Origin of the sequence: Brevibacillus sp. AG162 (genome assembly GCF_006715575.1) — a bacterium.
Classification (GTDB): Bacteria; Bacillota; Bacilli; order Brevibacillales; family Brevibacillaceae; genus Brevibacillus; species Brevibacillus brevis.
The window spans coordinates 864,317-910,716 of sequence record NZ_VFNO01000003.1 but is presented as its reverse complement, the minus strand read 5'-3'; the positions used below and the strand labels follow the sequence as shown (position 1 = coordinate 910,716).

Here is a 46,400-nt window from a genome sequence, read left to right as displayed (position 1 = left end):
ATGTATGCCAGACGTTCTTTCGGATAATCCGAATCGAGCGGTACATAAGCGCCACCAGCTTTGAGAATCCCAAGCACCCCGATCAGCATTTCGAGCGAACGTTTCACGCAGATACCGACAAGTGAACCGGAGCGAACGCCTTGTTTTAGCAGGTAGTTGGCTACTTGGTTGGCTCGTGTCTCTAGCTGGGAGTATGTGAGACTCAGGTCTCCCGATACGACTGCAATGCGATTCGGATAAAGCATCGCGGTCTGCTGGAACAATTGATCCACGCGTTGATCCCGTGGGTAAGCCGTCGTGGTGTCGTTCCATTCCACCAGTAGTTGCTCGCGTTCTGCCTGAGGCAAAAACGGCAATTGGGTAATGGTCTTCTCCGGCATCTGAACGATGGCTTCGAGTAAGTGATGGAAGTGCTGTGACATTCGCACAATCGTCGTTTCATCAAACAGCGCTGTATTGTATTCAAACGTTGCGATCAATCCGTTTGGTCTTTCAGCCATGGTCAACGTCAGGTCGAACTTGGCCGTGACAAGGTGTTTGTCCATATCGAATTCCGATACGCGAATACCAGCCTTTTCGTCTAAGTCTAGCTGGAAGTTTTGGAGGACAAACATGACTTGGAACAGCGGCGAGTAGCTGAGACTACGCTCTAGCCCCAGTTCATCGACCAATTTTTCAAACGGAAGATCCTGATGGGCATAGGCTTCTAGCGCCGTCTCCTTCACTCTTGCCAGCAAGTCACGGAATGTCGGTTCCCCTGACATTTCCGTACGCAGTACTAATGTATTAATGAAGAAACCGATGAGCGACTCAGTCTCCTCCCGATTCCGTCCTGCAACCGGGCTTCCGACGAGGATGTCTTCCTGTCCACTGTAGCGGTAGAGCAAAGTCTGGAAGGCAGCCAGTAAGGTCATGAACAGCGTCGATCCTTCTTCGCGGCTGAGCATATTCAACTTTGCTAACAGTTCAGCTGGAAGCGTAATGGTATACATCGCGCCCAGGTGGCTTTGAACGGCTGGACGCGGACGATCTGTCGGCAATGCCAAAAGTGGTTCGGCATCGACTAGCTTTTCTTTCCAGTACGCTAGCTGTTGCGTAAGCACATCTTCTTCCATCCACTTCCGTTGCCATACAGCGTAATCGGCGTACTGCAATGTCAGATCAGCTAACACAGGTTCTTTGCCGTGAACAAATGCTTCGTACAGTGCTCTCATTTCTTTGATGAAAATACCGATAGACCAGCCATCGAAAATAATATGGTGCATGTTAAATAAGAAGACGGCTTCTTGATCGCTTATGCGAATCAAGGTCGTACGGAACAACGGACCTTCGCTCAGGTTGAATGGCGTAGCTGCCTCTCTTCCTGCCAAACCCTGTGTTTCTGCTTCACACTCGTCCGCTGGTAGCTCTCGCAAGTCGATGACACGTAACTGCTGCTCTTGGTAAGGATGTATGATTTGTACGGCTTGCCCTTCCACGTGGCTAAAGGTTGTCCGCAAGCTTTCGTGGCGCTGGATCAGTACCTGCAAGCTTTTGTTCCAAGCCTCTATATCCAGATACCCGTGCAAACGCATTGCTGACGGGATGTTGTACAAGGCGCTGTCTGGCATCAGACGATCCAGGAACCACAAGCGCTGCTGCGCAAAGGACAATGGCAGATGACCTTCCCGTGAACCAGGTTCGATCGAAGTTCCTGCTGTTTCTTGCAAAAGGCTTCCGAGTGCTTCGGACAGTTTTACAATGGTTGGGTTTTCGAAAAGAGTACGGATCGGTAGTTCGTCTGCAACCATGTCACGAAGGCGGGAAATGACCCGTGTCGCTAAGAGAGAATGTCCGCCAAGCTCGAAGAAGTTGTCATGAATCCCGACTTTTTCGATGCCGAGCACGTGCGACCAGATCGCGGCCACCAGCTCCTCTGTTTGGTTGCGTGGCGCTACATACTCTTGTGTAGAAGCCATCTGCCCCCACTCCGGCTCAGGCAGCTGCTTCCGGTCGATCTTGCCGTTCGGTGTGAGCGGCATAGCGTCCAGCCAGACAAAGACGGATGGAACCATAAACTCCGGCAATTTTGCTTTTGCCCAAACGGCTAAGTCAGTGCCTTCTTCCCTACTTTCCTCTTTTGTCGTCACATACGCCGCCAGACGTTTGTCACCCAGCTTATCTTCTCTTGCCGTCACCACGGCTTCCTTGACAGCCGGATGGGTGCGTAGGACAGCCTCCAACTCTCCCAACTCGATCCGATAGCCGCGAATCTTCACCTGATGATCAATCCGGCCCAAATACTCAATTTGTCCATCTGGGAGATAACGGACCAAGTCACCGGTGCTGTACATCCGTGCATGCGGGTCAGCGTGGAATGGGTTGGACAAGAATCGTTCTGCTGTCAGCTCTGGGCGATTCAGGTACCCGCGAGCCAATCCTTCCCCGCCAAGATACAGTTCTCCAGGCAAGCCCAACGGGACAGGTTGCAGGTTGGCATCGAGAATATACGCTTGTGTGTTGGACAAAGGACGGCCAATCGTCGGTTCTGCTGTCGCGTCTTTGGTCACCTGTACATACGTGGAGTAGGTCGTATCTTCAGACGGACCGTAAAGATTAAAGACTTTTTCCACATGCTCCAATGCATATAGACTTTGCGCCAATGTGTTTGGCAGTGGCTCTCCAGCCAGGTTGACCACTCGTACCGTCGACGGGATCGCGTTCATCCGCACCAGTTCTTTGGCCGCAGATGGAACGGTATTGATTAAGGTCACCTCGTTGGCTGCTGGCAGGCTCGGTACATGCAAGGCGTTGTCAGCCAGGATGACTTTCCCGCCGTAGCTTAAGGTCACGAATATTTCATAGACAGACAGATCGAAGCAGATGGAAGTGGAGGCGAGTACCCCACTCATTTCTTCAGCCGAAAAGACGGTTTTCGCCCAAGCGATGAAGGCAATGACACTACTGTGCTGAATCGCTACCCCTTTGGGCAGACCTGTCGAGCCCGAGGTGTAGATGACATAGGAAAGGTTGGTTGGCTCCACCAGATTAAGCAGGTTCTCTTCGCTTTGCTCCGCGATAGGCTCCCAGTCACGATCCAGGCAGATCACTTGTGCGGTATGCTCAGGCAGCATCGATAACAAGCTTTCTTGGGTCAACAGGATTGCCGCTTGCGAATCCTCCAACGTATAGCCGATTCTCTCCTGTGGATACGCGGGATCAATCGGTACATACGCGCCGCCAGCTTTGAGAATTCCCATCATCGCTACGATCATCTCAGTCGTACGTTCCATGAGAACAGCGACCAAGACCTCTGGACCGATCCCTTGCGCCCGCAGATAGTGAGCCAACTGGTTTGCTCGTCGGTTCAGCTCCGCGTACGTCAGTCTTTCTTCTCCGACGATTAAAGCCTCCGCATCCGGTGTAGCGACTACTTGTGCTTCAAACAGCTGGTGCATCACCGCGTCACGAGTATATTCCGTTTCCGTTGCATTCCATTCGACTAACAGCTTGTGGCGTTCCTCGTCTGTGATGAATGAAATGGCAGAAAGATGATCCGTAGGCTGAGCCATCATTGATTCTAATACTTTGATCAATTGAGACAATACCTTATCCATGGTGATCTGCTCGAATCGATTTGTTTCATAAATCAGCTTGAGCAATAGCTCTTCGCCAGGCGCAGCCACCAATGTCAATGGATAGTTCGTCTGCTCAACTGCTTTGATTGCGTTTAGCGACATGTCTGTATCAGACTGTGTTTTTGTACCGGACATGTAGTTTTCGAAAACGAGTATACTGTCAAACAACACCTGTCCAAGCGGCACTTCGCTCCAGCTTTGAATGTCAACGAGCGGCGTGAACTCGTACTGACGTATCTCACTCTGCTCCTGTTGGATGTTCTGCAGCCAGTCGATCACCGTCATTTGTTCCGAGAAAAGCACGCGAACAGGCAGCGTATTGATAAACAGACCCACCATGGAGTCCACTCCACGCAAATCTGTAGGACGTCCCAGGTTGGTTGTCCCAAATACCACTTCCGACTCACCTGCGTAGCGACTTAAAATCAACGCCCACGCTCCTTGAACCAGTGTATTCATCGTCAGTTGATGCCTGCGGGCAAAAGCTTGCAGACTCGCAGTTGTTTCCTTCGATAAAAGAATCATTTGATCTGCGTATTCTTTTTGTTGTTCAACCCTTCCACCCGGTTTCCCCATGCTAAGGGGAGTTGGTATGCGGAAGCCCCGCAGGTGATTTCGCCAATACTGCTCGGATGCCTCAAGACTCTGCTGCTTTAACCAGGCAATATAAGAGGAAAACGGAGGGGCGACAGGCAGTTTTGCTTCGAAACCATTAACGGATGCCTGATAAAATGCCAGCCAATCGTTTAACACGATCGGTGTACTCCAACCATCCAACAACATATGGTGAAAGCTCCAAACGAGTTGACTGGTTTTCGAATCGAGACGAATCAACGACCAACGCATCAATGGTGGATGAGTGAGATCAAAGCCTAGCTTGCGATCTTGTTCGAGATAGGTTTGTAAGTACGCTTCTTGCTTTTCTTTCGTTAAGTGACTCCAGTCCAGTTGTTCGACATGTGCTTTTACTTTTGTATGAACAACCTGATGCGGTTTTTCTAATCCGCTCCATAAGAAGGAGGTTCGGAGGATGGCATGTCGCTCGACAACTTTTTGCCATGCTTCTGAAAACATCGCCACATTCAAATGATCCAAATTCACGACCAGTTGAACGACGTAGTCCCCGCCTGCCTGCTCATAAAGAGAGTGGAACAGCATCCCCTCTTGTAACGGAGTGAGCGTGTAAATGTTCTCGATCAGACGATTGTTTCCGATGAACTTGTCGAGGCTTTTTTGATCCAACTCCGCCAACGGGAAATCGGAAGGTGTATAGCCACCTGCCTCTTCAGAGCGGCAATGGGCAATGATCGCTTGCAATGATTGCACATAGTCACGAGCAAGCTCTTCAATCGTTTGTTGTTCATACATATCGACGCTGTACGTCCAGGTCATTTCTAACTGATCTCCCGCCACCATGCTCTGGAAATCAAGTTTATGGAGTCGGGCTTCATCCTTGCTCAGATTGGATGCTGACCAGTTCGGAATGATCTGGAACAAGAAGGAAGCATCAGCCGTTTGATCCTGATCAAATTGTCCTAAATAATTGAAGCTAATCTCAGGTTGCGGATAAGCTTTCAGGGTATTTATCGTTTGTTCATCTATGCTTAAATAACGATGAATGCCGTAGCCAATCCCTTTGTCAGGAATCGAGCGCACTTGTTCTTTGACTGATTTGATCAGGGAACCCCAATGCGTCTTTGGCTCCATTTCCAGCAAGACCGGGTACATGCTTGTGAACCAGCCTACTGTACGAGAAATGTCCACGCCATCGATGATCTCTTCGCGCCCGTGTCCCTCAACGGAAACATAGAGTGCCTTTTGCCCCGTCCAGTTGTTATATGCGCGGATCAAAGCACTGAGTAACACATCGTTAATTTGAGTGCGGTAAGCGGCTGGCACCTCCTGCAACAAGGCACGAGTCTCTTCCGCGCCCAGCTTTACCTTTAGTTGTACGGCCAGACTTTCTGTGTTCTTTCCATTCGGATGGTCAACAGGCAGATTGAATACTTGACTTGTATCCAGATTCGCCCAGTATTCGTCGACTACGCTTTGCTGAGCATACTGTGTTAACTGTTCCGACCAACGCTTGAAAGAAGTCGTCTTCTGAGGCAAATTCAGCTGTTGTAACCCTGTCAATTGTTGATAGGCCGTTTGTAAGTCTTCCAGAATAATTCGCCAGGAAACACCATCGACAGCGAGATGATGAATCGCAATGAACAGACGCTGTTTGGCCTCGCATTGGAAGTATGCAGCACGGAGCAATGGTCCTTCTTCAATATCCAGACTTTCTTGTAGCTCGTCTGCGATGGCTTGCATTTGCTCCTCTATTTCCGTCTCAAGCACAGCCGTCAAATCTACTACCTGAAACACGTCCTCATCCGAAACGACATCATGATATTGCTCCCATTTTCCATTGACGTTCCGAAAACGCAGGCGCAAGGCATCATGGTGAGCAAGAATCGTCGCAAAAGCTTTTGCCAGCAAACTTGCATCCATTTCTTCACGCACAGCAAGCATGACTGATTGGTTCCAGTAGTTGATATTGCAAATTTCCTGCTCAAAGAACCACGTCTGAATGGGCGTCAGAGGCAAGTCGCCTGTAACAACACCCTGCTCTATATGCAGTTGTGGTGCATCCTCTAGAACAGCTACACTTGCGGCCAATTCTGCCAATGTTTGAGAGTCAAACAAGTGCTTTGGTGTAAATCGGATACCCGCCTGATTGGCACGCGACACAATTTGAATAGTCAGAATCGAGTCGCCGCCCAGTTCGAAAAAGTTATCGTGAATCCCGATTGACTCTACACCTAGAACTCCTTGCCAGATTTCGGCCAGCTTGCGTTCTATTTCCGTTTCTGGGGCAACAAAGCAGTCTTCCCATTGAGCTCGCAAGGCATCGGGTACCGGCAGAGCACGGCGATCTACTTTTCCGTTTGGAGTAAGAGGTAGGGCATCCATCAGTATGATGACAGATGGCACCATGTAGTCTGGAAGTCTATCTTTCAAAGACTGACGTAATTCATTCGTCTGTACCTCTTCTCCCTCATGAAGCACGGCATAAGCCACCAGTCGTTTCACTCCAGGCGTCAAATCTTCCCTGACGATCACCACTGCTTCCGACACAGCTGCATGTGCATACAAAGCCGACTCTATTTCCCCCAGCTCAACCCTGAATCCGCGAATGCTTACTTGATCATCGGCGCGTCCAATAAACTCCAAATTGCCATCTACCAAATATCGAACCAAGTCTCCAGTGCGATACATACGTGCCCCTACATCTGTAGAGAACGGATTTGGTACAAAACTGGCTTCCGTCAGATCTGGGCGGTTCAGATAGCCGCGTGCCAAGCTTTTCCCCGCGATATAAAGTTCCCCGACAACTCCTACAGGCACAGGCTTTCTGCTTGCGTCGAGTACATAGACTGATACGTTGTCAATGGGACGTCCAATGGAAGGAGCCGCTTCTCGTTCTCCCTGCACGGGCACGATGCCAGCAGTAGCAACGACAGTATTTTCCGTTGGGCCATATTGGTTTACCAGCGTAAACGGTACATTCGCAGACGGGTACTGGTGCAAGGTATCACCACCCGTCAACATGTAGCGCAATGCTGTTTCGGCTGGCCAATTCAAAGTAAGCAGGCTCTCTGCCAATGGCGTTGGTAAAAAGCTTATCGTGATGCCTGATTCGACTAACCAATTACGCAGTTTTTCCGGTACGAGACGAATCTCCTCCTGTGGCAGGCAAATCGTAGCACCCGCGGTCAAATATGGCCAAATCTCCCACACCGAAGCATCAAAAGCTGTACCAGCTATTTGCGATGCACGATCCGCCGCGATTACGTTGTACGCTCGCTGATGCCAATTGACTAGATTCAAGAGTGATCCGTGCTCGATCTCCACTCCCTTTGGCGTTCCTGTAGAACCTGACGTATAGATGACATAGGCGAGTTGTTCTGCTTTGGACGTAACCGCTGGCGCAACCGAACTCATCTCAGCCATGACATGCCAATCTCGATCCAAGCAAAGGAACGTTGCAGCTCCTTCTGGTAATGCACCTACCAACCGCTCTTGGGTTAAGACCAAAGACATCTGTGCGTTCTTGATCATATAAGCGAGTCGTTCTTGCGGGTATGCAGGGTCCATCGGCACATAAGCGGCACCTGCTTTGAGAATCGCGAGTTGACCGATCAACATCTCGATGGAACGCTCCACGCAGATTCCTACCAAGTCTTCCGAGCCAATCCCTTGTTTTAGCAACATATGAGCGAGCTGATTGGCCTTCGCATCCAGGTCTGCATAGGTGATTGCACCTTGCTCACCCGAAACTGCAATTTGATCAGGCAACTTTTGTGCGATCTGGGCAACACGTTCGTGTACGCAAAGATCGCGGGAATAATCAACCTCAGTATCATTCCAACCTACGAGTAGCTGATCTCGTTCCACATCGCCCAACAGCTCAACTTCCGTTATTTTCTGAGTTGGATTGGTCGCAATAGCTTGTAAAAGATTGCGGAAATGCTCTGCCATGCGCTCAATCGTCGTACGATCAAATAAATCTGTACTGTATTCAAACACACCTTTGAATCCGTAATCCTCGTCTTCAATCATGGTGAGAGTCAAATCAAATTTGGTCGTCTTGTTAAGATTGACTTCATTAGGTGTAATGGATATCGTCTCACCTTTACGTACACCCGTTGACATTCCCTGTACGGAGAAAAGAACCTGGAATAGCGGCGAGTAGCTGAGACTACGTTCAATTTGTAATTCATCGACCAATTTTTCAAAAGGAATATCCTGATTGGCAAAAGCATCAAATGCCGTCTCACGAACACGTCGCAACAGCTCAACGAATGTAGGGTCGCCAGACAGGTCAGTACGAAGAACCAGCATGTTGACAAAGAATCCGATCAGGTTTTCTATTTCCTGACGATTACGTCCCGCAACAGGTGTGCCTATCAGAATATCTGTGCTGTGCGTATAGCGGTACATGAAGTGCTTGAATGCCGCTAAGAGCGTCATGAACAGTGTCGCGCCTTCTTGTCGTCCAAGCTCGCGTAGCTTTTGCCCCACTTCACTCGGCACGTAAAAAGAATAATTGTCACCGCGATAGCTTTGCACGACTGTACGTGGACGATCCGTCGGAAGTGGCAAAAGTGGTTCACTCTGGCCCAGCTTCTTTTTCCAATAGCCGAGCTGCTGCTCCCATACATTGTCTTGCCATTTCTCTCGTTGCCAGATTGCGTAATCCCGATATTGAATGGGTAAATCGGCTAGCGGTACTTCTGCTTCTTTGACGAATGCTTCATACACTGCGCTTAGCTCGTTCACCAATACATCCATGGACCAACCGTCTGAGATGATGTGATGCATGTTAATCCAGAGAACGGACTCTTGTTCCTCCAGTCGGATCAAAGCTGCCCGCATCAACGGCCATTGATCCAGTTGGAATGGAGTCGCGCCATCTTCTTCCACCATACGCTTCCATATAGCGTCTTTTTCCGCTGCTAGCATGTCGCGAAGGTCAGTGACAGGAAGTGACAGATGTACATTTGTATGAATCGCTTGAACCGCTCTTCCTTCTATGTCCATAACCGTTGTTCGAAGGGATTCATGCCGTTTGATGATTTCATTCAAAGCACGTTCCATTACATTCGTATTGACTGCTCCACGCAGATGGAATCCGACCGGAATGTTGTACATGGCGCTATTCGGGATAAGTCGATCAAGGAACCATAGACGTTGTTGGGCGTAAGACAGCGGTAACTCTTGAGAACTGTCCAATGAAAGCGGTTTGATCGGGCTTTGCTTTATCGGCTCCGCACCTTGGCGAGTGAATTGAATACGTTCAGCCAATTCTGCTACTGTCTGATAGGTAAAAATCTCACGCATCTGAAGCTGAGTCTGAAAAAGTTTGGATGTACGGGACAGCAATTGTGTTGCTAAAAGCGAATGCCCTCCCAATTCGAAAAAGTTATCGTGGATCCCGACTTGTGATACACCAAGAACCTCCTCCCAAATCCGGGCAAGCAATTCCTCAATGGGATTGCGCGGCGCACTGTACGCGTTGCCTGTTTGCACATTGCCATCTGGGAGTGGCAAAGCTTTGCGATCAATTTTGCCGCTCGAGGTCAGAGGGAACTCTTCCATTTGAATGAAATGAGTCGGAACCATGTAATCTGGCAGCGTTTGGCGAAGCAGTGTACGTAATGAGGCAACAGTCCACACCTGATCGGCGATGATATAGGCGCATAGATACGCTTGATTGTTATGATCTGTGTGTGCCACTACCACTGCATCGCGAATCGATTCTTCTTCGATCAACCGGCTACGAATTTCGTTCAACTCAATCCGGAAGCCACGAATTTTCACTTGATGGTCGATGCGTCCGAGGTATTCGATGTTTCCATCCTTGCGATAACGAGCCAGGTCGCCTGTACGGTACATGCGTTTGCCTGCTTCAAACGGATGGGGAACAAACTTTTCGTTCGTCAATTCTTCATTATTTAAATATCCCCTCGCCAATCCAGCTCCGGCAATGCATAATTCACCAGGAACTCCGATTGGCTGTAATTGACCATATTGATTGACGATATGCATTTGATAGTTGGCCAATGGTTTTCCGATGGGCACAGGATTTTGTTTTAAGTCTTCCGTGAGTGAGTAGCAGGAAGCATAAATGGTAGCTTCTGTGGGACCATAGATGTTCTCCACTTTCACTTCAGGCAATACTTTATATACTTTTGGCGCAAGATCATTCGGCATTGCTTCCCCGGCAGCCATGATGTACCGCAGGCGGTTTCCCTCTTTTCGCCCCTCGAGATACTCGACAAATGGAATGAGCATGGATGGAACAAAATTGACATGAGTTACGTCATAATTTACAACAGTTTCCCAAATTTTGGCAGGATCTTTCTCCGCGCCAGGTTCGAGAATCACCAGTCTGCCGTTGCCGAGAATCCAGCCGAAGATTTCTGCGACAGATACGTCGAAGGTATAGGTCGTTTTTAACAAATACGCATCTTTTTCTTGTAGCGGATATTTCTCTTGCAGTGCGAAGATTTGATTCAATAGGCTCGCATGCTCGATCATGACGCCTTTCGGTTTGCCTGTCGAACCCGATGTATAGATGACGTATGCAAGATTACTCGTTTGGGCTACATTCGCAAGATTACCCGATGCTCCCTGATAAAGCTCATCCGCCTCTAGATCAAAGATCCGATCAGCAAAATCAATTGCCTCTAAAAAGCGTTTTTTTGTAAGAAGCAGCACACTGCCGCTATCCTGCAAAATGTATTCGATGCGTTCCTTCGGATGCGCCGGGTCGATTGGTAAATATGCTCCGCCCGCTTTAAAAATCGCGAGAATGGCAATGATCATTTCCGCTGAGCGTTCTGTGAGCAAGCTGACAATACTTTCTGGTCCGACCCCTTTTGCACGTAAAAATGTAGCAAGTTGATTTGCCTTTTCGTTTAGCTCACGATAAGTAAGCTTTTGCTCTCCCATGACCAGCGCAATGTGGTGTGGTTGTTTCTCTGCACGCTCTTCAAAAATTTGGTGAATCAGATAATCAACAGGATAATTGCGATATGTATCATTAAAAGTATGGAGCTGAAGGTGCTTCTCTTCGGAATGTACCACTTCTAGATTTTTCAGAAGGATATCCGGTGTATTTGTCACTTGCGTCATGATAGTCGTGAGTTGTTGGTTGAGGTGTTGGAGTTGATCTTCCGTAAATACGGATGCATTGTATAGATACGTAACAGTGAGGGTAGCGTCTGAGGTGACCATTATGTTTAGGTCGTAGTTGGTTTGTTCAAAAGCATGCAGATTGGTGAGAGTGAATTCTTGGTTATATTGGTTCAGACGGGTCAAAAGCTCTGCGCCCATCGGATAGTTTTGGAACAAAATAATATGATCGATCAGTTGTTGATTTTTCTGAATGTCCGCGAGGGAAAGATAATGATATTTTTCCAGCGAGCTCGACTCTTCTTGTACTTGTTTCACCAGATCAGAAAACGTTTGATTGTCTCTCATCTGAACACGGACAGGTACGGTATTGATGAAAAGTCCAACCATCTGCTCGACGTTCGGGATATCGATTGGACGGCCAGAGACAACCGATCCAAATACAACATCATCGATATTGCTTTGACGCTGCAACATGAGACCCCAAATTGTACGAAAGAGATTGTTTACAGTTACTTGCAATTGTCTTGCGATTTTATTCAATTGGTTCGTCAACGACTGACCAATCGTGAAGACCAGCTCTGCTTGATTGTATTTGATTCCGGTACCTTGCTTTTGAATAAATGTGCTTGGCTCATAGCCGCTTAAATACCGTGACCAGTTGACTTTTGCCTCTTCTGCGTCCTGTTCCCCTAACCAGCTTATGTACTGGCTATACGGATAAACTTGGCCGAGATTTACTGGTCGTTCGTCTTTTAATTGTTGATAGATTTGGAAAAAGTCATGTAACACAATCGGAATGCACCAGCCGTCGAGCAAGATGTGATGGTGACTCCAGATCAGTGTATATGCATCAGAAGAGGTTTGGACAAGAGTAAGTCGAACGAGCACATCTTTTGCCAAATCAAAGTTTTTCTGACGTTCTCTTTTAGCAAAGTCCTCCAAAAAGACGGCTTGCTCGTCTTCAGAGAGGTGTGTGATATCTATCAACTGAATGTTTGTCTTTCTTTCCTTGAGTACAATTTGTCGCGGCTTTTGAACCTTCTCAAGGATAAAGACAGTCCGGAGAATATCGTGTCGCTCGATCAGCGCGTTTAAGCTTTGTTCGAGAATAGCTGGATCGATGAGTCCTCTAATGGTAAAGCGCAATTGTTCAAAATAGGACTCTGTTCCTTCGTCCAGGAGGGAATGAAATAACATTCCCTCTTGCATTGGAGATAACGGATATATATTGGCGATCTTTTTACTAGACACGTCTGCTCTCCTCCTGAGTTACATTTACTTACAAATCGCCTATCAAGTCCATAATGTCATCGAGTTCTTCCATAGAGAGCTTCTTGTCCACAAAATCACTCGGTGTTAACTCAGAATCTTTCTTTTGTATACAATGCACAATAATAGCGTTCAAATGAATTTGATAGAGTCCCATGAGCTTGTCTATCGTCGTTTTGTGATACTCATGGCGATTGTAATTCATATAGATAACCAGCTCTCCACCGATAATCTTGGCATAGATATCTAGCGGGTGCATGCGTTCGGCATGAGGTCCCAGCACTCTACCCACTGGTAGATTCGATGGCGTGAACAGATCATTGTCCAAATCGGCATCGTACTGTCCCAGATAATTGAACACAACCTCGGGCTGGAGTGTGAAAGGGATGTCTCGTTTGTGCTCGGTCTCGGTGAGATGCTTTAAGATGGAATACCCGATTCCTTTATTCGGAATAGCACGCATCATTTCTTTGACCAGCTTGATCTGCTCCGCCAATTGGCCCGATTTGGCAGCAGGCAGGACGACTGGGAAAAGGGAAGTGAACCAACCTACCGTACGGGAGACATTCAAGCCTTTGACAATCTCTTCACGTCCATGTCCTTCCAAAAAGACTCGAACATCGTTCGCCCCTGTCCATTCTCGTAGCGCCATTCCCAAGGCAGTCAACAGAATCTCTTGCGTTTCTGTTTGGTAGGCGTGATTTGTATGGCGCAGTAATTTTTCAGTCTCCAATTTGGAGAAACGAACCGACGCGGTTATCGTCTCCATTTCGGTCTGGTAAATGGTCTCCTGATCCTTTGGCAATGGACGGATTGGAATGGATTCGACTTTTTTCCAATAAGCGAGTTCGTTTACAAGCTTCTTGCTATTGGCTACGTTTTTTAGCTCTTTCGCCCATCTTTGATAAGAATGTGTTTTTTCCGGTAAAGCAATTGGATTACCTGAGGCTACTTGTTGATAGGCGATTCGGAAGTCTTCCAGAATAATGCGCCAGGAAACACCGTCAACAACCAGATGGTGAATCGCAAAAAGCAGATGGTCACCTACTCTTGTCTTGAAGAGCGCTACTTGAACCAGCGGTCCCTCCTGTAAATTCATACTGGCTTGCAGGCGGTTTGCTTCTTCTTCCACTTTGTTTCGAGCGTCCAGCTCTTCTGTAAAATCAAACACATGGAAGACGAACAGATTACCATCGTCGCCTCGGTTAAACTGGACAAAGCCCTCATCCGATTCGGAAAAACTCATGCGCAGGGCATCATGATGAAGCACAAGCGCATTTAGAGACTCCATCAGTAGTTCGATATGGAAGCCGTCTTGGCTAAAAATCATCATTGCTTGATTCCAGTGACGTCTGCTTGATGTAATCCGTTCAAAGAAGTAGTGCTGGATTGGTGTAAGTAAGACAGGCCCTGTTACCAGTCCCTGATCGATCGTGATACTCTCGGAAATGACAAGCGGTGCCATTCGTTCGATCGTCGGATATTTAAACAGATGATTGAATTCCATCATGAGATTCATCCGTTGCAGACGAGACGCGATCTGCAAACCCTTGATCGAATCACCGCCAAGCTCGAAAAAGCTGTCTTGAATCCCTACCCTCTCGATGCCAAGTACTTCTCCCCAAATTCTGGCAAGAATCTCTTCCATTTCAGAGCGAGGTGCTACGTATTCTACTTCGCTTCTCACACTTCCATCCGGTTCGGGCAGGGCCTTTCGATCCAGCTTACCGTTGGAAGTAAGCGGAAACTCCTTCATGAGAACGAAGTGGGCAGGTATCATATATTCTGGCAATTCACGGCGAAGCAGGTCGCGCAATTGACTGACTGTCCATTCCTTCACGGAAAGCAAATAGGCGCACAAGTATGCCTGATTATTCTGGTCGGTTCGGGCCATAACCACCGCATCATAAATGGACTCTTCCTGGATCAGTTTGCTGCGAATTTCATCCAACTCGATGCGGTATCCACGAATTTTTACCTGATGGTCCATCCGTCCGAGATACTCGATATTGCCATCCTCACGATAGCGTGCCAGGTCGCCTGTGCGATAGATACGCTTACCAGCCTCTAATGGATGGGCAACAAATTTTTCCGCTGTCAGCTCTTCGTTATTCAAATATCCTCTCGCCAAGCTGATTCCAGCAATACATAGTTCGCCCGGAACGCCTATTGGCTGCAATTGTCCGTACTGATTGACGATATACATTCGATAGTTGGGCAGTGGCTTTCCGATGGGTACAGGATTCTCCAGTGAGTCTTTTGCGAGCGAATAGCGCGAAGTATATATGGTCGCTTCTGTTGGCCCGTAGATGTTTTCCAATTTCACCTCCGGCAGTACTTCATATACTTTTGACACGAGATCATCCGGCATCGCTTCCCCGCAAGCAAGGATGTACCGCAATCGGTTGGCTTCGTTTCGCCCCTCCAGATATTCGACGAACGGGATCAACATGGATGGCACGAAATTGATGTGGGTTATCCCTTCTTGGACTACCGCTTGCCATATTTCTTTGGGGTTCTTTTCTCCCTCTGGCTCGAGAATCACCAATCTGCCATTCCCAGGAATCCACCCGAAAATTTCTGCTACAGAGATATCAAAAATGTAAGTCGTCTTCAGCAGGAATGCATCTTCACATAGAAGCGGATATTCATCCTGCATGGCATGGAGTACATTGAGCAGCCCCCCGTGTTCAATCATCACGCCTTTTGGCTTGCCAGTTGAGCCCGATGTGTACATGACATACACGAGGTCATCCGGCTTGTTAACCAGCGGTAGATTGCTTGTCTCTGGAGAAAAGCTACTCTCGCTGTTCAAATCAATAACATCCGCTGTAAAGCTTGCTTTTTCAACGAAACGGGACTGTGCTACCACCATCTTGGCGCCGCTATCTGTGAAAATGTAGGAAATTCGGTCAGTTGGACTGTTCGGATCGATCGGCAGATAGGCTCCACCTGCTTTCAACACGGCGAAAATTGCCACTAGCATCTCAAAGGATCGTTCCGATATAAGCATCACCAGATCGTCTGGTTTCACCCCTTTTGTACGGAGGGTATGTGCCAGTTGATTTGCTCGCTCGTTCAGCTCTCGATATGTCATGCACTGTTTCCGGAGTACCAATGCGATCTTGTCAGGTGTAGCAGTAGCCCATTCTTCTAACAACTGCATGATCAATTTGCTGGGGTATGTTTTGGATGTATCGTTTACCCCTAGAAACAAATCGAGGCGTTGCGCTTGGGTCATGAGTTCAAACGCTTTAACTTGCTCCTCCAAACCGTGAACAGCTTGCAAAAGGAGATGTTCAAACTGCGCAATCATCCGGTGGATCATGCTTTCATCAAACAACAGTGTGTTGTATTCAAAAACAATGTGCAGCTCGTTCTCCCGCTCAACTGTTTCTAGTGTCAGGTCGAACTTGCTAATCCTGTTGTTGATATGACGCATGTGGTTTTCCAACTCTGTCTCCGGTGAGCTTTGCATCATGAACATCACATCAAACAGGGGATGACGATTCCCGTCGCGTTTTGCACCAGAGCCCTCGAGAATTTTATCAAAGGGAACGTACTGGTTTTGCAAAGCAGACAAAAGCTCTTGCTTTACCTGTTTCAGGTTATGTAAAAAGCTTTCTTCATGGTCAATCGAGAGTAGAAGTGGCAAGGTATTCACGAACATCCCAAGTATCTCTCGCGTATCTGGATGCTGTCTTCCATCTGTTACGGTACCTAGTATGACTTGCTTGCTGTCGTTATTCATTTTGGAAAGCCAGACAGATACGATGGTGAGCATCAGCATATAGAGAGTTACATCATGTTTTGTTGCCGTGGTCTTGAGCTTTCTAGTGAGTTCTTTGTTTGCACGATACGTGATCGTAGCCCCATCAAATGTCAATTGCGACGGACGTTTTCGTGTAGGAAGTTGGACAACGGGAAGCTCGCCCTCTAGAAGGGTTTTCCAGTAAGCAGCTTGCTGTTTGTATTCGTCGCTTGAATACCACTCATTTTGCCATCGCGCAAAAGACTTATAGGTATTCTTTAAAGGGAGAAGCTGCTGTCGTTCGAGTAAAGTCTGTAATTCCCGCAACAAAATCGACTTGGATAAGCCATCCATGACAATGTGATGGGAGTCGAGCCAGAGAACCTGTTTGTCAGGAGTTTCAATGATTCCAGCCCGGAGCAATGGTGCTTTTCCCAAATCGAATGGCTTGATGTTCTCTGCAAGTAGGCTGTGTACCACCTCTTCTTCACCTGTTTGCCGGACAAATGATAGCTCGGACCATGTGACAATTCGTTTTACGATTTCGTCATAATGCATGTGATACGTGCTTCGTAATCCTTCGTGGCGCATCACCAGCTGTTGCAAGGCCATCTGGATATGCTCTACATCTACGGATTGGGGAAAGTCAACGGTGAATGTCACATTGTATGCGATCGACTCGACATCCTGCTGCTGGATGATGTACATTCGTTTCTCCACCGCGGATGTTTCGTATTCCTGTTGTACGATCAGCTCCTGCAATGGTTCTACGTTCGTCTGCTCTTGCTCTGTGAACAGACGTTTCATTTGGCGAATCGTTGGATGCTTAAAAAGCTGGTCATATCTCAAATCGAATCCGATAGTTTTGAACTGGGAAATGAGCTGCATGGCCTTGATCGAGTCCCCGCCGCACTCAAGAAAATGGTCGTCGATTCCCACCTGTAAAATTCCTAGCACGCTGCTCCACACCTGAGCCAATTGTTGTTCAAGCTCATCAGTGGGCGCGACAAAATATTCGTTGAGCAGCTCCTCATCTCCCTGTACATCTGGCAATGCCCGCTTGTCTACCTTTCCATTCGTGGTGAGCGGTAGGGTCTCCATGTGAACAAAGTACGTCGGGATCATGTAATCAGGAAGATCATTTCCGAGCCATTCCCTCAGCTCGTGAAAAGGGATTGCATCAGGAGCAACATAATAGCCAACTAAGAATTTGCGGCCATCTTCCCGTTCTTTGGCGATAACCGTTGCCATTTCGACCATTGGATGATTCATGAGGAAAGGTTCAATTTCTCCTGGCTCGATCCGATATCCGCGAATTTTTACCAAATTGTCGAGGCGGCCCAAAAACTCGATGTTCCCGTCAGGCAACCAGCGTGCTCTGTCTCCCGTGCGGTACATACGCTCGCCCGTCTGTGGATGAATGATAAATTTTTCAGCGGTCAAATCTGGTCGGTTGACATATCCTCGTCCCAACCCTTCACCGAGGATAAATACCTCGCCTGCTACCCCAATCGGCTGTAATGCCAGCTTTTCATCCAAAATTAAGAGGTAGCTATGAGTGAGAGGCTTGCCAATCGGAATGCTCTGGTACTGCTTGTCCACCTCAAAAATAGTAGCAGCAATCGTGCATTCTGTCGGTCCATACAGGTTGTAAAGCTTGTAAGCACCGCGCCGATCAACCTTTTTTAGTACATCCCCGCCTGTGAGCATCGCTCGAAAAGAACGATTATCCATCTGCATGAACTGTTCAGCTGCTCCTGTCGGAAAAAAGCTGATCGTAATGCCTTCTTGGTTGCAATAATCATTCAACGCATTCAGATCATACTTCAGTGCAGTTGGCACGATGTGTAATGAAGCACCCGTAAATAGAAAGGGAAATATTTCCAATACAGACCCATCAAATGAAAAACTGGAATAGACAAGGGCTTTGTCTTCAGGGCCCACTTCAAAGTACTGGCTGTGCCATTCGCAAAAATTGACCAAGTTGCCATGCTCGATCATCACGCCTTTGGCCAAACCTGTCGATCCCGATGTATACATGACATAAACGAGATCTGTTGATCGATTGACGTGCGGCAGATTCTCTTTTCTGTCGCTGAAGCTACCAGGGTCACACACGTCAATCACTTCTACTTCTTCGCAGATGCTTTTCGCCTTTTCTATAAGGGGAGTCTGTGTCAATAGAACGGGTGCGTTACTGTCGTTTAGCATATAAGCAATTCGTTCATCCGGATAATCCAGATCGATAGGGAGATATGCTCCTCCAGCCTTTAGAACGGCGAGAATACTCACCAGCATGTCCAGTGATCTGTCCATCATGAGCGCCACTTGATCGTCAGGCTTAACTCCTTTGGCACAAAGGTTATGGGCTAACTGATTGGCTCGCTCATTTAGCTGTTTGTATGTCAGGGACTGATTTTGACATACAGCTGCTAGTCTGTCCGGTGACACTTCGACTTGTCGTTCAAACAACTGATGGTAGGTTTTATCGCTCTGGATCTCTCCTTGTGTTCGTTCTCCACAAAAACGCTTTAATGCCAGCAGCTCTTTTACGGTGGTCATATTCAGGTTTTTGTAGAAATCTCGGTCTTTTTTGTAGTGAATCGTTCCACCAACTGGTTGCGGAAATGGTGTGATCCGCCCACTTACAATATTGTCCCACTCTCGGATGAACAGGTCTTCAATCACCTGATTCGCTTTGTTGTAACAATCGATCAGTGTATCTTCGTCATCAAAAGTAATCTCTTCCTGAACAAGGATATCACCTGTATCTATGTTCTCGTCTATGAGATGCAGCGTAACCCCTTTTGGTGTCTCATCCCAAATACTCCAGAAAACAGGGTCTCTCCCCTTGTTCCAAGGCAAGAGGGATGTATGTAGATTGATAATGCGTCCTTTGAAACGGGAAACGATTTCCTTACCCAGAATATAGCCGTACGCGTAACTGACTACATAGTCAATTTGTTCGAAATATTCGGTTTCTTGCTGCCATTTTTCATTGCACACGATGACTTCGTGGTTTCTTGATTCCAAGTACTGCACAATCTTGTTTTCTTTGCTCATGAATGTTGTTAGGAATAATATTCTCAAAAAAACATCACCAGCATTTCTCATAATTTCGTTGACAAAAAGTTGACTTCGATTGAAAATCAGCTTAGATGGAATTTGTACCACTTTTTTACTTTTTGTTACATGATTTTACATATAACTCAAAAATATGGTTTTCTGCAAGTGGTTGTATGTAAATTTTTAAATTTTTTTGTGCCCAACGATTAGAGTAAAGGATGCCAAAAGGCAATACTCTGCTGGTTTTGAGGGGGATGAAAGGAGGGGAAGTATAGTATTGGTAAAAAGTGGAAATACGGATGGTTCCCATTTTCAATGCCGCACTTCGTTCAACATGAGATAACGCTCTGATATAAAATTGCCTCTGTGTATTAGGGAAGGGAAGGTTATACCCTCATCTCAGTATTTCACCTCACCAGACAAGCAATTTCCTTCTCAATCTGCAATTGTTTCTGCCCATTTTTGTAATACACTCGTTGGTATTCGTAAGATTTCAATATTCTGAAAGTTAATAAACGGGAGCTGCACACAAAATCGGATCACAGAAAAGTCTAGAAAAGGGGATTTTTTTATGGAGCCTGCAATCGTAATTAAGGATCTCAAAAAATCGTTCGGAGACAAAAAAGTTCTCGATGGCATTTCCCTCTCGATTCCCAAAGGTACAATTTTTGGTCTACTTGGACCTAATGGAGCTGGAAAAACAACCTCTCTACGAATCCTGTCCTGCCTCATTGAGCCTACGTCAGGAGAAGTCACCATCCTCGGTCATCCAATCAGCAAGAACAAAGAAGAGATTCGCAAAAAAATTGGTTGTGTAACAGAATCTCCTGGGGTGTATGACAAGCTTTCTCTGTTGGACAACCTGGAATTCTTCGCCTCCTGCTACCAGATTCCCAAAGCCAAGCGTGCTTCACGCATCGAGTATTTGCTTCGCCAATTCGATTTGTGGGACAGAAGAAACGATCCTGCTGGCAGATTGTCAAAAGGGATGAAACAAAAACTTTCGATTGTTTGCGCGATTTTACACGACCCCGAAGTGCTTTTCTTAGACGAGGTCACAGCTAATCTCGATCCTGTCAGCACTCGGAAGTTGAAAGATCTGATTCGCGAGTGGGCTGCGTCTGGAAAAACGATCATCTTTTGTTCACATATCCTAGCAGAAATTGATGAGTTATGTCATGAATTCGCCATCATTAAGGGTGAGGTGATTCGTTTAACGACCCCACAGAAGTTCCGCGAAGAGTGGACCACCTACAATGTGCTTCTTGACGTAGGAGAGGATTCTCAAAAGTCGGAACAAATTATAAAAGCCGCCGCGGAAGTTGAGACGTATAAGCGCACCGAAGATCAGTTCCACCTGAGGGTAGCGAATCCGAAGACCTCGAACCCACAGCTGATCAAAAAGCTGGTCGAAGCGGATATTACCGTCAATTACATAGCACCCATCTCCGTGTCACTGGAGGACTCCTATCTCAGCTTGTTGAATCAAGAAAAGGAGGCGATCTAGAATGCCGGGATTTGTTATTCTCCGGGAATGGAAAGAGCTTTTCGCTGCACGCTCCGTATTGATTACGAATCTTGCTGCACCATTCGTTATATTGGTTGTCGCTCTGATCACCACTGTATTTGCCCAAAACGGTAAGATGGAGTTCATCCTTAACCTGATGAAATTGACCAATCCCCTCCTTAACATGGCAGGTGCAGATGGTCATATTGCCATTGCTCGCTTCTATTTTCTCTTGTTCCTGATCGTACCGGCCATGATCCCCTTAACATTTGCCACGACGAGCATCATCATGGAAAAAATGACAGGGACATTGGAAAGCGTACTGGTCACCCCGATTTCCACCAAGGAGTTTTTGCTTGGTAAGGTCCTAGCGTATTCCTTGCCTTCCATTGCACTGACCTGGATTGTCCAGCTAATCTTTCTAGGGTTTATCTTTGCAACCTTTGAAAATGCTAGCGAGTATTTCTCCATCGTATTTATTCTCGCGATGCTCCTGCTGGTCCCGTTTATTTCGATCATCAGCGTATCCATGAGCGTCATTGTTTCCTCCAAAGTTGACAATGTCGCAGCAGCCCAACAATTTGGTGCCATACTGGTTCTGCCGATCATCGGACTTGCTGTTAGTCAGGTCATCTTCCTCTCCATGATGAGCAATCCGGTAATCTATCTGGGAATGGTCACAATTTGTGCGGTGGTTGCCCTGATCTTGTTCCAGATAAGTATCAAAGTGTTTGATCGCGAGCATATCATCAGCAAATGGAAATAACCGAAGTATGAAAAATAACCACCTTATGAAATCGTTGTCGTCACACGATTCCATAAGGTGGTTTTACTATTTGGGTGGTGTTTTTAACCAATAACCTCTTTAAGGGTTTGGGTCATTGTGTGCCAGTCTTCTTCTTGCATGATCGTATCCAAAGGTCTCTTCAATTCCATGAGTACATCCTCTACATAATGCTCACGTCTCATCCCCACGAGGACGTTGTGTACCTCTGGAGTGGCGCGCATCGTTCTAATCGCAGCTTGGCTTAGGTTATCTGTTGTCATTAAATGCGGTTTCACCCTCGTCAGCTCTTTCGAGATATCCAGTGAACGCTGGTAGTCTTTGGGGGCGTAGTAGCTCTTCAAAGCTTCAGCTGTCTCCATGAGAGCAGCCTTGTAGGCATCCAGCCATTGCTGCGTCTGGTCGTCCAAGCCCTCATGTTTTTTAATTGTCTTGCGAATATCTTCGATGATCGGCTCAAACAAAAAGCTTCTCACATTTTGCACATTTGTGGCAGAGTATAGCTTTTTCCAGTATTTGCGGAGTGTAGCTCCAGATGATATTTTTTTCTTCAGCTCTTTCACATCTTCTTTCTCCATTTTAAGTAATGGTAAGACGCGATAGACGATCTGATCCTCTACATCCTCTACACGATTCAGACAATCCTTGATTTGACGAATGGCTTCTTTTTCGTCAATGACCGTGCTCAGATCTAGTTGGATGTTCGTCAGGCGGAAGATTTTTTCCTTCGCTGTTACATCTAGCGTCCGGTTGGTCATGACACCAAGTCCTTTTTCCTTGGCAAATAACAAGGCACTCTTGCCTTGCGCATGGCTTTTTTCGAGCATGGCACCGGATTCGTACATGTTCATTGGAAACTGGATAACGCGAAAATGGTGATTCGGCGTTATCTTTTCAGCAATCTCCCAGAGGGTATCCAGCCCAACAAAATCAAATTCCTTGACATTGCTGACAAACGAATTGGCACTGACACCATAGCATTGAATCCGACCTGATTCTACTTCTTTCTCCAGATGTCGAAAAGCCTTCTCAATTCGTTCCAATAATTCATCATATGCTTCCTGTTGTTTGATCTTTTTCATTTTTGCCCATAGTAAATACCACTCTGGATTGTGCAGCATGTAGCAATCAATCGTTTCCACCTGCAAGCGCTGCAGGCTCCGTGTCAACTGGTCTTGAAGGTATTCTGGGTGGATACATATCGACATTCCCTCATGTACCGTTGTGAAGTCTTGATACGGTTTGCCTTCCGCTGTCCTCTTCATCGTCTCTTCGGAATCCTCGCCTTGGACGATACCGGCCTTGGATACGATTACAAGCTCTTCCCGCTTTATTTTTTCTTCACTTATCAGCTGCTTCAGCACATGACCGATGACTTTCTCAGCGCTACCATTTGTATACATACTACTTGTGTCAATCAGGTTAATTCCTTCGAGCAGTGCCTTACGGAGTGCCTGCTGGTACTGCTCATCCTTTTCATCAATCCGGTACGTTCCGAATCCAACCTGACTGATCCACACATCGAAGCTGCCAAATTGCTTATAGAAAAGATGGGGATTGGCCTGTGCTAGGCGCTGTGTCCCCTCTCGTGTTGCTTTTCCTGTCATCATCCTATCCCCCTATACCCGGCAAGATAATTTTGAAGAGTTGACCCGACAATAGTAAGGACTTGATCCTGTTGAGAATGGATGAAAAAATGGTCCCCTTCCAGTATGTGTGATTGAAAAGAAGCGTTCGTGTGATCTTTCCAGCCTTCGAGATGTGTTACGGAAAAATCCGGGTCCTGCCAACCGCCAATGGCCGTCAGTCCGAAGTCCAGCGGTTCCTCGTCTTGATAACGATACGTCTCGCATATCGTGAAATCGGCCCGAAGCGTAGGGAGAAGCATATTCAGAATCTCCTTGTCCTCAAAAATTTCCTTTGGCGTGCCATTCATCGTTCGTACGCCCTCCAGAAACTCTTGATCTGGGAGATGATGAATGGCTTCACCCGGATCTGGCAGATGCGGGGCATGGTATCCGGATGCAAACATGTGCTGCGGCTTGAGGTTGTAATGTTTGCGTAAATATCTGGCCAGTTCAAAGCTGACCAACGTTCCCATGCTGTGTCCAAAAAAGGCAAACGGTCGATTCAGATAGGGAAGCAGCGCTTCTGCCAGATCACGAATCATTACAGACAAATCTGTGTAGCAAGGCTCTAAAAAGCGATTACTTCTGCCTGGCAGCTGCACAGGACAAACGCCAATCTGAACGGGCAGCTTTTTTTGCCAATCCCGATAAATACCAGCATGACCACCCGCATAGTGAAAGCAAAATAATAACACTTCTGCCTCCGCCGTCATTTTTGCAGAGAGTAGCCATCGGTTCTGGGAAACGTACATCTTTTGCATAGGTATCCTCCTCGAAATTACTTAGGGAACAATGCGAATTTTGGCACCATCTTTTAATTGTGATTGTCCTTTGATAACTACCTTGTCTCCTGGTTTCACTCCGGAGCCGATAAGCGTCTTCTCCGTTCCTTTCGAAGCGATCGAGATTTCCTTCTCAGCTACTCTTTCTCCGTCCACGACGTAGGCTACCGACTTCCCATTTCGCTCAAGAATGGCATCTGTCGGTATGAGAATACCTGCTTGTCCTTTCTTTGAAGACACTTCCGCCTTCATTCCGGGAAGTAGCGTACCTTTTGGATTTGGCACTTCTATTTCCACGGGGAAAAGCTTAGATTGGTCAGAAGCCTTTAGTCCCACGTAGGAAATACTGCCTTTGACCTTGATATTTTGAGAGGGAACCTGCAAATCTAGTTGTGTTCCTTTTTGGAAGCTTGCCAACGCTTTTTCTGACACATTCACCTTCACAATCATCGGGTCAAGGTTAATTACCGTTGCTATAGGCTTTTGCGGGTTGATCGTATCGCCTTCTTGGACTTGAATATCGGTGATAATGCCGTCTATTGTTGATTTGATCAGTGTGTTTTCCAACGCATTTCTGGAAATATCCACTTCCACCTTTCCTTGTTGCACATTTGCTTGCGTGACTCGTCCATTTTTGTCGGCTGTATTCACTTGCGTCCGAGCATTAATTAAAGCGGTTTGCGCCTGATCTAGCTGGCTTTGATACTGGTTTTTTGCTTGCAGATATGCGTTTTCTGCGTTCTCAAGCTCACTTTTGGACAAAGCTTTCTCTTCAAACAGCTTTTTAGCGCGGTCGTAATTTGCTTGCGCCAGCGTCAATCCTTGTGCAATCGTACGCTGGGCACTCGCATAGGTTTGCTCCGCCTGCTTCAGTTGACTGTTTGCCAATTCGCTGGACGTCCCCATTTTGTTGGAATGCTCTAGATTTGCGTTGGCGACTGCTAATGCCGCCTCAGCATGACGCAGTTTCAATTGCGCTTCGGTTTGATCCAGCTTTCCGATGACTTGCCCTTTTTTTACTGTGTCTCCTTTTTTCACTAGAATTTCCGAGACGGTCCCGGTAGTTTTACCGTAAATACTCACATCCGTGTTAGCGAATACCTCCGCCAGCAACCTATCGGATTCTTTGAGTTCTCCTTCTGTTACTTCCTCTACTTGAACATCAACGGAATTCTCCACTTTAATGGTTTCAATCTCCGTACTGGACTGGCTTTCGATTGGTGTTCTTCCTTCATTAGAATTGGTCTTTTCTGCGGATTGAGAATTGCATCCCGAGATGATCGTCAAGCCTATAAGACATGCCACACCTGAGCTGATTAGCTTCGTCTTCTTCATTTTTAGTAAATTCCTCCCTCTGCCTTACCCAGACTTTTTCATATCGCGTAAACTTCTCAGCACGGAAATAAACATATCCTCACTTGGCTCGATCTCCGCTTCTTTGGTATCAGGGGCAAAAAACTCTTTTTTGATCCGATACAGTAATTCATAGCCGATAGGAACCACGATTAAGGTCAGGATCGTCGAAGTAACCAGACCACCAATGACCACAATCGCCAAGCTTTTGGTCATCAAGGCTCCTTCAGAAAAGCCGAGGTAAAGCGGCAAGAGCGCGCTGACTGTCGCAACTGCTGTCATAATAATAGGGCGTAATCGGGTAACGCCTGCTTCGACAACTGCCTCACGCATAGAAGTCCCTTCCAGTCTTCGATGCTGGATATTGTCCACATACACGATGGCATTGGTAACAACAATTCCGACCAACATCAAAAAGCCAATCAGTGCCGTTATATCAAGAACGGTATCTGAAATAAACAGGCCAAATAATCCGCCGATCACAGCAAGTGGTAGGGACAGTAGAATTGCGAGCGGAGCCGTAGCATTGCCAAAAGTGATGAGCATGACAATGTAGACGATAAAAATTGCTGCACCAATGGCTAAGAGCATATCTTTAAAGCTTTTTTCCATGTCGCTTGAGACACCTTCAGATGACAATGTAACTCCAGCAGGCAATTTTTCCGCTTGCAACATCGCAAACAGGAAATTACTCGCTCCTCCTTTGTTGTCGCTCGTGATATCTGCTGTAATTTGTACGAATTGTTTTTCGTCCTTGCGCATGATTTGTGATTGAACTTTTTCTTGGTCAATCTCGGCAAAATCCACCAAACGCACTTGTTGCTTGCTTGGCGTTTGAATGTAAATATTGTTCAGTTCCTCTAGCGATTTCGCATGGTTTTCCCCGAGTCCAAAGAAAAGATTATAGTCTTTGTCGTCGACTTTGATCTTGCCGATTTGGGTATCCGAGACCAGGAGGTTGACCTCTTGAGCCACCTGTACAGGGGAAACTCCCAGTTCCGAGGCTTTGTCTCTATCGACTTTGATGACAACTTCATTTTTGAAATCGTTCAAATTGTCCTTCACGTTGGTCAACAGAGGACTTACTTTCAAGTTTGATTTGACAATTTCGCTTGCCTCTTTCAAACGATCCAGATCTGGCCCGTACAGGATCACCTTGAACTTGTTGGTATCGCTGCTACCAGGTTTAGTCAAGGCCATTTCAGATCCAAGCGGAATCATTGGTTTGACGATTCCCTCAAATTTCTTGATGGTTTGGTCGAGATTCACATCTGGCGCTGTTTTGATTATTAAGAGGGATTGGTTCGATTGGCGTATTTCCGCTTCATTTTCAGAGCCAAGATTGATTTCTATGTACTCTACTTCAGGCTGCTCCAGCAATTTGCTTTCGACCTGGGCAACCGTTTGATCGAGAACATCTAGTTGTGTACCTTTTGGCATCGTTACTTGCGCGAATATGTACTTCGCTTCCGGATCAGGAAACAATCCGTATTTCATATACGGGAGAAGCGCTAGACTTGCTACCAATAGAATGAGCGACAGAAATCCGATAGCGGGCTTGCGGTTGAGTGACCAGTGAAGTAACTTCCTGTACGTGTCAGACCCTTTCCCATGTTCATATTCCTTGATATTGTGGTCTTTTAGGATTATCAGCTTGGCTAACAGTGGAACAATCGTCACGGCTACCAATAGTGAGGCAAACAACGAGCAGACGACGGTTAATGCAAATGGGCGGAAAACTTCTCCGATCATCCCTCCAACAAACACAATGGGTAAAAATACGGCTGTTGTCGTAAAAGTCGATGAGGTAATTGCATGCAGCATTTCGTGGGTGGCAATTTGAATCAAGTTTTCCTTGCGCTCTTTGTTCAATTGCAAGTGGCGGAAAATATTCTCGATGACGACAATACTGTCATCCACAACTCGTCCTACAGCCACTGCCATCCCGAACAGTGTGATCATATTGAGAGTTATGCCCATCCAGGACATGAAGATCATACTTACTAGGATGGATGTTGGGATAGAGACTAGGACGATGAGGGTTGCATTTACATGACGCAAAAACAACAAGATGACTACAGAAGCCATAATAGCTCCAAGCAAGCCTTCCTTGAGCATGCCGTTAATCGAATTCTTGATATCAACAGAAGTGTCATAAATCGTGGTAAAGGTTAAGTCCGGGTACTCTTCTTTTAATAGGGATAGTTTTTCGTTGATGGCATCACCGGTTTCTACCGCATTGGCGTCACGTGTTTTGTAAATATTGATGTTAATTCCATTCTTGCCGTTAAAGCGACTGATCGAATTAACGGCCTGATCAAAATTGACTTCTGCGATCTCGCCAAGCCTGACGTAGGTAAGCCCATTTTTCGGGTCACTTGGGAGGAATATCTTGGTGTTACGAATATCTTCCACATTGAGGTAACGGCTTACCACGCGAATGATGCGCTCTTCCCCATCCTCGGTGATCGCACCGATTGGCAGAGCTACGTGATTGTCAAGTAAAAGCTGTTTCAACTGCAACGGAGAGATTCCGTAGTAGTTTAGCGCATCTATATTTGGCAGGATTTTCATTTCTTTGAATTGTCCGCCTATTGTCGATACTTTATCAACATTTTCAATACCTTCTAACTCTTTGAGCACTGTTTCTTTCACATCGTTGTCAAAATGATCGAGTCCACTCTCCTTATCTTGTCCTGTCACAAACAGATAATAAACGGGTTGATTGCTGAAGCCCTGAATCATCACTTGCGGTCTGCTTACTTTGCTAGGAAGCGCGATACTGGAGATTTTTCTTTCCAGCTCGTCTCTGACAGCTTGTACATCTGAACCAGTCTCCAAGTAGACCTGTAGCGTGGAACTATTGTTGCTTGAGTATGACTCCACTGCCTTAACGCCTGTTACATGCCCAATTTCACGTTCCAATGGCTTCGTTACATCATCGAGAACATCTTCTGGTGATGCATCCGGATAAGTAGTGTTGACTAGAAGCACAGGGAAAGTGATATCCGGCATGTTCTCTACCTTGAGTGACATGGCAGCAATGATTCCACTGACTACGACAAGCAGGCTCATAATAATAATAGCTGTTGAGTTTCTGAGAGAAAAATTCGTTAGAAAACGCAAGGCATGCCCCCCTCATTCCTAATAAATTCCATTCTCTATATTACCCCTCATTTTTTCGGTATTCAATAAATTTCCATAAAAATTAAATTTTGTTTTTCATTTCGCTTTTTTACAAAACAGAAAGAAGACCAAAAACCACCTTGCGACGGAGTTTTTGATCTACTCACTCGAAAAATCTCTCGAAATGTCGAACGCTTGTATGTTTCTACACACAACGGATTCGTGTGGAAAGCGTTCTTATTTAATGAAACCATGAAGGATGATATCCCCTATCGCGTGAGCAATCATTGCATACTCCAGCCCGCGCTTCCAGTAGAGGTAACCGAATAATATACCTGCCACCCCGTTAAGGGCGATCGTGCGAATGAACAACAGCGGGGTAATCTCACCAAAATAGACATTTGCCGCAGGAAGATGACCAAGCCCAAATATAAGGGCTGCCCCAATGATGCCTGCCCAGTACATCCATGGCTTAGGGGAGGCTTTACGTCCGAATAGTTTGCTCAAAATCCACACGATCATGGTCATCATGAACAAACGAACCATGACTTCCTCGTATACTCCGCCTTGAATGGCTGTCAGGATACCTGCCCAAACCGACACTTCTACGTCTTGGGCTTTTTCCGCCAAGATTGGCAGCAATGGTTGGAAAACGGCGAGTTCCAGTATGAGGAGAAGACCTGTTGCTGCCAATCCAAAGAGGACTGCTTGAATGATTCCCTTTTTGTTGAAGGACTCTCCACCCGTTTTATATAGCCACTTCCGAAGGACAGGGGCATCCAGCCCCACCTTGGTTGCGAAGGTCAAACCAATCCACGAAAACAGAAATGCCATGATGCTTCCCTGCAAGACGAAAATTGCCATGGCAACTGGCAGCGGGAGAGGTATCATTGCTAATGCATCCCCACCAATTGCCAGCAAATAGGGAATAGCTGCGATAAAGCCGATAGCACTCACCAATGATAACAGAATTGCTATTTTCAAGTTTTTCATTTTACTTTCCCCTTCCTGTTCTTTTGTAGTAGTAATGGCTGCTTCCTATAGAAATCAGAATCGTCACCAATACAATGAGCAACATCAGGACATAATGAATGGTCGTTGGTAAAAATGAGGTGAGCATGATGAGGATTCCTCCGATGAAGAAAACACGGGAACTCAATAGGTGGGTATTTTTCCAGACCTCTTCACTAGCGAGTGACCATGGCGTGCGTATCCCAATCAGATAGTTATGTCGAAAACGAGGCATAAAATTCCCTATCGTGACAAAGAGAATTCCTAAGATAAGCGTGACGAATATCCCAATATTTAACATATACCCGTATCCATATGCGATTATCATGCTATGGATGACGAGAAGCACGATCATTAATGTATGCAAGATTGTATCGTGACTGCTTTGAAACTTTTGGTAATATTGTTTTTGTCTGCGAACAGCCACGAATATAAACAGCATCACAACCGGAATAAAGGATACACCCACAAGCTTAGGCGCAAAACCATTCGGTTCGCCATTTGGACCCCAATGAATGACCATCTGATCTGGCATTGAGGGATAACAAATGACGCCCAAGACAACACTGATGAAAAAAAATAAAATAGACAAATTGGATTTATTCATGTGATTACCTCCGTTTCTAATGGAATTGGATAAACCATTTTAATAAGTCTTGAAAAACGGTCGTATTAAGTGAGTAGTAGATGTTTTGCCCTTTTCGTTCGTCGTAAACCATTTGTGCCTGTTTCAATAAACTAAGGTGGTGGGAGATGCTGGGCTTTGTCATTTGAAAATGATCGGCTATTTCTCCAGCCGTCATATCTTTCTCCCTCAACAGGTCAAGAATCTTTCTTCTTGTGGGATCAGAGAGTGCCTTAAATGCGTAATTCATTGACATAATCAATCGATCCTACTTTCATCCATCATTTTTAGATATTTAGGAATTTATCTAAATATTAGCGTTGAGAAATGCTTTGTGCCAGCTCGTACGTAAGACACCACTGGTTGGAGGGAGTTTTAGGATATTCGTATAGTTTAGAATTTCTAGAGGTGAGCTATGTTGCTTTGTGATCGTTCTGCATTTAATTCTACCATAAATACAAAATTCCTCCAACAATTCTTATACAATTTATCCCAACTCATACGTACAATTACATTTCATTACACTTTCACTGAATATTCAAGTCTCTTTTTATAGGCTATTATTCTCAACCATCAAAATGACATCGGTCTGCCACTTCTTTGGTTTGGGCCATATATTGCTTACATAGCACTTTCCGAAGTATGTATAATGCCGAGTGACATAAGCATTTTCTCGCATCAGGTATCACTCGACAAGAATCAATCTAAGCGAACAATCTCTTTCTTTTGTTGCCACTGACTTTCATAAGCACAACTAGTCAATTACGATTGGATACGTGAATATCTAAATGTATGCCAAATTTCATTATCATCCTTCATGGATAGATAGATTTGCCCCGCTCCATAATCCGCCATGGCTACGTATACTTTTCCTGGGGTATATTCACCTACATAATTCCCATAATAATCCCTATCAAATGTTAATCTTTTTCCCGATATTTCAAAGGTTACCGATGTCTCTGTCGCTACTATACATTTGACATTTACTTTATCTACTGCTGGCTGTTGGTAGGTTTGATCATTTTGAGTTTGCACTGGGCTTTGCTGTCTAACAACTTCTAAATCCTTTTTTAATGCGCCATTCTTTTTCGTACATGCTGATAATGCTTCTTGTACTTCCACCAGATGTCGTTCTAATCTGGAAATATGTCTCCGTAATTCGTAATCGTTGTAGTGTCTGCCTTCTCCCGCTGAAATTGGATAATAACTCTCTTGTTGAAACCATCCGTACATAAATTCCCTCCTCCAATGGCTTTAACACACTTTACGTTATGGACTTTCCGCCTATCTCGTTCGCCTATTTTACCAAAAATTGGTTATCTACTGACTCCACGAAATGAAACAGCGGCCACCTAAGACCTGAAAATAAAGTCTTAGACTGACCGCTGCGCGGGCTATCATCACATACAAAAAATCCGTCGATATGCTGACTTATCGCTCATCAAATTCCACTCCGTATTTATTGAAGATGGCCGAGTATTTATTCTCGAATATGGACCATCGCTTTTCTTTTCCGTACTTTTCCTGCAAACTCTTCCAATAATGTTTTGCTGCTACTACATCCTTGGATTGTAAGAGCAAATGAAAGCTCTCTTCGGCCAGATGCAAATATGGACCTGAAGAGTAATAATCAACAATGGATCTGGCACTGGTCATAGTATCATAGAAATGAATAACCTCTTCTAATCCACTTAGCAGCGTTTCTCTTATATCATCCATATTCGTATCAGGAGTGATTGAAAATCGATCTGGAGCAGACTCAACAATTTCGCCAATTCTTGCTCTGAAGTGACACTCCGCTTCTTGAGGTGCTGTTAGAAGCTCTCTCGATTGTATCTGTGCGAACTCTGCTGCATAAATACCGCAGTTCACATAAAACATTACATTGTCCGCTGCATTGCCAGCAGATTTTTGGAAGTTGAACATGTAAATGAGGCTTTCTGTTCTCTTATGGAAATTCAAACTCTTCTTTGCGAAGCCACGTTTGGAAAGGAACGGCTTTACATCCTGTTTAATCATATCGTTAAAGAGCTGCTGCAACATGATTCCCCCTCGAAGTTTACGATTGATTTTTTTGTTATGTCGTACATCCGCCAAAAATCACGGACGCTTACGCCAAGGCCATGCTAGGTCGATCAGGGAAGAGACGACAGTTCCCGCAGTGTACCGTACAAGGTCCGCCGTCAAAAAGCCTTTTCCTAATACCAGCGCCCCAATCGTTGTCTCCCGAAGGTAAGTAAGCCAACCGGCCTGATACAATTGGCTGCCCTCGATCGCAAAGCAAAACGCGAGGCTGCACCACAGCGCGAAAGAAATCTTTTTATGAGCATAACAAGTGCGAAAGCCGAAGTAGATCATGCTCGCCCATAATGCATCGCCAAAATGCTCAGCTACAAAGACAGGCAACACATCGGCGAACACTCTGGACCCTAAGCCTAAAGCCATGACAGCAAAAACGGTTACGATATAGGCGACCCTGTCTCTCCATCGATACTCGGAGTACTTGTTCGTCCGGTAGCACTTCCATTCGGCTTTGTGCATACACCATCAATCTTCCTCTTTGATTTATCAATTTTTGATCAGGATAAATCCTGAAAAGCGGGTAATCCTTGCCCTTTCTGCGGAAACAGCCATACGAGGTTTGGCTACGCGAAAGCCCATAATAACACTTTCAGACCATCAATGAATTGTAAGGAAGAATCTAATTTCTCCTCCACTCTTTTTCTCCTGTACTTAAAACTTCATGAAAGCAATCGTAAATCTTGTAAAACTGTCTTTCTCACTCTCTACTTTAATCAAGGCATGATGTGCTTCGATAATGGCTTTGACTAGCGCCAATCCAATCCCTGTCGAACCATGCTTTTTAGAACCTGTTGCTTTGTAAAATCGATCAAAAATATGCGATATTTCCTCAGGTGCAATTCCTTCTCCAAAGTCTTGAATCACCAACTCCGTATAAATCGGCGTATCATTTACTTGAATCATGATTGTACTGCTTGGTTTGGAATGCTCTATCGCATTCTTCAGCAGGTTCAACAAAGCTTCCTGCATCCATAGTTTATCGTGGGCAACGACAATTTCCTTCCGCGCATCCCAGTCAATCTCTATATGCTTATCACTGATCATGCTTGCCAAGCGACCCAGAACTTCCTCGATGGTCTCCACCAAATTGGCTGGCTCTTTATCAAATGAAATAGCTCTGGCGTCGATTTTCGCTACTTTTAACAAATTTTGAATTAAGACATTCATTCTAGAGATTTGTACTTCATTATTTTTCAGGAGTTGAACTTGCTGCTGGCGAGGCAGTTCTGCATTCAACAACATTTCATTGTAGATAGATATCGTTGAAAGCGGTGTTTTTAATTGATGGGAGATATCTTGCAGCATTTGTGCTAGAAACTCTTTCTCTTCCAGAAGATCCTGCATGCTTTTTCGAATAATATCTTTCATGGAACGAAAGGAAACCGCAAGTTTGGCAAGGTCCCCTTCTTTATTTTCATTGATGACTACCGAGTAGTCCCCAGCGATAATTTTTTTAGCTGCGGAAGTAAGTTGTCTAATTTTATGGAAGACAACCTTGTATTGCATATAGCTTGACCCAAGCAACATCAATCCGAAACAAATCCATCCCCAATAAATCAATTGATTATGGCTGGAAATATGTTTATTTAATAGGGGAAAAAGCTCTGATTCCAAATCTTCATATAATCCATACTGTCTAAAGATCTCACTTCCTTTTTCCTGATACTCACTTGAATTAGATGCGTGACTTGTTAAGACTTTCATAATTTCGGCTTCATTCTCGGGATTTTGTTCAACCAATCTAGCTGTAATTTCACCCCAGGTTGCAATGGAATCGCTTTTCATAGCATCGTAAAACAGTTGATGTACAAGATACTGGTAAATGGTAAATAGAGATAACAGAATGGCCAGTATCGTCATATACCCTTTCAATTCGGTATTCTTCATCATCTTACTCTCTATTCACATCCTTATTCCACCGATATCCCAATCTTCTTTGGGTAACGATAAACTGCGGATTTTTGGGGTCATCTTCCACTTTATCTCTTAGACGTTTAATGTATACAGATAACGTGTTTTCATCAAAAAAAGCATCTTCTCCTTCCGATACTTTCATCAGGAGATCATCTCTTTTTAGTGCTTTATGAGCGTTCATCATGAAAGTTAGCAGAAGTTTGTATTCAAGATTGGTTAATGGAATGCTTTCCTGATTTTTATAAGCCTTGACTAGATTCGTATCTATTTTTATATTTTCAGATGATAATGTGATAGAAGAAGTTTCCAATCGCCGCCGTTTGCGCAGTTGTACTTTCACTCTGGATATGAATTCCTTGACTCGGAAAGGTTTCGTTATATAATCGTCCCCGCCAATATCCAGACCCATTACTACATTTGCTTCTTCATCCAAGGCCGTTAAGAAAATAATAACCGGTGAATCGTTTTGTTTTTTGAAATGCAGACATAAATCATAGCCGTTTCCATCTGGAAGGCCAATATCTAGGATCGCCAAATCAAAAGGTTGATGATCAAACTGGTGTTTCGCTTCTTTTACACTAGAGGCTCTGACCACCTCATAGCCTTCATTTCGCAATGAGAATTCGATGGCTAGACCAAGCGCCTCATCATCTTCCACAAGCAATATTTTATTCAAGGTTGTCCTCTCCCTATCCTCATTCCATTTCAGCCATTGACCAATCCGAATAGCCCGACTATAAAATAGCCAGGCCCATTCTATCATTGTTCCCTGATAACATCGATAAGATTATCTTTTTGGATTTTTCTCAGTGGTATCAGAACAGATAAAAAGCTGATAAACAAAGCTGAAACAAACGTAATAAGACAAGCTTCGTAGGGGATCGTCCATTCGACCCTCAAGACACCGGAAGCCGCCAAATAAATAATATAAGAAAGTATACAACCGAAAAAGATCCCTTGCAAACTTCCAGAAAAACCGTAAATCAGCGCTTCATAGATGATCATTTTTTTCAAATTCTTTTGTGACATCCCTATGGCTTTTAACGCAGCCAGTTCTTTTCGTCTGATGATGATGCTGATCGTAATCGTATTAAGAATATTGAGACTGCCAATCAAAGAAATGACTGTGATAAAACTGTATATCAGTACTTTTATGACGAGCTCCGAATCTTTCTTCACTTTATTCTCATCGATGTGATTCACAATGGTAATGGCGTGTTTTTTTCCAACAGACTCATCGATGTGAGCAACAGTTGTAACAGATTGAGTCTTATCCTTCAATTCGATTTCAAAACTAAGGTCCTGTTCCTTCACTTCGGATACATTTTCAACCGACTTCAAAAGCTCCAAAATTTGCTGCCTTTCTGCTGAAAAATCACCATGATCTTGTTGCAGAGAGATGGATAGATCTGATTTCGTGGATAAATCTTTCACATATTTGGATGCAAATGCGATATCCATCATAGACGAGAAAGTAATAAACAATACACTGGATATAATGATAGATAGGATCGTAATGGTATAACGATTTTTATTTCTTTTGACATTTTTAAAGGCCAGGCTCAAGGGAAAAGATAACGGCTTTTTCAACACGTTATTCTTGTGTTTTTTGATCGCCTCTTTTTTAATGGATAACCTGCTGCTGATTGCCAGCAGTGGGGATATTCTGCCCGCAAAAAAAGCCGGATAATAACTGGACGCTAGTACGGCCGTCAGCGCGATGATCGAGCTGATGAATAAAATCCGCCAATCGATATGAAAGAACGCAACACCTGCACCATCTTCTAAAAGGATTGTGAAAATGGATTGGAGAGCAGCAACCGCCAATATGCTACAAACAAGCCCAACCGGTATGGCGATGACAGCCAGCGCAGCAGCTTCTCTCATCACAATTTGTCTAATTTGCTTTCGCGTAGCGCCGATGCTTCGGAGCAAGCCGAACTGCTTCATTCGCTCTACGACGCTGATTTGAAAAGCGTTGTATATCACAACAACTGTCGCGATCACAACAATACTGACGACGATGACGAGCACGGCCAAAATCGATTGATTCGATCCCGGTTTTAAAACTCTGATCAATTCCTCATTGATAACCAGATTCTCGTCTTCCGTAAGTGATTTTATCTCCTCTAAAACCTCTTGAAAGTTCGCTTTCTCGTTTATTTCGGCTAAGATCCTACCCTCTCCAATAGCAAAATCATGTTTATAGGTTAGTAAACGGCCCACTTTCTTATTCTGAGTGAACGCGCGATTATCTAGTAAACCAACCAGTTGATAGGTTTGACCATCCAATTCAAATGAGTCGCCGATCTGAAGACCCTTTTTCATATAAGGAAGCGTCCATGAATCGACAGCTGCTTCACGGTCATTGGCTGGTAGTCTGCCATCAACGAGACTGTAGGTTAAAAACTCCATGGCGCTATGATCAGCGAAGTTCTTTTGAACAGAAACCTCTCCAACAGAAACGATGCCGCCCTGAGACATGAAACCATACGAAGCTATTAGGGGATTATATTTGATTTTGTTTACTAGTGCTTCATTGTAATTCGAAATCCCGAAATGAAAAGAAAACCCGTTTAACTTCTTGATGTTCTCGATTTGAGATAGCTGTGATCCTTTCATAAAAAGGCCGACTGTGGAAATTAACGCTACAGAGAGTATGATTCCGATCAAAGTCAAAATCGTCCGTTTCATATTCCCCTTTAAATACTTGCTGCTTAATTGTTTATAACTGCTGATCAAAATCATTCTCCTCCAGTCTTTTGGCTAATTCGCAGCAAGCCGTTGATCTGAAATGATCGTACCGTCTTCTATCGTGATGATCCGGTCAGAAGCCGAAGCAATCGCAAGATCGTGCGTAATCAAAACAATAGTTTGATTGTATTTCCTGGCTGTCAATCGTAATAAATCCATGACTTCCTTCGTATTCCGTGTATCCAGATTCCCAGTGGGCTCATCCGCCAAAATCAACTGCGGCCGATTCATTAAGGCTCTACCGATGGAGACCCGTTGCTGTTGACCGCCAGATAATTCGGAAGGCAAGTGATCTTTCCGTTCATGGAGACCCAGGATTTCAATCAGTTCATCCAGATACTTCATATCGATCGGTTCATCATCCAATAACATGGGCAACGCGATATTTTCCTGGACATTCAATACCGGGATCAAATTAAAAAATTGAAAAATAAACCCAACTTTTCTTCTTCTGAATATCGAAAGCTCATCATCTGTATAATCGTAAATATTATGATCCCCAATGAATACTTGTCCTGAAGTTGGACGATCCAATCCTCCTAAAATATGCAGCAATGTACTTTTACCAGAGCCGGAAACACCAACGATGGAAACAAACTCTCCTTGCTGAATCGAAAGGCGAATCCCTTTTAACGCATCTACCTTGCTATTTCCTTCCCCGTAACTTTTTACTACGTTTTCCATTCGTACAACTTCCATACAGCTCACCCTCTCATCACCCAAACTCAATCTTGTACGTCTACGAAGTTTACTTTGTCTTCACTATTTGCGTATACGTTCCCGATTTCTTGTAAGATTTGGTTCACCTTATCTTTCTTCTTATAATCGAAGCTGTCATTTTCAAACTGAATCAAGGAGAGCGTTGACTCTGCTTCGGTTAATTGGTTGTAAGTCTGGTCGTCAACAATAACAAGATCCGCTTGTGGTATATACCCGATCCACATCTGATGGTTCACATACGCTACAGGTACCATCTGGCCGTTCAAATCAATTTGGTCATTCTTCATTTCATAATCACTTAAAGAGTAAAACAGATTTTGACCATTCGATAATTCTTTTATGCCAGTAACAGGGTCTGAAATAATAGACGTGCTGTCTGGATCTTGTCTGGCTCTGAGAATCCCCTTCTTGACGAATTGCTCAGCTGTGGATCGAGTTACAACCGAATATTTGATATCTCTGGTTTCAAATTCTTGACCCGTTTCTTTCTGATCTTGCTCTGTCCGTTTCGTTATTTTTTTCGTTGTAACCAATTTCATTTTGTAGTCCATCGTTTGTTTGGTGTTATCTTTATACAACTCTTTGACCTTACTCGCATCTTTTTCTGTGCCTATTACGAGAACGCCATCGACCGCTTGCGATGGACCTTCTACAAATCGTTTTACTCCGAATCCAATCCCTGCAAAAATGACAATAACCAACAAGAGACCTATTACTTTTTTCACCTTAACTTCTCCTTTATAAACTATTTATGTCTGGATTATAGACGAGACTTTCATGCAATTGAATGACTCTTGTCTAACGATTTTGACCTTCTTTCTTACATTTTGGTAAGAATGGAGATAATGACATGCTTGTTTGAAAGAAAAAGGCTGTCTCGCAGTCATTGTTCATGACTTTTGGGACAGCCCTCTCTACCTTTTCAGTGTTAACAATTAAAAACCAATTGTATAATTGTACCTTTGCCGAGCTTACTTTCTATTCTTATTTCAGCGTCATGAATTTTAGCTATCTCCTTACATAATGAAAGCCCGAGCCCGAGGCCTCCTCCATTCGCTCTCGATCTTGATTTGTCGGACATAAAGAATGGCTCAAAGACTTTTGTTATGTCGTCATCAGGAATACCGATCCCTGTATCTTTCACTTCAAGTATAATTTTTGACTCCGTATCTCTGTATGAACGTAGAAGTATTTTATCGTTGTTCTTCGATGCTTTAATCGCATTGTCTATCAGGTTTGCAAGTAAAATTTTCATCAAATCCTTATCCATTAAAACACTCAGATGCTCCGTCGATATTTCCAGATCCATATTCTTTATGTTCAGCTTTGGAATAAAGGAATGTTTGATTTCCACAAAAAGCTCGTCAAGTTTTCCCTTTTTTAACTCAAAATCTTCTTTTCGCAATACAATGAGCTCCATCAGCTTAAATGTCAGTTTCTCTAGCCGCTTTCCTTCTTCATAGATAAAGCTTAATGAGTTGATATAAGTCTCTTCATCATATTTATTCGTTCGTAAATAATCCGCATAGCCTATGATCGACGTTAAAGGAGTCCGAAGTTCATGTACCAGGTTATCGATAAACCTTTGCTTGTCTTCTGAAGATCTTTTAAGCTGGTTTACTTTATCTTCTACATCAATGGCCATCAAATTAAAATTTTCCGCTAACAACCCGATTTCATCTTTCGATTTGACCATGACTCTTTCGCTGAAATTCCCGCCTGCAATTATTCTTGTTGACTGGATTAGTTTATTAATCGGTTTTACGATAAACATGCTCATGATGATGGTAACAATGACCAAAATTGCTGAAATAAGAGCATTTAACTTTATTAAAAGGCTTAATAAGTCTTCTCTATTTTCATAAACACTCGAAATATCTTTCACGTAAGAAAGCTTATAGTGATTGTTTTCCAAATAAATATTCTTAGCTATAAATAAGTACGTCTTTTCCCCTAGATCCCGTATGATGTAATTTACTTTATCTGATGGGATGTTTAATTCTTCTCGATTAGTAAGAGTTATCTTGTTGTTTTTAAAATGACTAAAAATAACCTTATTATTTTCATCTATTACATCCAAATACACATCCTGTTCTCCGAGGTTGTCCAAGTACGTCCGAATCATGGAATCTATGTTTGGTTTGCCAACTCCTTCAGTACCCAGGGTTGAAGATTTTTGAACTTTAAGTAGATATAGATTCGATTCTAAAGAGTTTGCAAATCGATCCTGTTCACTTATCCCGGAACGGATCTCCATATTGAGATTGAGTTCAAAGCTGCTATGAATAAGGTAAATGGATGCTGGTACAAAAAAGATTTCAAATATGATTAATGTACATAAAAATATCCTCTGCCAAAATTTCATTTATTCCTCCAGCCTATATCCCAATTTAAATACTGTTTTAATTTCATCCTTCCATCCCAGCTTTTTTCTTAGCTTTTGGATATGGTTGTCTATCGTCCGCGTCTCGCCAACGTAGTCATATCCCCAAATTTTTTCTATGATTTTTTCCCTCGTTAATACGATGTTTTTGTTTTGTACTAAAAACACCAATAATTCGAACTCCTTCAAGGTAAGCTCAATCATTTCACCGTTCTTTTTCACTTTCATTTCTTCCAAGTATACTTCTGTGTCTTTAAAATTTATGATGTTGCTTTTTTTATTGTAATGCCTTAATACATTTTCAATCCTGGCCAGCAATTCAATTCCTTCAAAGGGTTTCGTAATATAGTCATCTACTCCCGCTTTTAATCCATACACCTTATCTGTGACCGAACTTTTCGCAGTTAAAAAAATGACAGGTATCCCTAAAGGTTTAATTTTTTCGAATAAAGTAAATCCATCAACTTTCGGAAGCATCACATCCAAAAGTATGAGATCAAAACGATCTCTTTCAATAACATTTAGGGCTTCCTCTCCATCAAAAACGATTGAACTCTCGTAATTTGCTGTATTTAAATTCAATTTTATTAAATTTGCTACTGCGATATCATCTTCAACCACTAAAATTTTTATCATTCAGTTTTTACCTCGTTCCTTTTGTAACGGTTAGATGGAGTAAGTACCATTTCAGGCACTTACTCCATCTAATCCGGCCTACAATATCTTCATTTACTTACAGTTTTCTGAAATTCTCACGGTAATCTTTTTCTTCGGAAGGTAGAGGGATTAGTCTATCATAATTAATCTCATAACTGGATACTGAATAATTCTTCAGACTAATTGTCATTTTTACATCCCTTCCATCTTCCAGATCGCAAAGAACACGTATGGTTCCGGTATTAGCCGTCTTACTAACCTTCATCGTATTTTCCTTAACTTTTTTCTGTTGTTTATCAAAAAAGTTGATAACCGCAGATTTAACTTTCGCATCATTGATTGTTGTCTCTGAGCTTCGATCTTCATCAGTAAAAGCAGCTAACGAAACAATTTCACCTGTTTTTTCATTTATGACAATATTATTAGAAGCGCCCATTGGCTGGTTTAAGTCTTCAGCACGAACAAACTGTACCACGATAACATTTGCCGTGTCTTTTTTGGCGTTTTCTTTTAATACAGCCGCATCTTCTTTTGAATATAAATTCATAAAGTACTTAAAGTCTTCTTTCGCGTTCGTTCGATTTACACGCGCCTTCCCAAAAGATTTCGCGTCAAGCCCCCTATAGTCTTTTAGAGCTTTCGTTGCCATTTTTACCGCTTCTTCATCACTAATCTTTCCATTTGCTACTTTGGTTACAGTGGTTTTATTTGTGCCATTTCCTGCTTTGCTAGCCATTGTTACGACGTTGTTTTTAGTAGAATGAACCGCATTTTCGCTTGCAAATACAGCTGCTGTAGAACCGCCTACAATGGATAGTGCCATTGACAAAACGAGAATGTTTTTTTTGTACATGGTAATGCCTCCTGGAATTTTTGGGTTAGATGGAGTAAGTACAATTTCGGGCACTTACTCCATCTTATCCGTCTTACATTATCTTCATTTACTTACAGTTTTCTGAAATTCTCACGGTAATCTTTTTCTTCGGAAGGTAGAGGGAGTAGTCTGTCATAATTAATCTCATAACTAGATACTGTATAATTCTTCAGACTAACTGTCATATCTACATCTCTTCCATCTTCCAGGTTGCAAAGAACACGTACGGTTCCGGAACTAGCACTCTTACTAACCTTCATCGTATTTTCCTTAACATTTTTCTGTTGTTGATCAAAAAAGTTGATAACCGCAGATTTAACTTTCGCATCATCGATTGTTGTCTCTGAGCTTTGAGTTTCATTAGTGTAAGCAGTTAAAGAAACAATTTCACCTGTTTTTTCATTTATGACAATGCGATTAGAAGCGGGCATTGGCTGGTTTAAGTCCTCAGTACGAGCAAACTGTACAACGATAACATCTGCCGTATCTTTTTTCGCGTTTTCTTTTAATACAGCTGCATCTTCTTTTGAAACTATATCCATAAAGAACTTAAAGTCTTCTTGATTATTCGTTCGATTAACACGCGCCTCACCAAAAGATTTCGCGTCAAGCCCCATATAATCTTTTAGAGCTTTGGTTGCCATTTTTACCGCTTCTTCATCACTAATCTTTCCATTTGCTACTTTAACTGCATGATTTGTAGTGGTTTGATTTGTGCCATTCCCTGCTTTGCTTGCCACTGTTACGACCTTGTTTTTAGTAGAATGAACCGCGTTTTCACTTGCAAATACAGCTGCTGTAGCACCGCCTACAATGGATAGTGCCATTGAAAAAACGAGAATATTTTTTTTGTTCATGGTAATGCCTCCTGAAATTTTTTGTTTTTGGTTTGGGCACGAAACCCTTGTTACAGTTAGTAGAATATAGCGTTCATATGTTAAAAGTATCTTTCAGTTGTCTCCAAGTTGTAAATTCTATAAAAACCAATTCGTTCGTTGTTACAGGGAAGATTGATAACGACCTGTACCGATTCAATTTCTAATATTACTATAGAAAAGAAAAGCAAAGAACAGTATCCAACAACAAATACTGTTCTTTGCTTTACATTTCAAGATTATGCTTATTTAAGATCGAAACGATCTGCATTCATTACCTTCACCCATGCAGCAATGAAGTCACGCACAAACTTTTCTTTGTTATCGTCTTGCGCATAAACTTCTGCAATGGCACGCAGAACAGAGTTTGAACCGAACACGAGGTCAACAGCAGTCGCTGTACGCACGACTTCACCGGTTTTGCGATCACGTCCTTCAAATACGCCTCCGTCTACAGGCTTCCACTGTATGCCCATGTCTAGCAAGTTAACGAAGAAGTCGTTCGTCAGTGTGCCTACTCGATCCGTGAATACACCGTGTTGTGTGCCACCGTGATTTGTACCGATAACACGCATACCGCCAACGAGTGCAGTCATTTCTGGAGCAGTAAGGTTTAGTAGCTGTGCCTTGTCTATCAGAAGCTCCGCAGGACTTACACGATACTGCTTCTTCTGATAGTTCCGGAAACCATCAGCGATTGGCTCTAGCACGGCAAAGCTTTCTTCATCTGTCTGCTCTTGTGTTGCATCGCCACGTCCAGGAGCAAAAGGAACCGTTACATCAAAGCCAGCATCTTGTGCGGCTTTTTCTACTGCGGCACTGCCGCCGAGTACAATCAAATCGGCCATGCTGACTTTTTTACCAAAGTCCTCTTGAATGACTCCCAGGATCGTAAGCACCTTTTCAAGTTTTTTCGGCTCATTCACTTCCCACTCCTTCTGTGGAGCAAGACGGATGCGAGCACCATTGGCGCCACCACGCATATCCGAGCCACGGAAGGTACAAGCGGAAGCCCAAGCTGTTGTTACCAGCTCGCTGACGGTAAGGCCCGAATCTAAGATACGTGTTTTCAGTTCTGCTATATCTGCATCTGTTAATTCATAATCAGCAACGGGTACAGGATCTTGCCAGATAAAATCTTCTGCTGGAACTTCAGGGCCTAGATATCTTGAGCGTGGCCCCATGTCGCGGTGTGTGAGTTTGAACCATGCACTTGCAAATGCATCTGCAAACTCCTCTGGATTCTCATAGTAACGACGAGAAATCTTTTCGTATGCTGGATCCATACGCAATGCCATATCCGCAGTGGTCATCATCGTTGGAACGCGAACGGATGCATCTTCTGCATCTGGTGCAAGATGCTCCTCAGCAGGATTTACAGCAACCCACTGGTGTGCACCTGCAGGGCTCTTGGTCAGCTCCCACTCATAGCCGAACAATAGTTCAAAGAAACCATTATCCCATTGTGTCGGATTCGCAGTCCAGGCACCTTCAATACCGCTGCTGATGGCATCGCGACCTTTACCGGAACCGTGTGTGCTCTGCCATCCTAAGCCCATTGCTTCCAAAGGAGCAGCTTCCGGCTCTGGGCCAACAAGAGCAGCATCTCCTGCGCCATGAGCCTTACCAAACGTATGGCCACCTGCCACGAGTGCAACGGTTTCTTCATCGTTCATTCCCATGCGCTTGAAGGTTTCGCGAATGTCGCGAGCACTCGCAAGCGGATCTGGATTGCCGTTCGGACCTTCCGGGTTCACATAAATCAGACCCATCTGAACAGCAGCAAGCGGATTCTCGAGCTCACGATCACCAGAGTAACGCTTATCCCCTAGCCATTCCTTTTCAGCACCCCAGTAAATATCTTCTTCTGGATGCCAAACGTCTGCGCGCCCGCCTCCAAAACCGATTGTCTTACCGCCCATGGATTCAATAGCAGCATTACCTGCTAGAATGTACAAGTCTGCCCAAGAGATCTTGTTGCCATATTTTTGCTTGATCGGCCATAGCAGTCGACGAGCTTTATCAAGGTTGGCATTGTCTGGCCAGCTGTTAAGTGGAGCAAAACGCTGTGTGCCGGTTCCAGCACCACCACGGCCGTCTCCTGTACGATATGTACCAGCGGAGTGCCAAGCCATGCGGATAAATAATGGCCCATAATGTCCGTAGTCGGCAGGCCACCAATCTTGGCTGTTTGTCATTAGATCATAAAGATCCTGCTTGAGAGCCTGGTAGTCCAGCTTTTTGAACTCTTCTGCATAATTGAAGTCTTCGCCCATCGGATTAGATTTTCTGTCATGCTGATGCAGAATGTTCAAGTTCAACTGGTTGGGCCACCAGTGTTTGTTCGATGTAGCACTAGGGTTGTGATTCGTAGTGCTACCGTGCGAAAACGGGCACTTTCCAGTGTTAGCAGTTGCCATAGAGTCCATTTGTCCCTCTCCCGTCATTTAAATTAAGTATTAAATAATAATACTTCTAATTAATTTATATAGCAGCTAGGAAGAGAAATCAATATCTTTTTTCTTTTTTCATCGTAAGGATTATTGACAGTCGCGGTTGGCATCGCATGAATACGATAAAATATATGAACTCTTTCATTTTCAATTTTATGCTGATTCTAACGTATGCATGGACCACGTGGATTATGTTTTTGTCACCAGCTCGTTAGCCGCTTTTCCCGGTGATTACGGCTTGTCATCACAAAAAGCCCACTTTTCTCCCCTAACGGAATGTGTGGGCCTTTTTTGCGTAACTGGCTTACTTGATTGTTATTTGAAATTCCGAGCCCGGCGCACCGGCAAATACGATTGCTCCGCTCTTCGGCAAAGTCACTTTGTTGTTGCCGCTGACGATGGAATAGTTGAGAGGGTATTTTCCTTCCTCCTCATATACTGCGAAAGACCCTTCCTTTGGTAGCTTGACCGTCATCGTTTTGCCTGCTGCCTCTGCCGGGATGGTAAACCATTGGGCATGCCCTTGCGCTGGCACCGAGACCTTTGCGTGATTTCTAGCGTGGATCGGTTTTACATCCGCCTCGCTGACAAGTAAGTACGCATTTAGCTTCAAATATTCGATTCCGTTTTCCGAGTAGAACTGGGCTTCTGTCGTATCCCGACCTGCCAAACCTGGGATCTGGATTTGACTCGTCGCCGTGTTCGGACCTGTAATCTTTTTGTCCTGCCAATAACCCGGCAGACCGTCTGCGATGCTCATTTCGATCATCGGTTTCTCAAAGAAATAAGAATCGGAGGTGCTTTTCTCGTTCACGAGATAGTACTTCCTGCCTTCCCGTTTCGCCCAAGCTTCGGCGGTCTCTTTGGGCAGCACATTGGCTTCCAGCTTTTCCGCTGCATACTCTGACATGGCTAGCTGCCCTAATCCCGGTAATGACTCGTAGCTTCTCTTCCACAAATACGTGCGCCCGTTCTTTTCCGTGACGAAGCTGACCTTGGAGGTTCCGTTCTCGTTGATAAAGCTTCCATCTGAAGAATAGAAATACTTCGTCTCCGTATCGCCTGACATGGACAACACTCCGTCCTCGTTGATCTCTACCCGGAACTGCAAATCATTGCTGGCGTAGTAGCCTGCTTGATTCAGTAAATCGTGGGGTATCTTGGTCTTTACGGGCTTGCCGAATGATTTTTCCGGCTTAATGTTCTTAATTTCGCCCTTTTCCTTAAGGGATTGCAGAAGCAATTCACTTGCCAGCAGTTGATTCGTGCCACTGTTACCACCGGATGACAGCACGGCAGCTGCCATCTTTTTCTCGGGAAGCACGACAAGAGAAGCAGCATACACAGACAAGTCTCCGCCCTTGGCCAAGCCTTTTATTCCGTAATCATGGAACGGGTATAGCTTTACACTGTCCCAACCCAGACCGTAATTGTTGCTATCATCCGAATCCTCTGGCCAAATGCCTTTCTTGTATTCCTC

At 44.5% G+C, this 46,400-nt stretch carries 25 protein-coding genes (1 of these 25 cut by a window edge); 2 read left to right on the top strand and 23 right to left on the bottom strand.

What is annotated here, in order from left to right; translation table 11 throughout:
- Together FB479_RS13950 and FB479_RS13945 are read right to left on the bottom strand one after the other, a co-directional pair.
- The coding region (locus FB479_RS13950) for an amino acid adenylation domain-containing protein (RefSeq protein ID WP_370511687.1) at positions 1 to 12,515 on the bottom strand (12,515 nt) is incomplete at its 3' end.
- 70 nt (positions 12,516 to 12,585) lie between these two features.
- Positions 12,586 to 19,416: a non-ribosomal peptide synthetase gene (locus FB479_RS13945; RefSeq protein ID WP_142065677.1), complete on the bottom strand. Its 6,831-nt coding sequence runs from the start codon at positions 19,414 to 19,416 to the stop codon at positions 12,586 to 12,588.
- Between the two features lie 547 nt (positions 19,417 to 19,963).
- Between FB479_RS13945 and FB479_RS13940 the strand changes: the two genes are divergently transcribed.
- Together FB479_RS13940 and FB479_RS13935 are read left to right on the top strand one after the other, a co-directional pair.
- Positions 19,964 to 20,899: an ABC transporter ATP-binding protein gene (locus FB479_RS13940; protein WP_106655316.1), complete on the top strand. Its 936-nt coding sequence runs from the start codon at positions 19,964 to 19,966 to the stop codon at positions 20,897 to 20,899.
- A 1-nt stretch (position 20,900) separates the two neighbouring features.
- Complete coding sequence (locus FB479_RS13935; RefSeq protein WP_142065676.1) at positions 20,901 to 21,665, top strand: ABC transporter permease; 765 nt, start codon at positions 20,901 to 20,903, stop codon at positions 21,663 to 21,665.
- A gap of 83 nt (positions 21,666 to 21,748) precedes the next feature.
- On the opposite strand, the gene FB479_RS13930 is transcribed toward FB479_RS13935, so the two are convergent.
- The 21 genes from FB479_RS13930 to FB479_RS13830 all read right to left on the bottom strand — a co-directional run.
- Positions 21,749 to 23,293, bottom strand: coding sequence for an aldo/keto reductase (locus FB479_RS13930; protein WP_142065675.1), 1,545 nt, complete (start codon positions 23,291 to 23,293; stop codon positions 21,749 to 21,751).
- Positions 23,290 to 24,072 carry a linear gramicidin aldoreductase LgrE gene (gene lgrE, locus FB479_RS13925; RefSeq protein ID WP_142065674.1) on the bottom strand — a complete coding sequence of 261 codons (783 nt, stop codon included), beginning with the start codon at positions 24,070 to 24,072 and terminating at the stop codon, positions 23,290 to 23,292. The genes FB479_RS13930 and lgrE overlap by 4 nt, the downstream gene beginning before the upstream one ends.
- Positions 24,073 to 24,093: 21 nt before the next feature.
- Entirely contained in the window at positions 24,094 to 25,428 is a 1,335-nt protein-coding gene (locus tag FB479_RS13920) for an efflux RND transporter periplasmic adaptor subunit (protein ID WP_142065673.1), read from the bottom strand.
- A 24-nt stretch (positions 25,429 to 25,452) separates the two neighbouring features.
- Entirely contained in the window at positions 25,453 to 28,572 is a 3,120-nt protein-coding gene (locus tag FB479_RS13915; protein WP_142065672.1) for an efflux RND transporter permease subunit, read from the bottom strand.
- 237 nt (positions 28,573 to 28,809) lie between these two features.
- The gene (locus FB479_RS13910) at positions 28,810 to 29,565 is read right to left on the bottom strand and encodes a CPBP family intramembrane glutamic endopeptidase (RefSeq protein ID WP_142065671.1); all 756 of its coding nucleotides are present in this window, start codon (positions 29,563 to 29,565) and stop codon (positions 28,810 to 28,812) included.
- Position 29,566: 1 nt separating this feature from the next.
- Positions 29,567 to 30,190 carry an SdpI family protein gene (locus FB479_RS13905; RefSeq protein WP_142065670.1) on the bottom strand — a complete coding sequence of 208 codons (624 nt, stop codon included), beginning with the start codon at positions 30,188 to 30,190 and terminating at the stop codon, positions 29,567 to 29,569.
- A gap of 16 nt (positions 30,191 to 30,206) precedes the next feature.
- Positions 30,207 to 30,464, bottom strand: coding sequence for an autorepressor SdpR family transcription factor (locus tag FB479_RS13900; RefSeq protein ID WP_007729097.1), 258 nt, complete (start codon positions 30,462 to 30,464; stop codon positions 30,207 to 30,209).
- A 506-nt stretch (positions 30,465 to 30,970) separates the two neighbouring features.
- Positions 30,971 to 31,441: a hypothetical protein gene (locus FB479_RS13895; protein ID WP_142065669.1), complete on the bottom strand. Its 471-nt coding sequence runs from the start codon at positions 31,439 to 31,441 to the stop codon at positions 30,971 to 30,973.
- Positions 31,442 to 31,639: 198 nt separating this feature from the next.
- Positions 31,640 to 32,251 carry a DUF4304 domain-containing protein gene (locus FB479_RS13890; protein WP_142065668.1) on the bottom strand — a complete coding sequence of 204 codons (612 nt, stop codon included), beginning with the start codon at positions 32,249 to 32,251 and terminating at the stop codon, positions 31,640 to 31,642.
- A 57-nt stretch (positions 32,252 to 32,308) separates the two neighbouring features.
- The gene (locus tag FB479_RS13885) at positions 32,309 to 32,749 is read right to left on the bottom strand and encodes a ribosomal maturation YjgA family protein (RefSeq protein WP_142065667.1); all 441 of its coding nucleotides are present in this window, start codon (positions 32,747 to 32,749) and stop codon (positions 32,309 to 32,311) included.
- Positions 32,750 to 32,941: 192 nt separating this feature from the next.
- A complete protein-coding gene (locus FB479_RS13880) occupies positions 32,942 to 34,177 on the bottom strand; it encodes a HAMP domain-containing sensor histidine kinase (RefSeq protein WP_142065704.1) in 1,236 nt (411 codons plus the stop codon).
- 4 nt (positions 34,178 to 34,181) lie between these two features.
- Complete coding sequence (locus tag FB479_RS13875) at positions 34,182 to 34,880, bottom strand: response regulator transcription factor (protein ID WP_142065666.1); 699 nt, start codon at positions 34,878 to 34,880, stop codon at positions 34,182 to 34,184.
- Between the two features lie 83 nt (positions 34,881 to 34,963).
- Entirely contained in the window at positions 34,964 to 36,946 is a 1,983-nt protein-coding gene (locus tag FB479_RS13870; protein ID WP_142065665.1) for an ABC transporter permease, read from the bottom strand.
- A 24-nt stretch (positions 36,947 to 36,970) separates the two neighbouring features.
- On the bottom strand, positions 36,971 to 37,657 hold the full coding sequence (locus tag FB479_RS13865) for an ABC transporter ATP-binding protein (RefSeq protein ID WP_142065664.1): 687 nt from the start codon (positions 37,655 to 37,657) through the stop codon (positions 36,971 to 36,973).
- A 26-nt stretch (positions 37,658 to 37,683) separates the two neighbouring features.
- On the bottom strand, positions 37,684 to 38,403 hold the full coding sequence (locus FB479_RS13860) for a lipoprotein BA_5634 family protein (protein WP_142065663.1): 720 nt from the start codon (positions 38,401 to 38,403) through the stop codon (positions 37,684 to 37,686).
- Between the two features lie 203 nt (positions 38,404 to 38,606).
- A complete protein-coding gene (locus tag FB479_RS13855) occupies positions 38,607 to 40,043 on the bottom strand; it encodes a sensor histidine kinase (RefSeq protein WP_142065662.1) in 1,437 nt (478 codons plus the stop codon).
- On the bottom strand, positions 40,044 to 40,697 hold the full coding sequence (locus tag FB479_RS13850) for a response regulator transcription factor (RefSeq protein ID WP_142065661.1): 654 nt from the start codon (positions 40,695 to 40,697) through the stop codon (positions 40,044 to 40,046).
- Between the two features lie 97 nt (positions 40,698 to 40,794).
- The gene (locus FB479_RS13845; protein ID WP_142065660.1) at positions 40,795 to 41,571 is read right to left on the bottom strand and encodes a hypothetical protein; all 777 of its coding nucleotides are present in this window, start codon (positions 41,569 to 41,571) and stop codon (positions 40,795 to 40,797) included.
- Between the two features lie 92 nt (positions 41,572 to 41,663).
- Positions 41,664 to 42,449: a hypothetical protein gene (locus tag FB479_RS13840; protein WP_142065659.1), complete on the bottom strand. Its 786-nt coding sequence runs from the start codon at positions 42,447 to 42,449 to the stop codon at positions 41,664 to 41,666.
- A 263-nt stretch (positions 42,450 to 42,712) separates the two neighbouring features.
- Positions 42,713 to 44,896, bottom strand: coding sequence for a catalase/peroxidase HPI (katG, locus tag FB479_RS13835; RefSeq protein ID WP_142065658.1), 2,184 nt, complete (start codon positions 44,894 to 44,896; stop codon positions 42,713 to 42,715).
- Between the two features lie 328 nt (positions 44,897 to 45,224).
- On the bottom strand, positions 45,225 to 46,400 hold the 3' portion of the coding sequence (locus tag FB479_RS13830) for a serine hydrolase domain-containing protein (RefSeq protein ID WP_142065657.1). The gene runs 873 nt beyond the window's last position; only the last 1,176 of its 2,049 coding nucleotides appear in the window; its start codon lies beyond the right edge, outside the window; its stop codon occupies positions 45,225 to 45,227.

What these genes read in the sequence shown, in the direction of transcription:
- FB479_RS13895 (WP_142065669.1), bottom strand. Translation starts at nt 31,441, where the DNA reads ATGTACGGATGGTTTCAACAAGAGAGTTATTATCCAATTTCAGCGGGA.
- FB479_RS13935 (WP_142065676.1), top strand. Translation starts at nt 20,901, where the DNA reads ATGCCGGGATTTGTTATTCTCCGGGAATGGAAAGAGCTTTTCGCTGCA.
- FB479_RS13845 (WP_142065660.1), bottom strand. Translation starts at nt 41,571, where the DNA reads ATGTACAAAAAAAACATTCTCGTTTTGTCAATGGCACTATCCATTGTA.
- FB479_RS13910 (WP_142065671.1), bottom strand. Translation starts at nt 29,565, where the DNA reads ATGAAAAACTTGAAAATAGCAATTCTGTTATCATTGGTGAGTGCTATC.
- FB479_RS13905 (WP_142065670.1), bottom strand. Translation starts at nt 30,190, where the DNA reads ATGAATAAATCCAATTTGTCTATTTTATTTTTTTTCATCAGTGTTGTC.
- FB479_RS13850 (WP_142065661.1), bottom strand. Translation starts at nt 40,697, where the DNA reads ATGATAAAAATTTTAGTGGTTGAAGATGATATCGCAGTAGCAAATTTA.
- FB479_RS13920 (WP_142065673.1), bottom strand. Translation starts at nt 25,428, where the DNA reads ATGAAGAAGACGAAGCTAATCAGCTCAGGTGTGGCATGTCTTATAGGC.
- FB479_RS13890 (WP_142065668.1), bottom strand. Translation starts at nt 32,251, where the DNA reads ATGTTGCAGCAGCTCTTTAACGATATGATTAAACAGGATGTAAAGCCG.
- FB479_RS13885 (WP_142065667.1), bottom strand. Translation starts at nt 32,749, where the DNA reads ATGCACAAAGCCGAATGGAAGTGCTACCGGACGAACAAGTACTCCGAG.
- FB479_RS13940 (WP_106655316.1), top strand. Translation starts at nt 19,964, where the DNA reads ATGGAGCCTGCAATCGTAATTAAGGATCTCAAAAAATCGTTCGGAGAC.
- FB479_RS13880 (WP_142065704.1), bottom strand. Translation starts at nt 34,177, where the DNA reads ATGAAGAATACCGAATTGAAAGGGTATATGACGATACTGGCCATTCTG.
- FB479_RS13865 (WP_142065664.1), bottom strand. Translation starts at nt 37,657, where the DNA reads ATGGAAGTTGTACGAATGGAAAACGTAGTAAAAAGTTACGGGGAAGGA.
- FB479_RS13840 (WP_142065659.1), bottom strand. Translation starts at nt 42,449, where the DNA reads ATGAACAAAAAAAATATTCTCGTTTTTTCAATGGCACTATCCATTGTA.
- FB479_RS13900 (WP_007729097.1), bottom strand. Translation starts at nt 30,464, where the DNA reads ATGTCAATGAATTACGCATTTAAGGCACTCTCTGATCCCACAAGAAGA.
- katG (WP_142065658.1), bottom strand. Translation starts at nt 44,896, where the DNA reads ATGGACTCTATGGCAACTGCTAACACTGGAAAGTGCCCGTTTTCGCAC.
- FB479_RS13855 (WP_142065662.1), bottom strand. Translation starts at nt 40,043, where the DNA reads ATGAAATTTTGGCAGAGGATATTTTTATGTACATTAATCATATTTGAA.
- FB479_RS13930 (WP_142065675.1), bottom strand. Translation starts at nt 23,293, where the DNA reads ATGATGACAGGAAAAGCAACACGAGAGGGGACACAGCGCCTAGCACAG.
- lgrE (WP_142065674.1), bottom strand. Translation starts at nt 24,072, where the DNA reads ATGCAAAAGATGTACGTTTCCCAGAACCGATGGCTACTCTCTGCAAAA.